Source organism: Terrabacter tumescens (assembly GCF_014646815.1).
GTDB lineage: Bacteria > Actinomycetota > Actinomycetes > Actinomycetales > Dermatophilaceae > Terrabacter > Terrabacter tumescens.
This window is the reverse complement of record NZ_BMNZ01000004.1, coordinates 84108-140456: the sequence shown is the minus strand read 5'-3', so window position 1 is coordinate 140456 and position 56349 is coordinate 84108. Positions and strand designations below refer to the sequence as shown.

The following is a 56349-nucleotide window of genomic DNA, read 5'->3' as shown; positions in this document are numbered from 1 at the left end:
GCCCTGAGCGCGGCGGCCATGCCGTCACCGGTGGCGACGGACGGGTTGGTCGTCGAGGCGTAGATCTGGCCGAGGCCACCGGTCGCGAGCACGACGGCACGGGCGTGCGCCGCGCCGACACCGTCGACCTGGCCCTCGCCGATGACGTGCAGCGTCACCCCGCAGACGCGCTCGTCGGCGTCGGTGAGCAGGTCGACGACGAGGGCGTGCTCGATGACCTCGATGCCGGGGTCGTCGCGCACCCGGTCGAGCGCGGCGATGAGGGCGCGGCTGATCTCGCGCCCGGTCGCATCGCCGCCGGCGTGCAGGATGCGGTCGCGGTGGTGGCCGCCCTCGCGGGTCAGGGAGAGCCCGCCCGTGTCGCCGCGGTCGAACTCGGCCCCGAGCGCGATGAGGTCCCAGACGGCGTCGGTGCCCTCGCGCACGAGCGCCTCGACGGCGTCGACGTCGCAGAGCCCGACGCCGGCGACGAGCGTGTCGTGGATGTGCTCCGCCGGGCTGTCCTCCGGCGACATGACGGCGGCGATGCCACCCTGCGCCCAGGCGGTCGAGCCCTCGTCGAGCACCGTCTTCGTCACGAGCAGCACGCGGTCGACCCGTCGGCGCAGCCGGAGCGCGGTCGTGAGCCCGGCGATGCCGGAGCCGACGACGATGACGTCGGCCGTGGCCGTCCAGCCGGGCGCGGGCGCACGCAGCCGCCGGGGGACGGTCACCTCGGGGAGCCCGCTCTGCGGCATACGACTGGCCTCTCAGTCCTGGGTCTGGTGCTGGTGCTCGTGCTGGTACTCGTGGTGGCGCTCGGTGACGGCCGAGGTCATCAGGCCGAAGCCGTCGGGCACGTCCCCTGCATCGTGCCCCACCTCGACCGTCCGGTTGTGCTCGTCGACGAAGACGACCCTCGGCTCGAAGGTGCGCGCCTCGGCATCGTCCATGGCGGCGTACGCGATGATGATGACCGTGTCACCGGGCGAGATGAGCCGGGCGGCCGCGCCGTTGATGCAGACGATGCCGGTGCCCCGCTCCCCCTCGATGGCGTAGGTCGTCAGGCGGTTGCCGTTGTCGACGTCGACGACGTCGACCTGCTGGCCGGGCCACAGGTCGGCCGCGTCGAGCAGGTCGCGGTCGATCGTCAGCGACCCGACGTAGTGCAGGTCGGCCTGCGTGACCGTCGCACGGTGGATCTTCGAGTGGAGCATGAAACGCTGCACGGTGCGTCTTCCTCGATGGATGTGGGGGCGTGGACCGCCCTGCGGGAGAAGGGAACCGGTCCCTCAGGACTGCGTGAACGTCTCGAGCGCGCCGCCGCCGGGACCGACGAGGACGGGCAGGTTGTCGATGAGACGGGTCGTACCCACTCGACCGGCGACGGCGAGCAGCGCCTCGCCGCGGTACCACTCCGGAACGTCCTCGAGGGTGTCCGGGTGCACGAGCACGAGGTAGTCGACGAGGGCGAGCGGCTCACGGACGAGCACGGCCCGGGCCGCGCGACGGACCGCGGACGGGCCCTCTGCAGCCGCTGCCGCGCCGGCCTGCAGCGCCGCCGAGAGGCACAGGGCCGTCTCCCGGTCGGACGCCGTGAGGTAGGTGTTGCGGCTCGACATCGCCAGGCCGTCGGCCTCGCGCACGGTGGGGACGGCCACGACCTGCACCGGGAAGTCGAGGTCGCGACACATCCGCCGGATGAGCAGCAGCTGCTGGGCGTCCTTCTGCCCGAAGTACGCCGCGCTGCAGCGGGTCAGGTGCATGAGTTTGCCGACGACGGTGAGCATCCCGTCGAAGTGCCCCGGCCGGGACTGGCCCTCGAGCACGTCACCGAGGGGCCCGGCCGACACGCGCACCCCGGGGTCGCCCTCGGGGTAGACGACGTCGGGCGTCGGCGCGAAGACGAGGTCGACCCCCGCCGCGGTGCAGATCTCGAGGTCGGCGTCGAACGTGCGCGGGTAGCGCGAGAGGTCCTCCTTGGGCCCGAACTGGAGCGGGTTGAGGAAGATCGTCACGACGACGTGGCGGTGGGCCTTGCGGGCCTGGTGGATGAGGGTCGCGTGGCCCTCGTGCAGGGCCCCCATCGTCATGACGACGGCGACGTCGCCGTCGTCGAGCGCCGAGCGGGCCTCGCGCAGCTCCTCACGGGTGCGCGCCACCACCGGCGTGACAGGCGGGCTGCCGGGCGGGGTGCCGGGCCCGGTGACGGGATGGGTGACGGTCGGTGCGGTCGTGTCGGTCACGGTTGGTCCTCCTCGTGCGCGAGCAGCTCGAGCAGCGGGTCGGCGTCGGACGCGCGGAGGCGACCGCTGAGCAGGGCCCGCTGCGCCGTCGCGCGGGCCAGGGCGAGATAGGTCGGCCGGATGTCCGGGGCGACCTTGCGCAGCATCGCGACGTGCCCGGCAACGGTACCGGCATCGCCGCGGGCCACCGGACCGGTGAGGGCTGCGTCACCCCGCTGCAGCGTGTTGGCGAGCGCCGCGGAGAGCAGCGGCTCGAGGACGCGCGCCGGGTCGTCGACCCCGGCCTCGCCGAGCAGCTGCATCGACTGGGCGACGAGGGTGACGAGGTGGTTCGACCCGTGGGCGAGGGCTGCGTGGTAGGTGACGCGGTCCTCCTCGGCGATCCACACCGGGTCGCCCCCCATCTCGATGACGAGCGCCTCGCCGAGGGGGCGGGCGAGGTCGAGGGTCGTCACGCCGAAGCAGCAGTCGTGGAGGCGCTCGAGGTCGAGCTCGGTGCCCGTGAACGTCATGGCCGGGTGGATCGCGAGCGGAACGATGTCGCTGTCGGCAGCCGCCTCGAAGACCGAGATCCCGTGGGCTCCGGACGTGTGCATGACGAGCTGACCGGGGGTGAAGGTGCCCGTGGCGCTGAGCCCGCGGACGAGGTCGGCGAGGGCGTCGTCCGGCACGGCCAGGACGACGAGGTGCGCACCGGCGACGACCTCCGGGATCGGCTTGACCGGCACCCCCGGCAGCAGCGTCGCGGCCCGCTCGAGGCTCTCCTCGCTGACCGCGGAGACGCCGGTGACGACGTGGCCGGCGCGGGCCAGGGCAGCTCCGAGGACGGCTCCGACGCGCCCGGCGCCCACGACGCCGACGTCGAAGCGCGCAGGACGCTCGTGCGGGGTGCTCACCCACGGCACGCTATCGCCTACAGTCGGCAGGCGTGGATCCCGTTCCCTGGCGCGAGGCGTGGCACGAGGCGTTGTATGCCGTGAGCCGGGGTTTCTACGTCACGCGCGGCGGCCCGGCGGCGCACTTCACGACGGCCGCCCACGGAGCCACGGGGGCGAGGCTCGCGCGGGCGCTGCTCGCGCTCCCCGACCACCCGGTACGGGTCGTCGTCGACGTCGGTGCCGGCCGGGGCGAGCTCGCGACCCACCTCGTGGACGCCATGGACCCGACCAGCCCTGGCGGCACGCGCACCCCGCAGACGACCCGCGTCGTCGCCGTCGACGTCGTGGACCGGCCGGCCGGCCTCGACCGCCGCGTCGAGTGGCTCCGCTCCCCCGGTGGCGCAGGCCTGCCGCCCGAGCTGACCGGCCTGAGCGACGCCCTCGTCATCGCCCACGAGTGGCTCGACGTCGTGCCCTGCACCGTGGCGGAGGTCGACGCCGACGGCACGGCACGCGAGGTCCTCGTCGACCCGGACACCGGTGCGGAGTCGCTCGGCGCCCCGCTGTCCGGGCAGGACCGGCAGTGGGCCGACGCGCACTGGCCCACGACCAGCCCCGGCGACCGCATCGAGGTCGGCCGCGCCCGCGACGAGGCCTGGACCGACCTGGTCTCGCGCGTCGACTCGGGCACGCTCGTCGCCGTGGACTACGGCCACACGGCGACCGGGCGTCCTGCCGGGGGGACGCTCACGGCATACGCGAACGGGCAGCTGACCACGCCCGTGCCCGACGGCTCGTGCGACCTCACCGCGCACGTCGCCGTGGACACCCTCGATGCCGACGTCGTGCGTCCTCAGCGCGAGGCGCTGCAGGCCCTCGGGCTGACCGGCGCCACCCCGCCGCACGCGCTCGCGGGGGCCGACCCGCTCGCCTACCTCGCGGGGCTCGAGCACGCGAGCACCGAGGCGCAGCTGCTCCACCGCGACGGCTTCGGGGGCTTCTGGTGGGCGGTGAAACGCGTCCGCGGGCACGACGTAACCTGAACGGCATGCGTCGTCTCGCCTCCGCGCTGCTCGCCCTCGGACTGCTCGTGGCCATCCCCACGGCGGCCTTCGCCCACGACGTGCTCGAGCGGACCAACCCCGCGGACGGCACCACCGTCACGAAGCTGCCCGACCAGGTGGTGCTCACCTTCTCCGAGACCCCGCTCGCCCTCGGCGCCCAGGTCGTCGTCAACGGCCCGTCCGGCCCGGTGTCGTCCGGCACGCCGACGATCTCGGGCCGCGACGTCAAGCAGGCCCTCGCCCCGACGGCACCCGGAGGCGACTACACGGTGTCCTACCGGATCACCTCGGACGACGGACACCCCGTCACCGGCACCTTCTCCTTCCACGCGACGGTCGGCCTCGACGGTTCGACCGCCACTGCCGGCGCGACGGTGCACGTCAAGCCCGTCTCGGCCGCCGACGACGGCCAGGGCTCGCTGTTCGTGCCCATCCTGCTCACCGTCGTCGGGACGCTCGTGCTCCTGGGGATCGGCGGCTACCTCGTGCTGCGCAGCCGCGAGGCCGACCGCTCCTGAGGCCCTCCCGGTCAGTCCGCCCCCAGCGGCTGATTGAGGAACCACCGGTGGCCGAACGGGTCGTGAAAGACCGCGAGACGGCCGATCGGCGCGTTGTCCTCCGGAGCACGGTCGATCGTCGCGCCGCCCTCCTGCACCCGGCGGCAGAGCTCGTCGACGTCGGGCACCGTGAGGTGCAGCGTCACGGCGTTGCCGCGGCCCGGGAGGGGCGGCGCGACGCCGGCGCTCTCGAACTCGTCGGACATCATCCAGCGGGCGCCGTCGACGGCCAGCTCGCAGTGCCCGACGCGGCCGTCGTCCATGACCATGGGCGGGGCGGTGACCACGGCGCCGAGGTGCTCGCCGTACCACTCGATCGCGGCCCTCGAGTCGGCCACACAGATGTACGGGGTCAGCTCGCTCATGACGCCTCCACTCGTCTCGCCGCTTGACTGCGGTCCTCTGCTGCCGGCACTGGTCTGCAGTGGTCTGCAGTGGTCCGCACGACGCTACGCCGCGTGACGGGCGCGAGGGCGCTCACGGCATACTCGATCGCATGACCGACGTAGGGTCGAGCCTGTGAGCGGCACGAGCGCAGTCGACGGCACACGACCGTCCACCCCCGACCAGGGGCGCGCCCTGACCGTCGGCATCGGCGCGGGCGGGCTCGCGACCGCAGACATGGTGCTCAACATCGGCCCGCAGCACCCGGCCACGCACGGCGTGCTGCGCCTGCGCATCGTCGTCGACGGCGAGCGCATCGTCAGCGCCGAGCCGATCGTCGGCTACATGCACCGCGGCGCCGAGAAGCTCTTCGAGGTGCGCGACTACCGCCAGATCATCGTGCTCGCCAACCGCCACGACTGGCTCAGCGCCTTCTCCAACGAGCTCGGGGTCGTGCTCGGCGTCGAGCAGATGCTCGGCATGGAGGTGCCCGAGCGGGCCGTCTGGGCGCGCACCGCGCTGGCCGAGCTCAACCGCGTGCTCAACCACCTGATGTTCCTCGGCAGCTACCCCCTCGAGCTCGGCGCGATCACGCCGGTCTTCCACGCGTTCCGCGAGCGCGAGGAGCTCCAGGCGGTCATGGAGGAGGTCTCGGGCGGGCGCATGCACTACATGTTCAACCGCGTGGGCGGCCTCAAGGAGGACCTGCCGGCCGGGTGGATGGGGCGCGTCGACAAGGCGATCGCCAACGTGCGCAAGCGACTTCCCGACCTCGAGCGGCTGATCGTCGGCAACGAGATCCTCGAGGCACGCACCCGCGGCGTCGGGGTGCTGCCGCTCTCGACGGTCGAGTCGTACGGCGTCTCCGGTCCCGTCGCGCGGGCCAGCGGCCTCGACGTCGACCTACGGCGCGACGCGCCCTACCTCGCCTACGGCGAGCTCTTCGGCGACAAGGGTCCCGGCCGCGTCGTGACGCGCACGGCGGGCGACTGCCTCGCCCGCCTCGAGGTGCTGCTCGAGCAGGTCCACGTCTCGCTCGACCTCGCGCAGGCCTGCCTCGACCGGCTCGTGCAACTGCCGCAGGGGCCGATCAACGTCAAGCTGCCCAAGGTCCTCAAGGTCCCCGAGGGCGAGATCTACTGCGCCACCGAGAACCCCCTCGGCTTCAACGGCTACTACCTCGTCTCGCGCGGGGAGAAGACGCCGTGGCGGCTCAAGCTGCGCTCGGCGTCGTTCAACAACGTGTCGGTGCTGAGCGAGATGCTCCCGGGCCAGCTCATCGCCGACATGGTCGCGATCCTGGGGTCGATGTTCTTCGTCGTCGGGGACGTCGACAAGTGAGGGGGCGCATGCCGTCTGCCCGGGCCTCCCGGGAGAACCTCGTGCGCGGCGTGGCCGTCGCCCTCATCACCGGCGTGGTCACGCTCGCGGCGGCCTGCTCCGACGAGGACACCGTCGACACGATCCCGCCGCCGTGGCCCACGCGCACGACGAAGCCGGACGGTCCGCCGCAGCCGCCGACGAGCTCGACGACGACCCCGACGTCGAGGTCGACGGTGAGCGTCGCCGGCACCACCTGAGCCGACTCTCGGCCCCCGGCCCGGCCCGGGCCGGGTTGCACGCCCCCGTCCGCGGTGGTTGGTGCTGCGGATGAGTCGACAGATGATCCTGCGCCCGGTGGGGTGATCACCCCACCGGGCGCAGGACCATCACGCACGTCACCGGTCAGCGTGGAGCGGCGCCGGCGTCCTCGTCGTCCTCGTCGTCGCGCGGTCGCAGCCGGCACCAGGCCTGCACGACCATGCCGGCGGTCGCGAGCAGCAGCGCGACGACCGCGTGCAGCACGAAGAGCCAGATGCGGCTGCGCTGCGAGTCGACGTCCCCGTCGGGCAGCAGGACGAGCGCGTTCGCGGCATACCACCCGACGAGCACCGCCCCGGTGAGGGCGCCCGCCTGGCCCAGCACGAGCGTGCGGGCCGCGCGCAGCGGCGTGATCGCAGGGTCGGGTCGGCCGTCACGGACCTTGCGCACCTGCCAGCCGGCGAGGAGCAGCCCGCCACCCAGGAAGACCATGGCCGCTGCCCCGATCCAGCCCGGCTCGGGCACGGGACTGCCGCCCGAGGAGAGCCAGCGCAGCACGAGCCACGCCACCACCGTCATGGCCAGCCCCGCGAGCACGAGCGTCGTGACGCGGATGCCGGAGTGGGGTCTCACTGGTGCTCCCATCGGGGACCGGGGCGCACGCCGGACCGGTCGAGGCCCGCGAGCAGCTCGTCGACCCGTCGGATGCCGGCCGTGCCCTCGCCCAGCCGCAGCGTCGCGCGGGGGTCGGCGTCGAGCCACGGCACGAGGACGAAGGCCCGCTCGTGCGCGCGCGGGTGCGGCAGCATCAGCTCCGGGACCTCGGCGGTCACCTCGCGGTGGCCACCGGGCGTGCCGTACTGGATGAGGTCGAGGTCGAGCGTCCTGGCGCCCCAGCGGACCTCGCGGGTGCGGCCGTGGTCGGCCTCGATGCGGTGCAGCTCGGCCAGCAGATCGGCGGGGTGCAGCAGCGAGCGCGCGGTGAGGACCGCGTTGAGGTACTCCGGCTGGTCGGGACCGCCCACCGGGTCGGTCGCGACGATGTCGGACACCGCGGTCACCGTCAGCCCCGGCAGCGCCGTGAGCGCCGCGACCGCGTCGGTCAGGGTCTGGCCCCGGTCGCCGAGGTTGGTGCCGAGCGCGATGACGACGTGGGCCGCGTTGGTGCGGGTGAGGTGCACCTGGACGTCGGTGAACGGATGACCCACGGGTGCCTCCGGCTTGTGCACGACCACCTCGACGGTGTGGACGAGGTCGTGGCGCAGCACGTCGTCGGCGATGACCTCCGCCAGACGCTCGATGAGGTCGAACGAGGGCCCGGTGATGCGGGCGACGACGTCGGCGGCCACCTCCGCGTAGTTGACGGTGGCGGCGAGGGCGTCGGTGCGGCCGGCCGGCTCGAGGTCCAGCCTCATCGTGACGTCGACGAGGAACGTCTGGCCGTCGCGCTTCTCGCTCTCGAGCACTCCGTGGTGGCCGCGGGCGGTCACGCCCTGCAGCACGATGCGGTCGGGCATCAGTGGGGATCCTTCACGAGGTCGTCGGTGGTCGTCGGTGGTCGTCGATGGTGGTCGGGTGGTGGGTGGCAGATAGCCGGGCTCGGTCAGTCGACGAGGTCCTCGGGAGCGTGCTCGAGGGCCGCCTGCACGACGCTGAGCGCGCGCACGGTCGAGGCGACGTCGTGGACGCGCACGCACCACAGGCCTGCCATGGCGGCCATGACCGACGTCGCGGTCGTCTCGACGTCGCGGTCCGGGGCGGGACGCGGGGCGCCGCCCTCGTCCCGGCCGAGCCGACCGAGGAAGGTCTTGCGGGAGGCGCCGAGCAGGATCGGCTGGTCCAGCTCGTGCAGGGCCGGGAGGTCGGCCATGAGGGCCCAGTTGTGGTCGGCGTTCTTGGCGAAGCCGAGGCCGGGGTCGAGCACGAGGCGCTCCTCGTCGATGCCGCCCTCGAGCAGCGCGTCACGCCGCTGCGCCAGCTCTCGGATCACGTCCTCGACGACGTCGTCGTAGACGGCCCGCGACTGCATCTCGGTGCTGTGCCCCCGCCAGTGCATGGCGATGAACGGCAGCCGGTCGGAGGCCACCCACGGCACCATCTCGGGGTCGGCCAGGCCGCCCGAGACGTCGTTGACGATGCTCGCGCCCGCGTCGACCGCCGCCCGGGCGACCGAGGCGCGCATCGTGTCGACGGAGACGACGGCCCCATCGGCCGCGAGGGCCGTCACGACAGGGACGACCCGGCGCAGCTCCTCCTCGACCGACGGACGCTCGGCGCCCGGCCGCGTCGACTCGCCGCCGACGTCGACGATGTCGGCGCCGGCCGCGACGACCTCACGGCCGTGTGCGATCGCGGCGTCCTGCTCGAACCACTGCCCGCCGTCGGAGAACGAGTCGGGAGTGACGTTGACGACGCCCATGACGAGCGTGCGGTCGCGCACCGACAGCAGCTCGGTGGCATCAGGCATGTTCCGCTTGCGGGGAGCTGGCGCAGTCATGGGCGCCATTGTGTCGCGGCCGACGTCGCGCAGGGAGCCGGGCGCGTCAGGGACGTCAGGTGGGCGCCGAGGTGGGTGGAGGGTTCGCCGCTCACTTGTTGCCCTCGAGCATCAGCGCCATGGCCTCTGCTCGAGTGGCCGGGTCGCGCAGCTGGCCGCGCACCGCCGAGGTGATCGTGCTGGCGCCGGGCTTGCGGATGCCGCGCATCGACATGCACAGGTGCTCGGCCTGGACCACGACGATGACGCCTTGCACGTCGAGGTGCTCGACGAGCGCGTCGGCGATCTGGGTCGTGAGGCGCTCCTGCACCTGGGGGCGCCGGGCGAAGACCTCGACGAGCCGGGCGAGCTTGGACAGGCCGGTGACCCGGCCGTCCTTGCTCGGGATGTAGCCGACGTGCGCCACCCCGTGGAAGGGCACGAGGTGGTGCTCGCACGTGCTGTAGAGCTCGATGTCCCGCACGATGACGAGCTCCTGGTGGTCGATCTCGAACGTCGTGCCGAGCACGTCCGCCGCCGTCATGTCGAGTCCGGCGTAGATCTCGCTGAAGGAGCGGGCCACCCGGCCCGGGGTGTCGAGCAGGCCCTCGCGGTCGGGGTCCTCACCGATGGCGAGGAGCAGCTCCCGCACGGCCGCCTCGGCGCGCGGCTGGTCGATCGTCACGCGTCAGCTCTTCTCGTCGGGGTTGACGGGGCGGTCGTCCGGCACCTCGACGATCTTCTCGGCGGGGTGCTCGTCGGCGAGCGGGTGCGCACCGACGGAGGCAGCCTCGTCGATCTGGCTCTCGATGTGCTTGTCGGCCGGCACCGGGGGCGGCAGGTGGCCGTTCTGGCCAAAGCCGTTCTGGCCGTTCTGCGCGGCGATCTCGGCCGGCGTCAGCACCGGCGGACGGTCGCTCAGCTGGCGCGTCTGCGACGAGAGCCAGGTGGGGCGCTCGGGCTGCTTGACGACCGGCTTGAACAGCTCGGCGAGCTCGTGGACGTTGAGCGTCTCCTTCTCGAGCAGCTCGAGGACGAGGTGGTCGAGCAGGTCGCGGTTGGCGTTGAGGGCGGAGTACGCCTCGTCGTGGGCCGCGTCGATGAGGGCACGGACCTCCTCGTCGACGATCCGGGCGATCTCCTCGGAGTAGTCGCGCTGGTGGCCCATGTCGCGGCCGAGGAAGACCTCGCCGGTGCTCTGGCCGAGCTTGATGGCGCCGATGCGCTCGGACATGCCGAACTCGGTGACCATCTTGCGGGCCATGCCCGTGGCCTTCTCGATGTCGTTACTGGCACCGGTGGTCGGCTCGTGGAAGACGATCTCCTCGGCGACGCGGCCACCGAGGGCGTACGCGAGCTGGTCGAGGATCTCGTTGCGCGTCGTGGAGTACTTGTCGTCGATCGGCATGACCATCGTGTAGCCGAGGGCCCGGCCACGCGGAAGGATCGTCACCTTGGTCACCGGGTCGGTGTGGTTGAGCGCCGCGGCGACGAGGGCGTGACCACCCTCGTGGTAGGCCGTGATCTTGCGCTCCTTGGCCGACATGATGCGGGTGCGCTTCTGCGGACCGGCGATGACGCGGTCGATGGCCTCGTCGAGGGCCTCGTTGTCGATGACCTTCTTGTCGCTGCGGGCCGTCAGCAGGGCGGCCTCGTTGAGGACGTTGGCGAGGTCGGCACCGGTGAAGCCGGGCGTGCGGCGGGCGACGGCGAGCAGGTCGACGTCGGCTGTGACGGGCTTGCCCTGGGCGTGCACCTCGAGGATGCGGTGGCGGCCGATCATGTCGGGCGCGTCGACGGCGATCTGGCGGTCGAAGCGGCCCGGACGCAGCAGCGCGGGGTCGAGGATGTCGGGGCGGTTGGTGGCGGCGATGAGGATGACGTTGGTCTTGACGTCGAAGCCGTCCATCTCGACGAGCAGCTGGTTGAGGGTCTGCTCGCGCTCGTCGTGGCCGCCGCCCATGCCGGCGCCACGGTGGCGGCCGACGGCGTCGATCTCGTCGACGAAGACGATGGCCGGGGCGTTGGCCTTGGCCTGCTCGAAGAGGTCACGGACACGGCTCGCGCCGACACCGACGAACATCTCGACGAAGTCCGATCCGGAGATCGAGTAGAACGGCACGCCGGCCTCACCCGCGACCGCGCGGGCGAGCAGCGTCTTGCCGGTGCCGGGCTGGCCGTAGAGCAGCACGCCCTTGGGGATCTTGGCGCCGACGGCGAGGAACTTCGCGGGCTCCTGGAGGAACTCCTTGATCTCCTGGAGCTCCTCGATGGCCTCGTCGCAGCCGGCGACGTCGGCGAAGGTGACCTTCGGGGTGTCCTTGGTCGCGAGCTTGGCGCGGGACTTGCCGAACTGCATGACGCGGTTGCCGCCGCCCTGCATCTGGCCCATGAGGAACCAGAAGAGCGCGAGGATCACGATGATCGGCAGGATCGAGAAGAGGAGCGAGCCGAACCAGCTCGGCTGGTCGATCTGGTCGTCGACGCCCTGGGCCGGCGGCTTGGCGTTGAGCGCCGCGACGACCTGGCCGCCGCGCGCGTCGACGTAGAAGGCGTAGACCGTCTTCGCGTCCTTCACCGTGCCGTCGGGCGAGGTGTAGGGCTTCTTGAGGGTCAGCTCCATGCGCTCGTTGTTGAGCAGCTTGGCCGACTCGACGTTGCCGTCGTTGATCTGCGTCATGGCAGCCGACGTGTCGATCCGGGGCGGGCCGGACTCGGAGAACATCATGCCGAAGACGAGCGCGCTGATGAGGACCAAGATCCACAGCAGTGGTGTGCGCAGAATCCGCTTAGCGTCCATGTACGTGCGGGACCTGTCGGGGCCCCGGTCCTCCTGCTCGTCCGGTGAGTTTGTCCACCGGCACAACGTCCGGTGGTCTACCAGTGTTCCGCATGCGGCACGCCGGTGACCAACCCGTCCGTCGAGGGTCGGCGCCGGGGTGCCCGGTCGGCGTGGCGTCGCGGGTCAGGCGGTGGCGGCGCGGAGGGCCTCGAGGACGCGCCGGTCGATCCCGTCGGGGCTCAGGCGCGCCTCGTAGTTGGCGTTTCCGGCCCAGTCGGCGAGCGCCGTCGCGACGTCGGGGTCGGTGAAGCCCAGGCGGGTCAGCCGGTCGCGCACCTCGTCCGCGAGCTCGCCCTCGAGCGCCTGCACGTCCTCGGGCTTGCCGAAGTACATCTCCCAGTCCGAGAGCAGGCGACCGAGCTCGGTCACGGGGTCGGCGTGGTCGTCGACGCGCAGGTCGGCGAGCACCCCGCACGCGTCGTAGCCCGAACCCGGCTCGACGGCATACATGGCTGCGCTCTGGCGGCCACGCGAGTCGCCGCCGGCCGCGTCGCCGGCCACGAGAGCGGCGAGCAGGCGACGCGCGAGCGGCTCCCCCGCCGTGTCGTGCCACGCGCGCTCCATGGCCTCGACGACCTCGGGCCCGGTCAGGATGTTGCCCTGGATGGCGTATGCCGTGTCGCCGTCGTCGCGTGCCACGCCGCCGGCCCACGCGTTGCACTCCGAACCCGTGAACGTCGCGGCCGAGCCGAGGCCGACGACGCCGACCTGACGGGTCTCGCGGCCCTCGTCGAGCGCCGTCGCGGCGGCGAGCGCCTCGTCGGCCGGCTCCCCGGCGGCGAGGCGGCCGAGCAGCTCCTCGAGGTAGGCGACGCGCGCGAAGGACTGGGTCGCGACGGCGCCGACGCCGAGGCGTGCGCCGGGCACGACGGCACCGACGGCGAGGAACTTGCTCGCGACGGCGATGCCGTGCGCCTCACCCTGGCGGGCGACGATCGAGAAGGTCACGGTGACCCGTCCTGTCAGGCGTAGACGTGCGGGGCGAGGGTGCCGACGCAGCGCAGGTTGCGGTACTTCTCGGCGTAGTCGAGGCCGTAGCCGACGACGAACTCGTTGGGGATGTCGAAGCCGACGTACTTGACGGGGATGTCGACCTTGACGACGTCGGGCTTGCGCAGGAGCGTGCAGATCTCGACCGAGGCCGGGTTGCGCGACTCGAGGTTGGACTTGATCCACGAGAGCGTCAGGCCGGAGTCGATGATGTCCTCGACGATGAGCACGTGGCGCCCGCTGATGTCGGTGTCGAGGTCCTTGAGGATGCGCACGACGCCGGAGCTCTTGGTGCCGGAGCCGTAGGACGAGACCGCCATCCAGTCCATCGGGGCCGTGCCGGGCAGCGCGCGCATGAGGTCGGCCATGACGACGACGGCACCCTTGAGGACACCGACGAGCAGGAAGTCCTTGCCCTCGTAGTCCTTCCAGATGTCGGCGGCGAGCTCGGCGAGCCGGGCCTGGATCTGCTCCTCGGTGTAGAGGACCTTGGCCAGGTCGTCTCCCATGTGCTCGTGGTCCACGAAGGCTCCTCCATGTGGTGCGGGGTGGTGCGGGGGCATGCGGTGCGGGACCCATTCAACCGCACCCGGCGGCGGGCCTCACACCACGCAGTCGGGCGTCGGCGGCGAGGCGTCGGCACTCAGGCGTTGGCGGTCTCGCGGAGCGGGCTGAAGACGATGGCCCCGCCGGTGCGCGCCACGGCGATGCCGCCGGGCACGTGCAGCGGGCCCTGTCCGTGCCACGAGGTCAGCAGGGCGTCGAGCGACTCGACGTGCGCGGCGCTGACGTCGGCGAGCGGCGCGCCGGCCTCGGCGGCGAGCAGCCGCCAGACGCGGGTGCGGATCGCCCGCGGCAGGGACGCGAGGGCGTCGAGGTCGACACCCTCGCCCTGGGGTCCGGTGGGCAGGTCGGCCCGCGCCCGGATCGCCAACGTCTCGAGGTAGTCGGCGTCCTCGCGCAGCAGGTCGGCACTGCGCGCCAGGGCAGCACCGAAGCCCGGACCGAGGTCGGACTCGAGGGTCGCGAGCAGGCGGCGGGCGCGGACCCGGCGGAACGAGTCGTCGCTGTTGTGCGGGTCGTCCCACGGGTCGATGCCGTAGGCCGCGCAGGCGGCGAGCGTCGTGGCGCGCGGCAGGCCGAGGAGGGGACGGACGAAGCGGTCGCGGCGCACCGGCATGCCGCTGAGCGACCGGGCGCCCGAGCCACGGGACAGGCCGAGGAGCACCTGCTCGGCCTGGTCGTCACGCGTGTGGCCGATGAGGACCATGGACGCGCCCACGCGGTCGGCAGCCGCCTCGATGGCGGCGTAGCGCGCCGAGCGGGCATCGGCCTCGAGGCCGGCGCCGCTCGTGCGGACCTCGGCGCGGACGACCTCGACGGGGTCGAGCCCCATCTCGCGGCACAGGGCGGCCGCCTCCTCCGCGACCACGGCGGAGCGCTCCTGCAGGCCGTGGTCGACGACGACGGCACCACCGCGGACGCCGGCCCGCGGCGCCTCGAAGGCGAGCGCGGCGGCGAGCGCCACCGAGTCTGGGCCACCCGAGCAGGCGACGAGGACGACGCCACCCTCGGGCACGTCGGCGAGGTGCTCGCGCACGGCGAGGCGGGTGGCGGCGACGGCGGGGTCGGGACCGGGCATGTCTGCGGGACCTCGCATCGCTCAGCCGTGGACCCGGCGCACCCAGGCGTCGGGCTCGAGGATCTCGGCGGCTCGGGGCAACGTGTCGGGCGAGGACCAGACGGCGTTGAAGCCGTCGCGGCCCACCTGGTCGGTGACGGCGCGGACGAAGACGGCGCCGTCGCGGTACTGCCGCATCTTGGCCTCGAGGCCGAGCAGCTTGCGCAGCAGCCGGTCGACCCCGACCGAGCTGTTGCGGCGCTGGTCGAACTTGCGGCGGATCTCGTCGACGCTCGGGATGACCCGGGGCCCGACGGCGTCCATGACGACGTCGGCGTGGCCCTCGAGCAGCGACATGACGGCGGTCAGCTCGGCGATCTGCGCCTTCTGCTCGGGCGTCGCGAAGAGCTGGCCGACACCCTCGCCGGAGCTGAGCACCTGGGGCAGGTTCTTCGTCAGCTGCTCGAAGCGCTTCGAGAGGTCCTCGGGGGTGGGGGCGAGGTCGACGGCGAGGGCCTGGGTGCGGGAGACCATGTGGTCGCGCAGCCAGGGCACCGCGGTGAACTGCACCCGGTGCGTCTCCTCGTGCATGGCGACCCAGCGGCGGAAGTCGGTCGGGTCGACGCCCATGCGCCGCTCGGCCGCGACGATGTTGGGGGCCACGAGCAGCAGGCGCGGCGTGCCGCCTGGCGCGAGGTCGTACTGCCCCAGCACCTTGCTCGAGAGGAAGGCGAGCAGGCCACCCATCTCGGCGCCGGTCACCTTGCCGCCGATCGCGGCCGCCGTGGCGCTCGTCGGGGACTTCTTCGTCGCATTGAGCTTGTCGACGACGGGGTCGAGCATCGACCGGAACGAGTCGACGTTGGCGCTGATCCAGCCCGCACGGTCGACGACGAGCGGGTCGGGTGCACCGGCGGGGGCCGTGAGCGCGCTGGTCTCGGCGACGGGGCCGACGGCCGACGCTGCGGCCGCCCGCAGGTCGGCCACGATGGCGGCGGCCTCGTCGCTCGAGACCTGGGGCCCGGGGTTGACGATGGCGCGCCCGGTCCGCTTGGCGAACTCGTAGTCGACGGACGCGGCCGGAGCACCACCACCCGAGCGCTCAGGACGGCGGGCGTCCGCGGGGGTCGGGTGGGTCGTGTCGGTCATGCCAGCCCTTTCCGTGCCGTGACGATGTCGACGTCGCGCGAGGTGTCTGGAGGGCCAGGACCCGCTCACGGAAAGGTCACGAACGTCGTCGCTGACCCGGTCCCCGAACGGCCTCTCGGCCCGTCAGCGACACCCGCACGAGGCGAGCGTCGCCACCAGACGGTCCAACGCCGCCCGAGCGTCGTTGGTTCCCACTCCGGCGACCATACCCACGAAGACGAGGAGCCGACCGTCGTCGTCGACGACGCTTCCGGCGAGCGCGTTGGCGCCCGTCAGGGTGCCGGTCTTGGCGCGCGCGCGGCCCGCCGCGTCGTGGTCCGGGCCGGTGAACCGGCCCGCCAGGGTGCCGGTCAGGCCACCGATGGGCAGTCCGTCGAGGGCGCGGCGCAGCACCGGGTGCTTGCCGTCGTAGCCGAGCACGAGCACGTCGGACAGCAGCGAGGCACGCACGCGGTTCTCGCGCGAGAGCCCGCTCGCGTCGGAGAGGGTGACGCCCGTCGTGTCGAGCCCGAGCGCGGCCACCTGCGACACGACCCACGAGCCGACGGCCGCGAAGTCGGTGGCCGAGCCGGAGCGGTAGGCCGCCTGACGGGCGAGGATCTCGGTCAACGCGTTGTCGCTGTCGGTCAGGGCCAGGGCCAGCTGCTCGCGCACGGGCGCCGACGTGACGCTGCCGAGGACGGCACCCGGGCCCTGGGTGCGGGCGCCCGCCGTGGCCGAGGGCGTGGCCGTGCCGGAGCCGTCGCCCGAGCCGTCGCCCGAGGTCGCGCCGTCGTCGGGTGTCGCCGTGTCCGATCCCGAGGTGGTCGGCGTCGGTCCGGTCGTCGGTGTCGGCATCGGCGAGCCGGCGACACCGGGCGCCCGGCCACGCGCCGCCACCGTCACGTCGACGCCACGGGACTCGAGCAGGCCGGCGAAGGTCGTCCGGACCGCGAGCACGGGGTCGGCAGGGCCGGGCGCGCCGCCCCGTGCCCGCTGGCTCGACAGGCCGAGCATGGCGACCGCGCCGGTGATGCCCGAGCTGCGGAACGTCGAGCCCCACGTCGGGGCGGTCGTCGGGCCGTCGGCATACGTCTCGTCGACGTAGAGCGTGACGGCGCGCGTGCCGCGGGCCTCCAGCGCCGAGGCGACCTGGTCGGCGAGGTCGCCCAGACCGGCGTGGCCGGCGACGGCCTGCAGGTCGCCCTTGCCCGGGGCGAGCAGCGAGTCGCCGCCCGCGACGAGGACGATCTGGTCGGGCGTGTCGCCCTCGCGCACCACGGTCCGCAACGTCGCGTCGGGCGCGAACGTCCGGCCGATGGCGGCGGCCGACAGCAGCTTGGTGGTCGAGGCCGGGATGCGCAGCTCGTCACCGCGCTGGTCGAGCAGCACCTCCCCGCTCTGGCCGTCGCGCACGACGAGGGCCGAGTCGCGCAGGGCCGGCATGGCCCGGACCGCGGCGAGGGCCCGGTCGATGCCGTCGGCCGAGGGGGCGGCGGTCTCGCCGGCCAGCGCCGGCAGCGGCGCCTCGACCGAGGTCGGCAGCGTCGGCTGCTCCACGAGCGGCAGCGTGCGCTTCGCGACGTACTCGGTCGGGGCGGGCGGCGGCAGTGGACGCAGCGTCAGCGGACCGGGCGCGGCGTCGGCGACGTCGAGCACGGCATACCCCAGCAAGATCGTCACGAGCGAGCCCACGACGGCCGCGCCGTAGGTGTGGCGGGGGGCGCGGCGCCCGGGCCTCGACTCTCGTGCCATGCCTGCCCACCCCCGTCCGTCGTCCGTGCTGTTTCGCGCAAGGCCGGTCCTTGCTGACACACTGTCGCGGACGATTCTGTCAGCCGCAGGCGAGTGCTCCGGCACGCGCGCCGCATCAGAGACAGCACCCGAGACAGCACCCGAAGACCGTGAAGAAGGGGAAGACGTGGAGTTCGACGTCACCATCGAGATCCCGCGCGGACAGCGCAACAAGTACGAGGTCGACCACGAGACGGGCCGCATCCGCCTCGACCGCTACCTCTTCACGCCGATGGCCTACCCCGCCGACTACGGCTACATCGAGGACTCGCTCGGCGAGGACGGCGACCCCCTGGACGCCCTCGTGCTGCTGCCCGAGCCGGTCTTCCCCGGCGTCGTCGTCGAGGCCCGCCCGATCGGCGTCTTCCACATGACCGACGAGGCCGGCGGCGACGACAAGGTGCTCTGCGTGCCGGTCGACCCGCGCACCGCCGACGTCCAGGACATCTCCGACGTCAGCACGTTCACGCTCGACGAGATCCAGCACTTCTTCGAGCGCTACAAGGACCTCGAGCCCGGCAAGCACGTCGAGGGCTCCGACTGGGGCAACCGCGAGGCTGCCGAGAAGATCATCGGCGAGGCCTTCGACCGCGCCAAGGAGCAGGGCACCTCGACGGCCCGCTGGGCCATGCCGCAGGGGCACTGAGCCCGCACGACCGCCTGCCGACCCTCCGTCACCTCACCCGAGGAGGCGGAGGGTCAGCCATGTCGCGAGCGTGAAGACCGTGAAGGTCGCCGCGGCGAGGCCCGCGAGCGCTCCCCCGCCCCACGTCGTGGCGGGCGCCGCGCCCGGCCCCTCGCTCTCGAGCCGATGGCGTATGCCGTCCAGCCGGTCCGCGAGCTCGAGCGCGGTCCGTGGCCGGCGGGCCGGGTCGTGGGCCAGCGCCGAGCGGAGCAGCTCGTCGAGCTCGCGCGGGGTGCCGGCGACCGGACCGACCGCGGCGGGTGAGAGCTTGGGGTCACGGGTGGCGATGCTCAGCAGGCCGCCGTCGACGGCATACGGCGCCGTCCCGGTGAGCAGCGCGTAGGTGACGGCCGCGGCGGCGTAGACATCGGCGCGCTCGTCGAATCCCTTGGCGCCGTGGGCCTGCTCGGGCGCCATGTAGGCCGGCGTGCCGGCCGTGACGGTGAGCCCCGAGGACTCGGCGAGGGCCTTGGCCATGCCGAGGTCGGCGATGACGACGTGGTCGCGGCCGTCGCGCTGGGTCAGCAGCAGGTTGCCCGGCTTGACGTCGCGGTGGACGACGCCGTGCTCGTGCAGCACGTGCAGCCCGCGTGCCGCGTCGGCCCCGATCGCCAGGGCCCGCAACGGATCCCGCGCCTCGTCGGAGGCGACGACCGCCTTGAGCACGTCGGCGACGGTGCCGCCGTCGACGTAGTCCATGACGAAGTAGGGGCGACCGTCCGGGAGCTCGCCGAGGTCGTGGACGCGCACGACCCGGTCGTCCGACAGGCGGCGCAGGAGCCTGGCCTCGGCGAGGAAGCGCTGGCGGATGTCGAGGTCGGCGCTCCAGTTGTCGGCGAGCACCTTGACCGCCACCGGGACGGCGAGGTCGGGGTCGTGCGCGAGCCAGACCGTCGCGAACGCACCGGCGCCCAGACGGTGCCGGAGCTGGTATCGACCGATAGCCTCCATCGCGTCATCATGGCCCATCCGCTCGCGCGGGCGGCCGACCGGTCAGGGGAACGGAGCAGACGGTGCTGCACGACGAGGCGTCCGAGGCCGACACGCTGGAGCGGCTGAGGCTCGCCGCGCTCGACGGGGACCCGCACGCTGTCGACGACCTCGTCCGCGCGCTCGAGCCGCTCGTGATGCGGCGCTGCGCCAAGTTCCTCCCCCACCGGGCCGACGCCGAAGAGGCCTGCCAGGACGCGCTCGTGGCGGTCGCGACCAAGCTCCGGTCCTTCTCCGGCGCGGGCTCGTTCGTCGGCTGGGTGACCGTCATCGCGTCCAACAGCGCCCGCTCGACCTACCGCTCGCTCAAGCGGCGCGGGTCGGAGCAGGCCGTGGCCGTGCTGCCCGAGGCCCTCGACCCGCGCACGACGAGCGTCATGGCCGGGTCACGGGTCGACCTCATGGAGGCGCTCGAGGCGATGGAGGCCGCGAAGCCGCACCTCGTGGAGTCCTTCGTGCTGCGCGACCTGGGGCAGCTGCCCTACGACGAGGTCGCGGAGATCACCGGGGTGCCGCTCGGCACGGCCAAGGCGCGCATCCACGACGCGCGGGCCTTCATGCGCGGGCACCTCGTCGAGCGCCTGGCCTGACACCCGTGGACGGTCGCCGGCAACAAATGGGAGCGCCGGCGCATCTCCATCCGTGAACACGCCCACGCCGGACGACGCGGGACCACCGGACGCGGGACCACCGGACCACCGGGCACGGGCACCGGGCCGACCGGCCCACGCGGGCCGACCACAGGGAGAGACCATGAAGAGCAGGAACACCACCGTCGCCGCCGTGCTCGCAACGGCTGCCGTCGCGGGCGTCGCGGCCGGCGTCCTCATCCACGGGATGACCGGAGCCGGGGCCACCCCGAGCGCCGGCACCGGCCCGAGCACCGGCGTCGGCGGCTCGTCGGGCACGACGGCGCCTCCGCGGACGAGCCAGACCTCCACCGCCGTGACCACCCGGACGGTGCCGCCCACCTCCGCAGCGGCGCCCGCCACGACGCGCGCCACGACGACGGCACCGAGCCCCACGCGTACGCCCTCGTCCGCGTCGTCGCCACGGGCGGCCTTCTCCGAGAAGAGCCTCATGGTCGCCAACGACTACGTGGCCGCCGGCTGGCCCACGGCCCAGCTGCACACGGCCCCGGGCGCGGGACAGGCGACGATCACGGCGTGCCAGACGAAGAGCCCGGAGGCGCAGTACGGCCTCCGGAAGATGTACTCCGCCCAGGCCGACAGCGGCGACCTCTACGCCGACCAGTACGTGCTCGACTTCCGGGAGACGGCCGACGCGCAGCAGATGGTGTCCGAGGTCCTCGACTGGCGCACCCAGTGCACCGACCCGTCGAACGAGGGGATGAAGGGCGTCGGCTTCCGGGCGTCGGCACCGGTGCAGGTCATCCTCCCGGACGGCTCGGAGGGGCAGCGCTGGACCATGGACTTCGACCAGGACAACCACCTGCTGCGCCAGCTCGTCTCGGTCGTGCGCACCGGGACGCGGGTCTCGGTGAGCGTCGTGTCGACGTCGCCCGAGGCCGCCAAGGTCGTCGATGCGGAGACGCTGGCCGAGCGGTCCGCGGCCCGCCTCGGCTGACACGGCTGACCCGGCTGACCCGGCGCTGCGCGGCCTGACCCACGCCCACCCCGAATCGGCGGACTTGTTGCGGCCCACTCACCTACCCCATCTGCCGGTGAGTTCGAGACCGAACGCCGCGTTCGGTTCAGGTGCTGGGAGCGGTGGGGTGGACGGGGGTGGGTCAGCTCGCCTCGGCGCCGTCCGCGGCCGCGACGGCGACGCTCTCGCGCGTCGGCTGCGGCTGCGGCTGCCCACCAGCTCGCGCCGGGCGGGGGCGCAGCACGAGGGCCGCGACGAGCAGGGCGACGAGGGTGAAGGTGGCCGAGGTGAGGAACGCCGGCTCGACACCGGGGACGAACTGGCCCGGGACCGCCTTGGAGGCGTAGACGCTCACGATGGCTGCGAGGCCCACGGCGCCACCGAGCTGCTGCGCGGTCTGCAGCAGGCCCGAGACGGTGCCCGCCTGCGCCCGGTCGACGCCGCCGAGGACGACGACGGTGACGGGCATGAAGACGAGGGCCGCGGAGACGCCGTTGAGCACGAGGGCGCCGAGGAGGTGGCCGGCATACGTGCTCGTCGTCGTGATGCTGCTCAGCCACACGAAGCTCGCCGTCAGCCCGAGCGTGCCCACGAGGAGCATCGGGCGCGGACCGACCTTGGCGACGAGGCGGGCGCTGACCCGCGACGTCGCGAAGATCGCGAGGCTGAGCGGCAGGAACGCGGCGCCGGTCGCGACCGGGCTGAAGCCGAGGACGAGCTGGAGGTACTGCGTCACGAGGAAGAACGTCGAGAACTGGGCGCCGACGACGAGCGCCATGAGCACGAGCGCCCCACCGCGAGTGCGGTCACGGACGAGCGCGAGCGGCAGGAGCGGCGCCGGGACGCGGCTCTCGGTGCGGACGAACAGGGCGAGCAGGCCGAGGCCCAGGACGAACGACGCGAGCGTCAGCGGCGCCGTCCAGCCGCGGTCGGCGGCGCTGATGAAGCCGTGGACGACGGCGACCGAGCCGAGTGTGGCCGTGACGGCGCCGACGACGTCGAAGCGGCCACGCACGCGCGGCGTCTCGGTGACGAAGCGACGGGCCAGCACGAGCACGACGGCGCCGATCGGCACGTTGACGAAGAGGGTCCAGTGCCAGCTGACGAAGTCGGTCAGCGCGCCGCCGAGGAGCAGGCCGATCGAGGCGCCCGCGGACGAGACCGCGGTGAAGAGGGCCAGGCCGCGGTTGCGCGCGGCCTCGTTCGGGGCGCTCGTCGTCACGAGCGCGAGGACGCTCGGGGCGGCGAGGGCGGCGCCGACGCCCTGGAGGGTGCGCGAGGCGATGAGCCACGCCGGCGAGGTGGCGAGGCCACCGAGGAGGCTCGCGACGGTGAAGATCGCCAGGCCGATCTCGAAGCTGCGCAGGCGTCCGAGGACGTCACCGAGCCGCCCACCGAAGAGCAGCAGGCCGCCGAAGGCGAGGGTGTAGGCGTTGAGGACCCAGGACAGGCCGGCCGGCGTGAAGCCGAGGTCGGTCTGGATGTGCGGGAGGGCGACGTTCACGACGGTCGCATCGAGCACGAGCATGAGCTGGGCGACGAGGACGACGCCGAGGCCGATGGAGCTGCGGCGGGCGACACGGTCAGGCGTAGACGGCGTGGACGGCGTGGCTGGCACGGGCGGTCGGGTGGCGGGCGGGGTGGTGGTGGTCGACATGTTCTGCCTCAGGCTTCGTGGTGCTGGAACTGGGGGCGCGGCGTCTCGACGGTGAGCGGGTCGCGGGTCATCGGGGTGAAGGCGGCGGCGCGGGTCCGGGTCGCACGGCCACCGGTCGCGGCGCGGGCCGACGTGGCGGCGGCGCCGGTCTCCGGGCGGGCCACGAGCGGCGCGCGGTGGGTGGTGGCGAGGTGCGACAGGTGGACGCGGCGGGCCTGTCGGGTGGGCTGGATCATGGTGGTCATGGGTGCCGGACTCCTCTGTGACGACGGTCGGCGCTACGATTAGCGGAGAACCACTCCGGTTCTGCTCGACCAACAATACGGAGACACTCTCCGTTTTAGCAAGGGAGTTTCCTCGTGACGCCTGCCGAAGCCGGCAAGGCGACGCTCGACCCGTCGCCGGGATCCGTTGCCGCCCAAGGGGATTCGGCCGACGGACCAGCCCAGGAATCGACCGGGAAATCTCCTCGCCCGATGCGCGCCGACGCCCGGCGCAACTACGACAAGATCCTCGCGACGGCCCGCATCGTCTTCACCGAGCGCGGCACCGACTCCTCGCTCGACGAGATCGCCAAGCGCGCCGGAGTAGGTCCGGGCACCCTCTACCGCCACTTCCCCACCCGCGAGGCCCTCGTCGACGCGCTCATGCAGGACTGGACCGACCGCGTCGCAGCCGACGCCGACGCAGCGATCGCCACGGGACTGCCCGCCCGGCAGATGCTGCTCGACTGGTTCGAGCACTTCATCGACCACATCACCCTGCACCGCGGGGCCGCGAGCAAGATCTGCGCCGCCATGGACGACCCGGCCTCGCCGATGTACCGCAAGTGCCGCGTCATGAGCGACGCCAACCGCCGCGTCATCGACCACCTCGGCGCCGACGGCGAGCTGCGTCCCGGCGTCGACGCCGCCAACATCATGCGCCTCGTCAGCGGTGTCGCCAGCGTCGCCGACACGAGCCGCACGGAGCTCGACGTGCGCCCCATGCTCGAGGTCGTCGTCGACGGGATTGTTCGCGACTGAACCGTGGTTGCAGGGTCATGACCCTCGACCTACGCATCTTCACCGAGCCCCAGCAGGGCGCCACCTACGACGACGTGCTCGCCGTCGCCCGGGCGGCCGAGGACACCGGCTTCAACGGCTTCTTCCGCTCGGACCACTACCTGTCGATGGGCGGTGACGGCGGAGCCGGACCGACCGACGCCTGGACCACCCTGGCCGGCCTCGCGCGCGAGACCTCGACCATCCGGCTCGGCACCCTCGTCACCTCTGCGACCTTCCGCCTGCCCGGCCCGCTCGCGATCCAGGTCGCGGGCGTCGACCAGATGAGCGGTGGACGCGTCGAGCTGGGACTCGGCGCGGGCTGGTTCGAGGCCGAGCACACGGCATACGGCATCCCCTTCCCACCGCTCGGCGAGCGCTTCGACCGCTTGGAGGAGCAGCTCGCCGTCATCACGGGGCTGTGGGACACCGAGCCGGGAAAGACGTTCAGCCACAAGGGGACCCACTACCCGATCACCGACTCCCCCGCGCTCGCCAAGCCCGTGCAGCCCGGCGGCGTCCCGGTCATCATCGGTGGCGGCGGCAAACGCCGAACGCCCGCTCTCGCGGTGCGGTATGCCGCGGAGTTCAACGCGCCTTTCGTGTCGGCCGACGACGCGGGCCGGCTGTTCGAACGAGTGCGTGCCGTGGCTCGCGAGGCGGGACGGGAGCCCTCGTCGATGACGATGTCGGCCGCGCAGGTGGTGTGCGTCGCCCGCGACGACGCGACGCTGCGACTGCGGGCCGACGCCATCGGTCGGGACCTCGAGGAGCTGCGCACCAACGGCCTCGCCGGCTCGCCCGATGCGGTCGTCGAGAAGCTCGCGACGTTCGAGGCGGCGGGCGCGGAGCGCCTCTACCTTCAGGTCCTCGACCTCTCCGACCTCGACCACCTGGCCGACATCTCCGACGCGGTCCTGCGCCAGCTCGCCTGAGGCGCTGTCGGAGAGCGCACCGACGTGCCCACCCGACGGGGAGATCCCGTCGGGTGGGCACTGTGGCGCCGTCGAGTGAGCGCCTCGCCCCAGCACCACGGCCCCGTCGACTTGATATGCATAGGTTGTCTATGTAAATTGGAGCGGGTGACCGAACCGACCACTCTGGGCAACGAGCTGCTGCGCTCCGCCGCGCGACTCTCGCGCTGGGCCAGCCGGCACGCGTCCTTCGACGTGCCCTTCGCGCAGGCCCGTCTGCTCGCCCTCCTCGACGAGCTCGGACCCTCGCGCGTCAGCGCCCTCGCGGCCGCCGATCACAGCAGCCAGCCGACGATCACGACCCAGCTCCAGCGCCTCGAGGCGTCGGGCTGGGTGCACCGCGCGTCCGACCCCGACGACGCGCGCGCCACCGTGATCTCCCTCAGCGAAGAGGGCCACGCCGCGCTCGAGAGCGTGCGCCGGGCCCGACTGGCCGTCCTGTCCCCCGCCCTCGACCAGCTCGACGGACCGGCGCTCGACCGAGTCCGCGTCGCCATCGACGTCATGAACGAGCTGCTCGCCGCCGCGGCGGACGCCCCTGTCCCCCACCCCACCCGAAAGGACGGATGACCACCACCATGTGGCGCCAACCCAAGACCGTCTGGTCGATCGCCTTCGCCTGCGTGATCTCCTTCATGGGCATCGGCCTCGTCGACCCCATCCTCAAGCCGATCGCCGACGAGCTCGGCGCGGGCCCCTCGCAGGTCTCGCTGCTCTTCACGAGCTACCTCGCCGTCATGGGCATCGCGATGCTCGGCACCGGCTGGGTCAGCAGCCGCGTCGGCGCCAAGCGCAGCCTGCTGCTCGGCCTCGCGCTCATCATCGTCGGGGCGGCCTTCGCCGGCAGCCAGGACACCGTCGGCGGCATCGTCGCCTTCCGCGCCCTGTGGGGTCTCGGCAACGCCCTGTTCATCGCGACCGCCCTGGCGACGATCGTCAATGCCGCCTCGGGGTCGGTCAAGCAGGCGATCATCCTCTACGAGGCCGCGCTCGGTGTCGGCATCGCGACCGGCCCGCTGCTCGGCGGCTGGCTCGGTGGCATCTCGTGGCGCTGGCCGTTCTTCGGCGTCGCCGTCCTCATGGCCGTCGCCTTCATCGCCACCGTCGCCACGCTGCCCAAGACGCCGCCGGCCGAGAACCCGACGTCGATCACGGCGCCGCTGCGCGCCCTCGGCCACCGCGGCCTGCTCACCGTCGGCATCACGGCACTGCTCTACAACTTCGGCTTCTTCACCCTCCTTGCCTTCACGCCCTTCCCGCTCGCCATGGGCGCCCACGAGATCGGCTTCATCTTCTTCGGCTGGGGCCTGCTGCTCGCGATCACGTCGGTCTTCGTGGCCCCGATGGTCCAGCGCCGCTTCGGCACGATGGCCGGCATCGTCGGGGCGCTCCTCGGCTTCGCCGTCATCCTCGCGGTCATGGCGGTCGCGACGGAGAACAAGACGGTCCTCGTCATCGGCGTCATCCTCGCCGGCGCCTTCCTCGGCGTGAACAACACCCTCATCACCGAGACGGTCATGAAGGTCGCCCCGGTCGAACGTGGCGTCGCGTCCGCGGCCTACTCCTTCGTCCGCTTCAGCGGCGGCGCGGTGGCCCCGTGGCTCGCCGGCAACCTCGGCGAGAAGTCGATCCACCTGCCGTTCTGGGTGGGCTCGGGCGCGGTCGTGCTCGCGGTGCTCGTGCTCCTCACGGCGCGCCGGATCATCAGTGCGCTCGACGAGGCTCCCGACCACGGCGCCGAGGCCGTCACCTCGCGCACCGAGGCCGAGGCCCTCACCGTCGGCGACGCCTGACCGCACCCGCTCCACCCGTCGAAAGGCCACACACCGCGGCGCCCGCGCAGGGCGACCACCCGGTTTGTGGCCTTTCGACGGTTCAGCGCAGGAGGTCGGCGAGGTCGGTGTCCCCACGTCGGCGGCGACCGCCGCGGATGTCGTAGGACTCGAGCAGCAGCTCGGCGAGCTCGCGCCGGTCCAGCCGGTCGAGTCGCGCCCACATCGTGACGCGGAAGCGGAACGTGTCGATCCGCACGAACGTGTCGCGCCGACCCGCGAGCGCCTGCTCGGTGTCCATCTCGCCCGTCCACACCTGGACGAGGTCACGCCCGTCGTCGTCCCGCCGCAGACGAGCGAACGTATGCCGTCCGGCCCGCCAGGCGGGCGAGCCCTCGTGGGCGACCGTCGCCTCGGCCCCGGGCAGGCGGGCGGCCAGCTCCTCCACGTCGGTCCATGTCGCCATCGCTCCTCCTGCTGCGCAGGCTAGACCGGGAACACCGACCACTCGCCCGTCCAAGACCCGCAAACTCTGGCCTCTCGACGGTGGAGCCGGGGGGTCCGTCAGTGGAAGGTGACGCTGCGGCCGGCCTGCATGGCGGCGTAGGCGTCGGGGTCGGCCTCGAGCGCCGCGCGCCTGGCCTTGTGACGGTAGCGCAGCACCTGCACGATGCCGAGCGCCCACACGGGGTACTGCACCGTCATCGCGAGCCGGAAGGCGTCGACGTCCCACGTCGACGGTCCGCCCGGCGCCACCCGGTCGAGGACGACGCCGACGAGGGCCACCGCCGTCAGCGTCGCGATGAAGCCGCCGGTGTTGACGATGCCCGACGCGCTGCCGATGCGGGTCGGCGGGTTGAAGGTGCGGGCCAGGTCGAAGCCGATCATCGAGCCGGGGCCGCCGATGGCGATGAGCACGACCAGTACGACGAGCATCCACAACGGCGCGCGTCCGGGCCACAGCAGCACGACGGTCCACGCGAGGATCGCGGCAGCGACGATCCACAGCACGAGCGTGCTGCGCGAGAACGGGTAGCGCATCGTCAGCGTGCCGATGACCGGGCTGGAGACGACGGTCGTGACGACCATGACCATGAGCAGCACGCTCGCCGTCGAGGGCGAGAGTCCTTGTCCTGCAACGAGGAACGGGAAGCCCCACAACATCGTGAACATGTTGGCCGCGAACTGCGACGTGAAGTGCGACCACAGGCCGAGGCGCGTCCCGGGCACGAGCCACGCGGCCTTGAGGGTGCGGGCGATCGCGCGCAGGCGCAGCTCGTCCCGGTGGTGGTCGGTGTAGGGGCTGTCCTTGACGACGAGCACGAGCGCGACCCCGGAGAGCACGCCGACCGACGCGGCCACGGCATACGACGGGGTCCATCCGAAGTGGTCGAGCGCGGCGGCCAGCGGGCCTGCTGCGGCCAGCGCGCCGAGCTGCCCGAGCACGCCCGTCAGCTGGGTCACCATCGGCGTGCGCCGAGGCGAGAACCACAGCGCCACGAGGCGCAGCACCGAGATGAAGACCATCGCGTCGCCGATCCCGAGCAGCACGCGGCAGGCCAGCGCCGCCGCGAAGGAGTCGACGAAGGCGAAGCCGAGCTGCGCGACGGTGAGCAGCCCGAGCCCGAGGCCGAGCAGCTTCTTGCTGCCGTAGCGGTCGAGCAGCGCCCCGACCGGCAGCTGCATCGCGGCGTAGACGAAGACCTGCACGATGGTGAAGGTCGACAGCTGCGCGCTGCTGATGCCGAAGCGGTCGGCGGCCTCGAGCCCGGCGACGCCGAGGGACGTGCGGTGGAAGACGGCCAGGACGTAGACGGCGATGGCCGCCGCCCAGACCGCCCAGGCGCGGCGGCCGTCGAGGGGATAGCGCTGCCCCGGCTGGGCCGGCTGGGTCGTGCTCGTCATCCGGTCGGTCGTGCTCCTCAGTTGGCGCCGGTCATCGGGATGCTCTGCGCCGGGGCCTTGGGCACGCAGTCGACGATCGCCTTGGCGACGGTCTTGCTCATGTCGGGCTGGAAGACGCTCGGGATGATGTAGTTCGGGTTGAGCTGCTCGTCGGTGACGACCGAGGCGATGGCGTCGGCCGCCTTGATGAGCATCTCGGTCGTGACGTCTGTCGCGCGCGCGTCGAGCAGGCCGCGGAAGACGCCCGGGAACGCCAGCACGTTGTTGATCTGGTTCGGGTAGTCGCTGCGGCCCGAGGCCACGACCGTCGCCCGCTGCGTCGCCTCGTAGATGTCCACCTCGGGGTCGGGGTTGGCGAGCGCGAAGACGATGCGCTGGTCGGCCATCTCGTCGATCCACTCGGGCTGCAGGATCCGCGGCGCGCTGACGCCGATGAAGACGTCGGCACCCTGGAGACCGTCGCGCAGGGTGCCGGTGAGGCCGCGCGGGTTGGTCTTCTCGGCGAGCTCGCGCCACGCCGGGGTGAGCGACTCGTCGGCCTTGTTGAGCAGGCCGGGGCGGTCCGAGACCGTGACGTCGATGGCGCCGGCGGCCAGCAGCAGCTGGACGATCGCGGACCCCGCGGCGCCGCCGCCCGAGACGACGATGCGCGCGTCGGGCAGCTTCTTGTCGATGCAGCGCAGCGCGTTCTTCAGGGCGGCGAGCACGACGATGGCGGTGCCGTGCTGGTCGTCGTGGAAGACCGGGATCGAGAGGCGCTCGCGCAGCTTGGCCTCGACCTCGAAGCAGCGCGGGGCGGCGATGTCCTCGAGGTTGATGCCGCCGAAGCCGGGGGCGATGAGCTCGACGGTGCGCACGATCTCGTCGACGTCGGTCGTGTCGATGCAGATCGGCCACGCGTCGATGTCGGCGAAGCGCTTGAAGAGCGCGGCCTTGCCCTCCATGACGGGCAGCGCCGCCATCGGGCCGATGTTGCCCAGGCCGAGCACGGCCGAGCCGTCGGTGACGACGGCGACCGAGTTGCCCTTGATCGTCAGCTTCGGCACGTCCTCCGGGTGCTCGGCCAGCGCCTGGCTGACCCGACCGACGCCGGGCGTGTAGGCCATCGCGAGGTCCTGACGGTTGCGCAGGTTGACCTTGGACTCGACGGAGATCTTCCCGCCGAGGTGCATGAGGAAGACGCGGTCGGAGACCTTGTGGACGCGGACCCCCTCGAGGGTCTCGACGGCGTCGACGACCTCGTTGGAGTGCTCGGCGTTGCTCGCCGAGCAGGTGAGGTCGATGACGAGACGGTCCGGGTGCGAGTCGACGATGTCGAGCGCGGTCGTGATGCCGCCGCTCTCGGCGACCTTGACGGCGAGGGCGCCGATGACCGCCGGGTCGGTCCCGGCGTGGATCCGCATCGTGATCGAGTAGGAGGCAGTGGTGGCGCGGGCACGTTGGATCGACTCAGTCACGCCTCCCATCGTCCCACGATCCGAGAAACGCCCCCTCGGTCGTCCGAAGACCGATCAGTAACCTTTGTCCGCCCGGGTCCGGCGGCCGCCTCGCGCCCTCAACCGACCGATGGCGTATGCCGTGTCGCCCGGTTGCGTGCGACCCCACCCGAGCGCTCGTGCGCGTTCCACCCCGGAGCCGACGACCCGGCATACGACAATGGGTCGGTGACGACACCCGGGACGCCGCCCGTGACTGCCGGCGCATCCACCCTGACCGGGCCCGACGGGCTGACGAGCGAGGAGGTGGCCGAGCGGGTCGGGCGCGGCGCCGTCAACCGGCTGACCGAGCGCACGTCGCGCTCCATCGGCGAGATCGTGCGCGCCAACGTGCTGACGCGCTTCAACGCGATCCTCGGGGCGCTGTTCGTCCTCGTCATGGTCACGGGGTCGTTCGCCGACGGGCTCTTCGGGATCGTCCTCGTCGTCAACTCGGCCATCGGCATCGTGCAGGAGTACCTCGCGAAGCGGAAGCTCGACCGGCTCGCCCTGCTCAACGCCCCGACCACCCGTGTCGTGCGAGACGGCGAGGTGCGCGTCGTGGCGACGACGGACGTCGTGCAGGACGACCTCATCGAGCTGCGCACCGGCGACGAGGTCCCCGCCGACGGCACGCTCATCGCGAGCGCCGGGCTCGAGCTCAACGAGGCCAACCTCACCGGCGAGTCGGACCCCGTCTCCCACGACGAGGGTGAGGCCATCATGTCGGGCACGAGCGTCGTCGCGGGGTCGGGCCGCTACCGCGCGAGCAAGGTCGGCGCCGACGCCTACGTCAACCGGATCGCTGCCGACGCGAGGAAGTTCACGCGCACCCGCTCCGAGATCCAGGAGTCGATCAACACGCTGCTGACCTACATCACGTGGGTCATCGTCGCCGCCCTGCCGATCGCGATCTGGTCGCAGTGGCGCACCGTGGGCGACCAGGGCTGGCGCGAGGTCGTCATCCGCTCGGCGGCCGGGGTCGTCGGCCTCGTGCCCGAGGGCCTCGTGCTCCTGACCTCGGTGGCGTTCCTCCTGTCGGCCGTGCAGCTGACGCGACGCAACGTGCTCGTGCAGCAGCTCCCCGCGGTCGAGGGCCTGGCCCGCGTCGACGTCGTGTGCCTCGACAAGACGGGCACGCTGACCGCCGGCGAGATCGCCTTCGAGGACGTCCACACCCTCGACGGGCAGGACGGGGACGAGATCCGTTGCGCCCTGGGCGCGCTCGCCGACGACCCCAACGCCAACGGCACGCTGACCGCGGTCGCGGCGGCCGTCGACTCCCCCGGCTGGGAGCGCACGCAGACGATCCCCTTCAACTCCTCGCGCAAGTGGAGCGCGGCCTGCTTCGCCGAGCGCTCGACGTGGGTGCTCGGCGCGCCGGAGGTGCTGCTCGCCGCCGACCCGCAGCCGTCACCCCCCGAGGTGCTGGAGCAGATCCGGGCGCAGGTCGCCGGGCTCGCCGACTCGGGCCGCCGCGTCGTGCTCCTCGCCCGCAGCGAGCAGCACCTCGCCGAGCCCACCCTGCCGCCCGACCTGACCCCCGCCGCGCTCGTGACGCTGACCGAGCAGGTGCGACACGACGCGGCGGAGACGCTCGCCTACTTCGCCGAGCAGGACGTCGCCATCAAGGTGATCTCGGGCGACAACCCCGTCACGGTGGCCGCCGTGGCGCGCTCGGTCGGGCTCGACGTCGGCGAGCCGGTCGACGCACGCACGCTGCCCGACGAGCCCGAGGCCCTGCGCGAGGTGCTGGCGACGCACTCCGTCTTCGGGCGGGTCACCCCGGAGCAGAAGCGGGCCTTCGTGCACGCCCTGCAGGCCGACGGCCACGTCGTCGCGATGACCGGCGACGGCGTCAACGACGCGCTCGCCCTCAAGGACGCCGACATCGGGGTCGCCATGGGCAACGGCGCGCAGGCCACCAAGGCCGTCGCCGAGCTCGTCCTGCTCGACGGGCGCTTCTCGCACCTGCCCGACGTGCTCGCCGAGGGACGCCGGGTCATCGGCAACGTCGAACGCGTCGCCAACCTCTTCGTCGCGAAGAACGCCATGAGCCTCGTCGCGATCCTCGCCGCGGCCGTGATCGCCGTGCCCTTCCCGTTCCTGCCGCGCCACCTGACGCTGGTCTCGGCCGTCACGATCGGCATCCCGGCGTTCTTCCTCGCGCTCGGGCCCAACCGGCGCCGCTACCTCTCCGGCTTCCTCGGTCGCATCCTGCGCTTCGCCGTGCCGTCCGGGGCGGTCGCGGGGCTCGCGGTCATCGCGTCCTACCTGCTGGCCGGCAGCAGCTACGGGGTGCCGCGCGACCAGTTCGCCGAGCGGTGCACCGTCGAGGCCGGAGCCAAGGCGGTCGCGGACGTCGAGTGCTGGCAGCCCGGCAGCGGCGCGACCATCACGCTGCTCACCGTCTTCTTCTGGATCCTCGTCGTGCTGTCCCGGCCCTTCCGGCCCTGGAAGGCGGCGCTCGTCGCGGCCATGGTCGCGCTCGCGGTCACGGCCTTCCTCTGGCCCTTCGCGGCCCGTTTCTTCAACCTCGACGCCCCGCTGCCGCTCATGTGGCAGTCGCTCGCCGTCGGTGCCGTCGGCGCCGGTCTCGTCGAGGTGATCTACCGGCTCTCCCCCTCCGTCCGCACCGCGCACCACATCCGGGACTGATCGCCGCGAGCGGAGGGCGGCAGGACGCACCTCTGCCGACCCCGTAGAATCGAGGTGCACAGGGATCCGGCGTGACCTGATGGGCGGGTAGGCACGCACCCGCGTCGCGCACCCCGCGACCAGATCCGGAGCCGCCCTCGTGTCACCCATCGACTCGTACCGTCACCTCTTCGGCCTCACCGGCCGCACGTACATCGTCGTCGCGTTCCTCGCCCGCATGCCGCTCGCCATGAGCCAGCTCGGCACCCTCCTGCTCGTGTCGTCCGCCACCGGCAGCTACGGCGCCGGCGGCTTCTGCGCCGGCGCGCTCGCGGTGGCCAACGCCGTCGGGGCGCCTTTCTGGGGTGCCCGGGCCGACCGGCTCGGGCAGCGCCGGGTCGTGGCGTTCCAGTCCATCGGGGGCGGGCTCGGGATCGTCGGCATCCTCCTGGTGGTGGCCGCCGGGCTGCCCTGGGGCGTGGCGGCGGTCGCGAGCGCGGTCGCGGGCCTGCTGCTGCCGCAGATCGGTCCGCTCGCCCGGGTGCGGTGGCGGCCCATCACCGCGTCCACCGGCTCGCGCCAGCACCGTCTCGTCGACGCGGCCTTCTCCTACGAGGGCGCGGCCGACGAGGCCTCCTTCGTGCTCGGTCCGGCGCTCGTCGGTCTCGGCGTGTCCGTCGCCAGCCCGACCGCGGCCCTGGCCCTCGCAGCCGCCGGCCTCGCGGTCTTCGGCACGTGGTTCGCGCTGCACGAGACGGCGGACGTGACGCACGCCGCGACGTCGCGCAGCACCGGTGAGGTCGGCCGCCTGCTGACGCCGGCCCTCGTCGTCCTCGGCGTGGCGCAGCTGCTCGTCGGCACGGTCTTCGGGTCGGTCCAGACGGGCACGTCGGTGCTCGCCACGGCAGCCGGCTCCCCCGGGCTGACCGGCTACTTCCACGCCCTCCTCGGCGTGGGCAGCGTCCTCGCGGGGCTCGCCGTCGCAGGCCTACCGGCCCGCTTCGCGCTCTCGACCCGGCTGCGCTGGTTCGCCGCCGGACTGCTCGTGCTGTCGGCCCCGCTGCTGCTCGTGGGGTCGCTGCCGGCGCTCGTGCCCGTGCTGCTCGTGCTCGGCTGCACCGTCGCGCCGTACATGATCACGACGTTCACCCTCGGTGAGCGGGTGACGCCGCCGTCGCGCACGGGCGCCGCCATGACCGTCCTCGCCGCCGCCACCGGGCTCGGCTACGCGGTCGGGGCCGCACTCGCCGGTCGCCTCGCCGACTGGGGCGGACACACGCCGGCGTATGCCGTCACCGTCGGCGCCGGGGCCGCCGCGGTCCTCGTGTCGTGGGCTTTCAGGGGCGTGCTCGACCGGGCCCAGGCCGAAGCCGGCGCCAACCCGGCCGAGCCCGCACAGAGCGCATAGGGAACCCCCGCCCTCACCCGCCTCGACAACTCCGCCGCGGCGGACCAACCGGGCCCGACGCAGCCCGAACCACCCCGACAACTCCGCCCCGGCGGACCAACCGCGGGGGCGGAGCCGGTCAGCGTGGCAGGCGCAGCCGCATCGCGGGCCAGGCGGTCGGCGTGAAGCCGAGCTCCTCGTAGAGCCCGGACCCCTCGCCCGTGGCGAAGAGCTCGACGACGGTCGCCTCGGTCTCGTCGCGGAACCAGTCGAGGACTCCGACCACGCACGCCCGAGCCAGGCCCTGCCTCCGGGTCTCGGGCCGCGTCGCGACGTTGTTGACGAGGCCCCAGACGCCGTTGGGGTTGACCGGCGACGGCGTCTCGAAGCGCAGCCCGCCCATGGCGCCGGCGACGACGCGGCCCCCAGGATCCTCGGCGACGACGACGCAGGCGTGCGGCCCGCCGAGCGTGGCCTCGAACCAACGGACGGCCGCCTCGCGCCAGCCCGGGTCGTCGACGCCGGCCACGCCCATCGCCGAGAACATCAGCGCCCGCAGCTCGACCACGGCCTCGGCGTCGACTGCCGTGGCACGCCGGATCGTCCACGCCGGCGTCATCGGAGGACTCCCCCGGCGAAGGCGGGCGCGAGCGGCACGTCGGTGGCGGCATACGTCACCTCGACGGCCCGGGCCAGCTGCGCGGCGGTGTCGGCGAGCTCGGGCAGGGCGCGCCCGGCCGCCGCGGTGCGCAGGAGACCCAGCACGCGGTCGGGCATGCGCGGCATCGGCTTGAGCGGGTTGGTGCGCCGGGGCTCGCCGTCGACGAGCGGCGCGAGGCACCAGCTGCCCGCCAGCCACGCCCAGGCCTCGGTCGCGAGGTCGAGGTCGTGGTCGAAGTCCGGACCGAGCACGGCCGGCCAGGACTTCCCGACCTCCTCGCGCCAGCGACCGAGCGCCACGTCCGCGGCGGCCGCCTCGAGGGACCACGCGCACCAGCACGTCGGCCACGGCACGCGGAGGTAGGCCGCGTCCCAGACGACGGGCCGCCAGAGCGCGAACTCGAAGTCCAGCAGCGCGAGGCCCGAGTCGCTCACGAGGTTGTTGTCGGGGCACATGTCGGCGGCCGACAGGCTGCTCGCGTCGACGCGCAGCCGTCCGGGCACCGTGGTCAGCACGTCGAAGGCGCCGTCCGCCACCGGCACGTCCAGGGCTGTTGCCAGCCGACCCCAGTCGGTCGCGGCCGCCTCGAGGAGGCCCGGCAGACCGTCGAGCTCGACCGGCCCGGCAGAACGCGCCAGCACCCCGGCCTCGAAGGCGTCGCGGACCTGCCGGCCCGCCCGGTGCAGCCCCGCCACGGCCGTCGCCCAGCCGGCCAGGGTCGCCGCAGCGCGGTCTTCGTCGGCGCCGAGCAGGACGTCCGCGAGGTGCTGGCCCTCGCCGAGGTCGTCCATGACGACCAGACGTGGGTCCCCGCACTCCGCGACGAGCGACGGGGTCCGGCCGAACCCAGCCAGCGCCGCGAGCGCCGAGGCCTCCCGGGCGTACGCCTCGGCCCCCTCGTCCCCGAGGTAGCGCTTGACGACGACCGTGCTGCCGTCGCTGGTCCTCGCCCGCACGACGAGCGTGCGCCGGCTCCCCGGGAAGGGCTCACCGACGACGGCGAGCTGCGACCCGATTCGGTCCGAGGCCACCGCGAGGGTCTCCGCCACGAAATCCGGGGTCGGGTCCGTCGAGGTCGTGGTCACCGGGTCACTGTGCCAGAGCCCGGGCGGGCGTCCCGCCCGGAGCTGACCCCAAATCCAAACTTCTGGTGCCAAAAACATCGAAAACCCGTACATCTGCCTACAGGTTCATTACTGTCACACCTGTAACACCCCCACGGCTGGCACGCACCCCCCCATCCGCACCAGCCTCGAAGGAGCCCGTTCTGCGCGCGCAGACGGGCTCCTTCGCCGTTCCGGGGCCGTATGCCGCGTGGCCCGGTCGGGCGCCCCCCGCACGACAGCCCGCGGCGCGGCACACCGACGCGAACGCGTGCGCCCACGGCGCAGAGCCGCCGGGAACGGCGAAGGCCCCGCCTCCTGCGACGAACGCAGGTGACGGGGCCTCGGGCCGAGCCGCTTGTCGGAATCGAACCGACGACCTATTCATTACGAGTGAATCGCTCTGGCCGACTGAGCTAAAGCGGCTGGTCGTGCCACCCGCGACGAGCGCGACCGGACACGGAGGTTGAGTATACGCACGACCCCCGTCGGAGAAAAATCGCCTCGGGTCGACGCCGGTCAGCCGGCCGAAAGCCCTTGCGACGAGGCTCTCGCCACGCGGGGAATGCCGCGCCGGGGACCGCGCATTGACCTTGGGGAGACCGCGGCAACGACCGCCGCCCCACCCCGCCGCGCCACCCCAGCGAACCACGAGCCGAACCACCACGACGAAGCAGGAGATCCCGGATGAGCGACACGACCGAGGCAGCCACCCCGACGATGCGCGCCATGACCTACGACACCTACGGCGGACCCGAGGTCCTCGGGCTCACCGAGCAGCCGCGGCCCAAGGTCGGCCCCGGTGAGGTGCTCGTGCGGGTGCGTTCGGCCTCGGTGAACCCGGTCGACTGGAAGCTCATGTCGGGCGGCCTTGACCCCGTGCTGGACGTGCGGTTCCCGGTCGTGCCCGGCTGGGACGTCTCGGGCGTCGTCGAGGCCGTCGGCTTCGACACCCCGGAGTTCTCCCCCGGCGACGAGGTGCTCGCCTACGCCCGCAAGGACTACGTGCACGGCGGGACGTTCGCCGAGCTCGTCTCCGTGCCGGTCCGGGCCCTGGCCAGGAAGCCTGCGTCGATGTCGTGGGACGAGGCAGCGGGTCTGCCGCTCGCGGGCCTGACGGCGCTGCGGCTGCTGAAGCGCCTCGAGGTCGGCGCCGGCGACACCATGCTCGTGCACGCCGCAGCCGGTGGCGTCGGCTCGCTCGCCGTGCAGATCGCCCGCTCGCTCGGGGCTCGGGTCATCGGCACGGCGTCGGAGCGCAACCACGACCGGCTCCGTGAGCTCGGCGCCGAGCCCGTCGCCTACGGAGACGGTGTCGTCGAGCGCATCCGTGCCCTGGCCCCCGAGGGCGTCGACGCCGTCGCGGACTTCGTCGGTGAGGTGCTCGACGTGACGACTGCCGTCCTCGCCGAGGGCGGACGGCACGCCTCGATCGCCGACGGCTCGGTCACCGAGGCCGGCGGCCACTACATCTGGGTGCGTCCTGACGGCGCGGAGCTGGCCCACCTCACGTCGCTCGTCGAGCGCGGCGAGCTGACCGTGCCGGTCGCGCAGACCTTCCCCCTCGAGGAGCTGGCCGACGCCTTCCGGCTGAACGCGGAGGGGCACACCGCCGGCAAGATCGTGCTGCGCGTGTCGACCGACTGACCGCACCACACCGCACCACACGGCATACGCCCTCGAGCCGTCGAGTGGGCACCCTCCCCGCACGGGACGGTGCCCACTCGCCTGTCGCGGGACGGGTCGGTCAGGCGTCGCAGGTCTCGCCGTTGGGCGGCGCCAGGCCACGCACGAGGTAGTCCTCGACGATCGCGTCGGCACAATCGTTGCCGTTGGAGTAGGCCCCGTGGCCGTCCGCGTCGACGAGCATGTAGCGCGAGTCGAAGATGCCGTGCCCCATCTCCCGAGTGCCGTCCGGCGGTGTCGTCAGGTCCCGCTCGTTGGCCAGCACGAGCACCGGCGAGGCCGCGTCGACCGTGAGGATGAGGTTGGTGCGCTGCGTGCCGACCCAGCCCTGGCACGAGTCGGTGGAGGCGCCGTAGAGGTGCGCGTAGACCGGGTGCGCGTCGAGCACCGCCCGGCTGGGCTCCATCTCGTCCGTCGCGTCGAGCGGCCAGTCGGCGCAGTGGATGGGGAGGTGGCTGGCCTCGAAGCCACCGACGTAGGTCCCGTCGTCGTCGCGCATGACGGTGTCCATCGCGGCCCAGACGAGGTCGGTCCCGTCGCGGTCCTCGAGCGCCACGCGAAGGGCGTCCTCGACCTCCTCCCACGACTCCGGGTAGAGCAGGACCGCGTTGACCGCCGTCACCGCCCACCCCTCGGTGAGTCGCGGGATGCCCTGGGCGTCGCTCGGCAGCGGCTTGCGGTCGAGCCCGTCGAGGAAGGAGAGCAGCGTGGTGCGCGCGGTGTCGACGTCGTCGCCGAGCGGGCACTCGTCGCCGTCGACACAGTCCTGCAGGAAGGCGTCGAGCCCCTCCTCGACCGTCCCGGCCTCGTCTCCGGCCCACCGGTCGACGTCGTCCTGCGACGCCGAGCTGCTCGGGAGGTAGTCGGGCGAGACCGCCGAGTCGATGACCATGAGACCGATCCGGTCGGGGAACTGGGCGCCGTAGAGCGCCCCGATGAGCGTGCCGTAGCTGATGCCGTAGTAGTTGAGGTGGGCGTCGCCCACGGCGTCGCGCATGATGTCGAGGTCGCGGGCCACCTGCTCGGAGCCCATGTTTCGTGCCAGTGCGCCGCCGCGGGCGAGGCACCCCTGGAGCCGCGCGGTGCGCGACGCCACGACCGCGGCCTTCTCGGCCTTGGTGTCCGGCGTGGGGTCGGCGGCATACATCGCGTCGAGGTCCTTGGCCCGAAGGCACGCGAAGCCACCGGACTCGCCGATGCCGCGGGGGTCGAAGCCGACGACGTCCCAGACCTCGCGCACGTCGTCGGCGAAGAAGTCCCGGGCCTCCTTGGCGAAGTCGAGGCCGGAGGCGCCGGGGCCGCCCGGGTTGATGAAGAGGGTGCCCTTGCGCAGCGTCGGCTTCTCGGCCGGCACCTTGCGCAGCGCGATCTCGACGGTCTCGCCGCGGGGATCGAGGTAGTCGACGGGGACGCGCACGGTGCCGCAGCGGTCGGTGCTCGACGAGCCGTCGCCCTTGCACGGGATCCAGCTGATCGCCTGGTCGTAGAAGGCGTCGAGCCCCTGGGCCGGCTTGGAGGTCGGGGTGCCGAGCTCGACCCGGTCACGCTCGTGGCCCTCGCCGTCCGGGGAGTCGGCCGCATCGGCTGTGTCGGTCGCGGCTGGGGCCGTGCCCGCCGTTCCAGACCGCCCGGCCTGCCCACCGGACGCGGTGGCGCCGGGCACGTGGGAGGGCCCGATGGCGAGCAGCAGGAGGGTCGCGAGGATCGCGAGGGAGATGAAGGGCGCGAGCAGTCGGCTCAGCAGGTCGTGCCGTCGGACGGCGCCGTTCCCCTGAGCAGGTACCCGTCCACGGCGGAGTCCACGCACGAGTTGCCAGCGTAGTAGGTGCCGTGCCCGTCGTGGTCCGAAGTGAGAAGAACGCCCGATGCGAGGTCTTTGGCGAGCTGCTTCGTGCCGCCGATGGGCGTGGCGGGGTCGCGCTCGTTGCCGATGACGAGGATGGGTCCGGCCCCTTGGGCGAGCGTCGTGCCCTTGGGGGTGCGCCCGGCCGTCGGCCACGTGCGGCAGTTGTCGTAGAGCTCGCCGGTCATCCGGGCCCACAACGGGTGGGCCGCCTGGGCCCGCTTCTGCTCCGCGACGAGCGACGGGTCGCTGCTCGCCCGCGGCCAGTCCGCGCAGCGGACCGGAATCATCGCCTGCAGGTAGGTCGTCGGGGCGTAGTCGCCCGTGATGCCGCGCTCGACGACCGACATGCCCTTGGCCAGCAGGATGTCGCCCTTGCCGGTGAACGCCTGGGCGAGGCCCTTATTGAGGGTCGGCCAGGACGAGTCGGAGTAGAGGCACATGAAGATCGAGAAGCCGACCCAGCCCTCTCCGATCGTCGTCAGCCCGGGCTTGCTCGTCGTCAGCCCCTTCTTCTCGACGGCGTCGAGCAGGTCGACGATCTTCTGGCGGGCGCCGGCCCTGTCGGTGCCGAGCGCGCAGTCGCTGCGCCCCACGCACCAGGCGATGAACGCGTCGATCGAGGACTCGAAGCCCTGGATGTCGTAGGTCATCTCCTGCTGCTCGGTCTGGTTGGGCGACATCGCCGAGTCGAGCACCATGCGGCCGACCCTCTCCGGGAACGTGTCGGCGTAGATCGCGCCGAGGAACGTGCCGTAGGAGCCGCCGAAGAAGTTGAGCTTGGTGTCGCCGAGCAGCACGCGCATGACGTCCATGTCGCGCGCCACCTCGGTGGTGCTCATGTGCATGGCGCGCTCGCCGCCCCGAGCCGCGCAGCGCTTGGTCACCCCGTCGACGTCGCCGAGCAGGGTCGAGCGCTCGGCCGGCGAGTCGGGCGTCGGGTCGGCGCTGAAGAGCAGGTCCATGTCGGAGTCGGTCAGGCAGCGCACCGGGCTGGACGCGCCGATCCCCCGCGGGTCGAAGCCGACGACGTCGTAGGCCGCCCGCACCGCGGGAGAGAAGACGAACGAGGCGTACTGGGCGTACTCCACACCCGAGCCCCCGGGACCGCCGGGGTTGATGACGAGGGAGCCGAGGCGCTTGGCGGGGTCGGTGGCCGGGGCCTTGCGCAGGGCCAGGGTGAAGCGCTCACCGTTTGGCTTGGCGTAGTCGACGGGCACCTCCATCGTGGCGCACCGGTGCTTGGCGTTGTCGGAGCACGGGGCCCAGTCGAGCTTCTGCGTGTAGAAGGCGGCCAGCGCGGCCGGATAGCCCTGCGCCGCAGGGTTGCCGGTGGTCGGGGTGCCGGCGGTGGGGCTGGGCGATGCGGGGCCCGAGGTGCTCGCCGGGGTCCGCGGCTGAGGCTGTGCGACGGGAGGCGGGTTGCCGATGCGCCAGACGGCTAGGGCGACCACGGCGATGACGGCGACCACCGCCACGGACGCGAGGACCGGGCGCACCCACGACCGCCCCGGACGCGCGCCACCTGCCGCGGCTGCCCCGGTGGACCAGCCGGGCCCGGCGGGCGGGGTCGCCCCGTCGGCACCCGGGGGCGGCGGGTAGGCGGACGGCAGGGCGGCATACCCCGTCGGTGCGTCGGGAAGGTCGTCGGGACGCGGGTCCTCGTTCAGCACTTGAGTCCGTCCTTGGGCACGCGCCCCTGCACGTAGAAGGCATCGATGGCGCTGTCGACGCACGTGTTGCTGCGACCGTACGCCGTGTGCCCGTCGCCGTCGAAGGACACGAGCACGGCGTTGTCGAGCTGGTCGCGCAGCCGCTTGGACCACTCGTAGATGGTCGCCGGGTCGCGGGTCGTGCCGACGACGACGATCGGCTCGCTGCCGGCCGCGTGGATCTTGTGCGGGCCCACGGCGGACTTGACGGGCCAGACGCCGCACGGCAGCGCGCCCCACGCGAGGTTGGCACCCCACGTCGGGGCCTTGGCCGAGAAGTCCTTGGCGTACGTCTCGTAGGCGGACAGGTCGGGGCTGTCGGGCCGGTCGAGGCAGTTGACGGCGAAGATCGACTCCATGAGGTTGCCGTCGTAGCCGCCGCCCGGGCGGCGGTCGGCGTAGGCGTCGGCGAGCTGCATGAGGCTCGAGCCGTTGCCGGCCTTGGCCTCCTTGAGCGCGTCGGTCAGGATGCCCCAGGAGCCCTGGTCGTAGAGCGCCACGGCCACCCCGAGGCGGGCCCAGCCCTCGGTGAGCAGCGGCGCGCTCGGGTCGCCGGTCGGCAGCGGGTTGCGGTCGACCTGGGTGAAGAAGTCGTCGAGTCCCTTGAGGGCGGCCTCGGGCGTGCTGCCGAGCGGGCAGTCCTCGGTGACGCAGTCCTCGACGTAGGCCTGCGTCGCGATCTGGAACCCGCGGGCCTGGCCCTCGCCGAGCTCGGCGCTCGTCAGGTCGGGCGGCACGACGCCGTCGAGGACGACGCGGCCGACCCGCTTCGGGAAGAGGTCTGCGTAGGTGGCGCCCAGGAACGTGCCGTAGGACTTGCCCAGGTAGTTCAGCTGCGTGTCGCCGACCGCGGCCCGCAGGATGTCCATGTCGCGCGCCGCATCGGCCGTCGAGAGGTGCTTGACGAGGTCGGGGTTGTCCTTCTCGCAGCCGTCGGCCATCGCCTTGGCCTGCGTCATCAGCGCCTGCTCCTCGGACGCGTCGTCGGGCGTCGGGTCGGCGGCGAGGAAGCGGTCGAGGGCCTTGTCGTCGAGGCAGTCGATGGGGTCGGAGCTCGCGACACCGCGCGGGTCGAAGCCGACGAGGTCGTAGTAGCGGCGGACCTCGGGCCCGCCGATGGTCTCGGCGCCGCCGCGGACGTAGTCGATGCCGGACGCCCCCGGACCGCCGGGGTTGACGAGGAGCGAGCCGAGCCGCTTGGCCTGGTCGTGTGCCTTGACCCGGGCGACCTTGATCGTCAGGTCCTTGGCCGGGTCGGGGGCGGCGTGGTCGAGCGGGACCCGGAGGTCGGCGCACTCGAGGGCGCCGCACTTCTTCCAGTCGAGCTTCTGGGCGTAGTACGGCGCGAGCGCCTGGGTGGGCGGCGCCGTGGCGGCGGGGATCCCCGTCTTGGCACCGGGCGCCACGGGCGCCTCGGTGGTCGTGCAGGCCGCCGCCGACAGCACCAGCGCCAGGGTCGCCGCAGCGGCGGTCAGGGCACGGGAGATGGCGGCAGGGCGTGTCGTCATGCCCGAAACCGTAACGGGTCGACCTGTATGCAGCCTGCCCCGACGGGGAGTCGTGACCGCATCGAGGCCGTATGCCGTGTGGCCCGTCGAGGGCCGGGCGCCGTGGGTGTGGGAAGCGTCTCAGACGCCGAGGTCGCGGGGCACCCGCAGCTGCAGGGCCATGGCCTCGAGCGCGAGGAGGGGCGGCACGTTGGCGTTGATGCGGTCGCGGGCCTCGTTGATGGCGTCCATCGCCTCGAGCAGCTGCTCGGGGGTGAAGACGCCGGCCAGGGCCCGCACCTTGTCGACGGCGTCGGGGTTGACGAGGTCGACGTCGGAGCGCAGCCGCAGGACGAGCGCGTCGCGGTAGATCGAGGTGAGGTCGACGAGGGCGCGGTCGACGACGTCACGGGCGGCGCGGGTGGCGCGGGTCTTCTGCTCGCGCTCGAGGGCCGCGACCTGCGCGCGGATGTGCGGCGGCTGGGTGCGTGCGGTCGGGTCGGCGCCGAGGGTCTCCATGAGCCGGGAGCGCTCGGCGGCGTCGCGCTCGGCGCTCGAGGCCGTGGACTCCTCGTCGGCGATCTGGGCGAGGTCGGCCGCGGCGCCGATGGCGTCGCCGACGCCGAGGATCTTCGTGGCCATGGCGATGACGTCGCGGCGGCGGATGCGGGCCTGCTCGTCGCGGGCCAGCCGACGCGCGAGGCCGATGTGCGACTGGGCGGCGCGGGCGGCATACAACGCCATGGCGGGGTCGACGCCGTCGCGGCGCTGGAGCAGGTCGGCAACGGCCTCGACGGGCGGCGTGCGCAGCCGCACGTGGCGCGAGCGCGAGCGGATCGTCACGATGACGTCCTCGAGGCTCGGTGCGCAGAGCATCCAGACGGTGCGCGGCGTCGGCTCCTCGAGCGCCTTGAGCAGCGCGTCGGCGGGGGCGTCGGTGTAGGCGGTCAGGCGGTCGGCGTCCTCGATGATGATGATGCGCCAGCGGCCGACGGACGGGCGCAGGGCGGCCTCCTGGACGAGGGCGCGTGCCTCGGCGACCTTGATCGACAGGCCCTCGGTCGCGACGACCTTGACGTCGGCGTGGCTGCCGTCGAGGGCGGTGCGGCACTCGCGGCACTGCCCGCACCCGCCGTCGGGGCACTGGAGCGCGGCCGCGAAGGCGCGGGCGGCCGTCGACCGACCCGAGCCGGGCGGACCGGTGAAGAGCCACGCGTGAGTCATCGCCGACTCGTCGGACACCGCCCGCGAGAGCGTCTCGATGGTCGGCCCCTGGCCGACGAGGTCGTCCCAGACGGTCACGGTCGGGCCGCCTGTGGTGTCTGTGCTTCCTGCGCTGCTCGAGCTGCCAGGACGCGGTCGACGCCGTCGACGACGGCGGCGTGGATCCGCTCGACGGTCTGGGTCGCGTCGAGGACGAGGTAGCGGCCCGGGTCGGCCGCGGCCAGCTCGAGGTAGCCGCGGCGGACCGCCGCGTGGAAGGCGTCGGCCTCGGACTCGAGGCGGTCGTGGACGTCGCCGCGGCGCTCGCGCCCCACCTCGGGCGAGACGTCGAGGACGATGGTGAGGTCGGGCAGCAGGCCACCGACGGCCCAGTGCTGCAGGGCGGTGATCTCGTCGCGGCCGAGGTCGCGGCCGGCGCCCTGGTAGGTGATCGAGCTGTCGACGTAGCGGTCGGTGATGACGACCTGCCCCTCGGCCAGCGCGGGCCGGATGAGCTGGTCGACGTGGTGGGCCTTGTCGGCGGCGAAGAGCAGCGCCTCGGCCCGGGCCGACACGTGGTCGCCGTGGAGCACGAGCTCACGGATCTGCGCGCCGAGCGGCGTGCCGCCGGGCTGGCGGGTCACGACGACCTCGCGTCCACGCTGCTCGAGCACCTCGGTGAGCAGCCGCACCTGGGTGGACTTGCCGGCGCCGTCGCCACCCTCGAAGCACACGAAGAGCCCGGGGGCGGTGTCGACTCGATGGGTCGCGGCCGCGAGGTTCTCCGTCACCCTCCGAGCCTATGCCAGCACCCCGACACGGCCCTCTTCGCCCGCGCCCGAGCCCACCGCCCTACCTGCGCGAACGCCGCGTTCGGTCTCGAACTCAGTGCTAGACAGCGAGTTCGAGACCGAACGCGGCGTTCGGTTCGAGAAGAGGGGGGTCAGCGGCGGGCGACGAGCTCCTCGGCGATCTGGACCGCGTTGAGGGCCGCGCCCTTGCGCAGGTTGTCGCCGACGACGAAGAGCACGAGTCCCTTGCCCTCCGGCGCCGCCTGGTCGGCGCGGACCCGGCCGACGAAGACCTCGTCGCGGCCGGCGGCCTCGAGCGGGTTGGGCACGTCGGTGACGATGACGCCGGGCGCGTTCTTCAGCAGGTCGAGCGCCTCGTCCGGCGTGATGTCCTCGGCGAACTCGGCGTGGATGGCGAGGCTGTGCCCGGTGAAGACGGGGACGCGCACGCACGTGCCCGAGACCCGGAGGTCGGGGGCGTGCAGGATCTTGCGCGACTCGTTGCGCAGCTTCTGCTCCTCGTCGGTCTCGAGCGAGCCGTCGTCGACGATCGACCCCGCGAGGGGCACGACGTTGAAGCCGACGGGGACGGCATACACCTGCGCGTCGGGGACGGCCACGGCACGCCCGTCGAGCGCGAGCCCGGTGACGTCGCCCGCGGCATACGCTCCCTTGAGCTGGCGGTCGAGCTCGTGGACGCCCTTGCCACCCGAGCCGCTGACGGCCTGGTAGCTGCTGACGTGCAGGCGCACGAGACCGGCCTTGTCGTGGAGCGGCTTGAGCGCGGGCATCGCGGCCATCGTCGTGCAGTTGGGGTTGGCGACGATGCCCTTGGGGATGTCGTCGAGGTCGGCCGCGTTGACCTCGGAGACGACGAGCGGGACCTCGGGGTCCTTGCGCCAGGCGCTCGAGTTGTCGATGACGGTCGCTCCGGCAGCGGCGACCTTGGGGGCGAGCTCCTTGGAGGCCGCGCCGCCGTTGGAGAAGAGCGCGATGTCGATGCCGGAGAAGTCGGCCGTGGCCGAGTCCTCGACGACGACGTCCTCACCCTTGAACGGCAACGTCGTGCCGGCCGAGCGCGCGGACGCGAAGAAGCGCACCTGCGTCACCGGGAAGTCGCGCTCCTCGAGAAGCGCGCGCATGACCCCGCCGACCTGACCCGTTGCACCGAAGACTCCGACTCGCATGTCACAAGGTTACGGCGGAGGAGGTGCCCTCCTCCGCCGCGTTCATCTTTCGGTCAGGTGAGCTACGTCGCCCGGTCCGCGCCCTGGTCGGCGGCCTGGTCGGCGGCCCGGTCGGCGGCTCGGTCGGCGTTGGCGTGGATCGCGTCGCGGACGTAGGCCGCGAGCCCGGGTGCGATGTCCTCGTACGTCTTCGTGAAGCGCGGGTCGGCGACGTACATGTCGGCGAGTCCGCGGTGGAAGTCATGTGTCAGGTCGTAGAAGCGGTCGTGGATGTGGCGGCGGTGCTGCTCGGCGGCATCCATGGCCGCCTCACCGGTCGCCGGCTCCCCGGAGCGCAGGGCCGCGACGAAGGCGGCGTGGACCGTCTCCATCTCGGCCTTGACCTGCTCCCAGTCGGCCTTGGTGTAGCGGCTGGTGCGCGACCGCGACTGCTTCCACGCGTCGCTCTCGCCCCAGCGCTGCTCCGCCTCCTGCTCGTACTCGTCGCTGAAGCCGTCGCCGAAGAGCTCCTTGAGGTCCTCGGTCGTGGCGGGCTGGTCGTTCATCTCTCTCTCCAGTGCTCGGTCGATGGCCGAGACGAGATCGTGCAGCTCGTCCAGCCGGGTCATGACCGTCGCGCGTTGACGGCGCAGGTGGCCGGCCGCGTCCTCGCCGCCGTCCAGCAGGGCCGCGATCTGGTCGAGCGGCAGCTCGAGCCGCCGGTAGACCACGACCTGCTGCAGGCGCGTGAGGTCCCCGTCGGTGTAGAGCCGGTAGCCCGCCCGCGAGCGCTCGCTCGGGACGAGCAGGCCGATCTCGTCGTAGTGGTGCAGCGTGCGCACCGTCACGCCGAAGAGCTCGGCGACCTGCCCCACCGTCCAGGTGGTCATCTCCTGCGTCCTTCCGGTCATGCAACGAGCGTGGCGCCTCACGTCGCGTGAGGGTCAAGTCCCATTGAAGACGAGTGCGCTTGCGTATGCCGTGTGGCCGGGTCCGCCCTACGCTCGGTGCCGTGGAGCTGGAGCTACGACACCTGCGCGTCGTCGCGGCGGTGGCCGAGCACGGCAGGATCCCGGTGGCGGCTGCCGCGCTCGGAGTGCCGACCGCCACGCTGGGCTCGGAGGTGGGCCGCATCGAGCGGGCGCTCGGGTGCATCCTGTTCCGGCACCGCGGGGACGAGGTCACCTGCACGGCCGTCGGTGAGCGGGTCGTGGCGCGGGCCCGCACGGTCCTGGAGGAGCTGGCGCTCCTGCGCGAGGACGTGCGCTCGCAGCGGTCGGGCGACAGCCCGCTGCGCATCACCTCCGACTCGCTGCGCTACTTCACCTCCTTCGTCAGCCACACCTACGCGACCGACATCCGGCGACCGCTCCTGCCGGTGCCGCCGCTGGCCGGAGGCACCGCGACCGACGCGATCGCCGACGGACGGGTCGATGTCGCGGTCGTCATCGCCCTCGACGCCGACCGGCGCGAGGAGCAGGTCCGGCCGACGATCGGCGAGCGGGTCATCGTCGAGCGCGAGCCGCTCCTCGTCGCGCTCTCCGCCACGCACCCGCTGGCCGCCCAGCGGTGCCTCGACATCCGCGACCTGGCGAGGGAGGACTGGATCCTGCCGCCGACCGAGGTCGACCCGGGCTCGGAGGCCACGGCCGCCGTGCTGGCGCGTCTCGGGGTCACGCTCCACTCGTCCTACGGTCCGCACGACCTGGGGCCGCTGTGGCCGGCGGTCGTGGCGGGACGCGCCATGTCCTTCGCCGTGCCCACCGCGTCGGCACCACCGGGCGGCGTGCTCCGCCCGCTGTGCGACCAGCCGATCACGGCGCGTCGGATCCTGCGGTGGCGCCTCGGTGCCCTCGACGACGAGGACGTCGAGCGCTGCGTCCGTGCGGCCGGCTCGGCCTACCGGGAGCAGCTGACGCACACGGCCCAGACGCAGGGCTGGTGGCCGACGGCCCGGTCCGAGGAGAAGCCGACCCTCGCCCACTGAGGCCCTCGTCGTTCGCGGCGACGCTCCTGCGTTGCGGCACAAGCGGATCCGGAGGGCGGAACGACCCGGACCGACAGCACCCTAGAGTGAGCGCGTGCACCGTCGCCTCGCTCTCGTCCGCCGACCCTCCCCCCGACTCGCGGACGGGATCGTGACGCACATCGAGCGGTCAGGCTCGGTCGACGGCGAGCTGGCGCTGCGTCAGTGGCAGGAGTACGTCGACGTGCTGCGGCGGCGGGGCTGGTCGGTGATCGAGGCGCCTCCGGTGGACGACTGCTCCGACGGCGTCTTCATCGAGGACCAGGTGGTCGTGCACGGCGACGTCGCGGTGCTGTGCCGTTCCGGCGCGCCCGAGCGCCGCGGTGAGCGTGCCGGGGTGCGCGAGGCCGTGGAGGCGCAGGGCTACCGCACGGTCGAGGTGCAGGAGCCGGGGACGCTCGACGGCGGGGACGTGCTCAAGCACGGCCACGTCGTGTGGGTCGGCGTCGGGGGCCGCACCAACCTCGCGGGTGTCGACCAGCTGCGGCGGGCGTGGGAGGGGCACCGGCTCGAGGTGGTCCCGGTCCCCGTGTCGAAGGTGCTGCACCTGAAGTCGGCGGTGACCGCCCTGCCCGACGGCACGGTCATCGGCTATCCCCCGCTCGTCGACGACCCGACCGTGTGGGACGAGTTCCTCGCTGTCCCAGAGGAGTCCGGCGCCCACGTCGTCCTGCTGGGCGGCATGTCGGTCCTCATGTCGGCCTCGGCGCCGCGGACAGCCCAGCTCCTCGCGGCCCGCGGGCACGACGTGACGACCGTCGACATCTCCGAGTTCGAGAAGCTCGAGGGATGCGTCACCTGCCTGTCGGTGCGCCTCCGCGGCTGAGGGCGTCACCACCACGGCTCTGTTAGGGTCGCTAACTGGATGAGCAATCTCCCGAGCGACCGAGGTCACGACATGTCCACATCCGCCAGCCGCCCGCCCTCCGACCCGACGAGCGCTTCGACGAGCGCACGGTCTACCACCCTGACGACCACCGACCAGGTGCGCCGGATCGCCGTCATCGCCGCCGAGATCTTCTGCGTCGTCGGCACGCTCTTCGGCGTCGGCGTCATCGGCACCCGCGTCGAGGAGTCGTCGGGCGGCGCCCTCGCCGCGACCGCGACGCTCATCGCGCCCGCGGGCCCGGCCTTCTCGATCTGGACCCCGATCTACCTCGGACTGCTGGGGTATGCCGTGTGGCAGGCCCTGCCCGCCAACGCCGTTCGCGAGCGCGTCCGCAGCACCGGCTGGCTCGCGGCCCCCTCGATGGTGCTCAACGCCGCCTGGCTGCTCGTGACGCAGCAGGGCTGGATCTGGGTCAGCGTCGTCGTCATCGTCGCGCTCGCCCTGACCCTCGGCACACTCGTGCAGCGCCTGACCCGCGAGACCGCGGCGTCGACGCTGGAGCGCATCCTGCTCGACGTCACGTTCGGCCTCTACCTCGGCTGGGTTGCGGTGGCGACCTGCGCGAACATCACTGCGGCACTGGTCGATTCGCGCGTCGACCTCGGCGCCACCGCCAACCAGCTGGTGGCCGTGGTCGTCCTCGCCGTGGCCGCCGGTCTCGGCGTGCTCTTCGCCCGACGCCTCGGCGGCCGGTGGTCCGTCGCGGCCGCGATGGCCTGGGGCCTGGCCTGGATCGCCGTGGGGCGGCTCGGCGACGAGCCCCGTTCCGTCGCGACCGGCATCGCCGCGGTCGTCGCCGCGGTCGTCGTCCTGCTCGCGGCGCAGCGGCTGCGCGACCGCCGGACCCCGTCCGGTGAGTCGTCGCCCCGCCTCCGCGCCGTCTGAGGATCCCCCGGCCACACCCCCACCGCCGCACCCCGTCGAGGTCTACGCTGCGACGGGGGCCGGACTCGAGCAGTGGGGTGATCCTTTCGTGGACGCTGACGTCGTCATCGTCGGGGCAGGGCTGGCTGGACTGAGGTGCGCTCGGCGCCTGACCGAGCTCGGCCACGAGGTCATCGTCCTCGAGGCCGGCGACGCGGTCGGCGGTCGCATCCGCACCGACGTCGTCGACGGCTTCCGCTGCGACCGCGGCTTCCAGGTGCTCAACCCCGCCTACCCCGCCGTCCGGCGGTGGGTCGACGTGTCGACGCTCGACCTCAAGCCCTTCGGTTCGGGCGTGCTGGTGCGCCGCAGCAACGGGCTTCAGGTCCTGGCCGACCCGGTGCGCGAGCCCCGGCTGCTCGCGCAGACGATGCGCAGCGGCTACCTCCACCCCCGCGAGCTGGCCGGCGTCACCCGGTGGACCGCACGCGTCATCGCCGACCCGAAGACCGTCATCGCACAACCGGACTCGACCTTGGCGGACTCGCTCGACGAGGCCGGCGTCACGGGGCGGCTGCGCCAAGAGGTGCTCGACCCGTTCCTCGCCGGCGTCCTCGTCGACAGTCACGGCGGGTCCTCGGCCAACTTCACCAAGCTCCTCGTGCGGATGTTCGCGCTGGGCCGTCCGGCCGTCCCGGCGAACGGCATGCAGGCCCTGCCGAAGCAGGTGGCCGCGCCGCTCGGTGACCGGGTGCGGCTGCAGAGCCACGTCGAGTCCATCACCCCGGTGCACGGCGGCGTCGAGGTGCGCGTCGACGGCCAGCGCCTCAGCGCCCGCAGCGCCGTCGTGGCGACCGACCCCGTCGGCGCGTCCACCCTCACAACGCTGCCCGAGCCGGTGACCAAGGGCCTCGTGACGTGGTGGTTCGAGGCCCCGGAGCCGCCCCACTCGCTGCCGCTCGTCGCCGTCGACGGCCGGCGGCGCCACGACGCCGCGCCACCCGGTCCGGTCTGGAACACCGCCGTGATGACCGCTGCCGCCCCGAGCTACGCGCCGCCGACGAAGCACCTCGTCGAGGCGACCTGCCTGCTCGACCGTCCCGACGGCGACGCCCCCGAGGCCGACGTGCTGCGCCACGTCGGCGAGATCTACGGCTGCGACACCTCCGGCTGGCGCACCGTCACCCGGCACCGCGTCGACGCCGCCCTGCCCGCGATGACGCCGCCGCTCACGGTGCGCTCCCCCGTCACGCTCGGCGACGGCATCTTCGTGTGCGGCGACCACCGCGACACCGCCTCGATCCAGGGCGCCCTCGTCTCCGGCCAGCGCGCGGCCGAGGCGGTCAACGTCCACCTCTGACCCGCCCCGGCGGTGAAGTCGCGGTCGTTCCATCGTGGCGTGGCCCGAAACCTCCGCCCCAGCCGAGAAGTCGCGGTCGGCGGACCCTCCCGCGCCCCGAAACTCCGCCCCGGCGGAGAAGCCGCGTGCCGGCTGACCCTCCCGCGCCCCGAAACTCCGCCCCGGCGGAGAAGCCGCGTGCCGGCTGACCCTCCCGCGCCTCACAACCTCCGCCCCGGCGGAGAAGGCGCGGCCGGCTGACCCTCCCGCGCCCCGAAACTCCGCCCCGGCGGAGAAGCCGCGGTCGAGCCCCCTGACGGAGCCGCAGAAAAAAGTTCGCGTCCGGTGCATCCACGGAGGGGGTGTCCTCGGAAGAGGGGGCAGACGGCATACGCAGCCGTTGCTCCGAAAGAGAGGACGGACCGTGAAGACGCGCAACCTCGTCGACGGCCTCGCCCTCGCCCCGCGCCCCGTCGAGCCCTGACCCCGACGGGACACCCGCACAGCTCACACCCCGCCGGAGCGCAGCCGACGCTCCCGGGAGCAACCCCTCGAAAGGAACCGTCATGAAGTCCCTTCGCATCGCCGCCGCCACCGCGCTCGCCCTCGCTCCGGCCGCCCTCGTGGCCGGCCCCGCGCACGCCGCCGACGCCACGGTCTCGATCCTGCACGCCGTCCCGGGCGCCACGGTCGACGTCTACGCCAACGGCAAGTCCCTCCTGACGAACTTCAAGCCGGGCACGCTGACCGACCCGCTGATGCTCCCCGAGGGCAGCTACGACCTCAAGGTGACGGCAGCCGGTGCCGGCGCCGGTGGCAAGGCGATCATCGAGGCCAAGGGCGTCGCCGTGCCCGGCGGCGCCAACGTCACGGTCGTCGCGCACCTGTCCGAGGCGGGCAAGCCGGTGCTGACGCCGTTCGTCAACGACACGTCCAAGGTGCCGGCCGGCAAGGCGCGCCTCACGGTCCGCCACACGGCGGCCGCCCCGGCCGTCGACGTCCGCGCCAACGGAGCCGTCGCCCTCAAGGGCCTGACCAACCCCAACGAGGCCAAGGCCGTCGTCGACGCGGGCACCATCAAGGCCGACGTCGTCCTCGCCGGGACCTCGACCGTCGCGATCGGTCCAGCCGACGTGAACCTCAAGGAGGGCACCAACACGATCGTGTACGCGTGGGGCAGCGCCGCCGACAAGAACCTCGCGCTCGCAGTCCAGACCATCTCGGGCATGCACTCCGCGCCGGGCGGTGTGCCCGCCGGGGCCGGCGGACAGGTCGCCGACGAGAAGCAGGCGGCCGACGTGGCGCGCTACGCCGCCATCGGCGGGGCCGCTGCTGCCGCAGGCGGGCTCGTCCTGCTCGCCCGTCGTCGCACCGCCGACGCCCGCTGAGCCGGCCCGAGCTGGCCGAGCCGGACATCCACGCACCAGGACCGGACCGACATGGACCATGACGTCGACTCCCGACGTGACCGCGCCGACGGCCGTGGCTCCAGACGGTCCAGGGGGGTGGCCGCCGCGTTGGCGGCCGCCCTCCTGGCCGGGGTGGGCACGGCGTGGCTGACCCGGTCCTCCGACGCCGCGCCGCCGTCGTCCACCGCGGTGCTGGACTCGTCCGGCCGGCCGGCCACCCCATCCCCTCCCCCGACCAGCCCGACCAGCCCGACCGCCCCGACCGACCCCGATAGGCCCACGTCCTTCGCGACCTCTCTCGCCGCCCGGCCCGCGACGGTGGCTCCCGCCGCCGGGACCGCGGTCCCGGACCGGCTGACCGTGCCGCGCGTCGGCATCGACATGCCGGTCGTGCCGGTCGGTGTCGCCCGCGACGGAGAGATGGCGCTCCCGGCGACCCCGGCGCGCGTGGGGTGGTACCGCTACGGTGCCCGCCCCGGCGACGCCTCGGGCGCCACGGTCCTCGCGGCCCACCTCGACATGCCGGGCTACGGCGTCGGACCCATCGCGGCCGTCGAGGAGCTCCGCACCGGTGACGTCATCACCGTGCGCTCGGGCGAGGAGACCCAGCGCTACCGGGTGACGACGGTGACGAGCATCCGCAAGACCACCCTCGACCTCGACTCGCTCTTCGCCCGCGACGGCCCGGCCGTGCTCCACGTCGTGACCTGCGGTGGGGACTTCGACCGGACCGCGCGGCGCTACGACGAGAACGTCGTCGTCACCGCAAAGCCGACGGCGTGAGCCGCACATGGTTAGGTTGGGCTCGTGCACGTGCACGACGACCCTGACGTCGAGTCCGCAGAGCTCGCCGCCCGCCTGTCCGGTGGGGACCGTGAGGCCCTCGCCGAGATGTACCGCCGCTGGTCACCCCTCGTGCACACGATCGCGCTGCGCTCGCTCGGCACGCGTGAGGACGCCGAGGACGTCGTCCAGCAGGTGTTCGTCGCCGCCTGGCGGGGCCGGGAGACGTTGCGTCCCGACCGCGGCTCTCCAGCGGCGTGGCTCGTGGGCATCGCCAAGCACCGGATCGCCGACGTGCGGACCCAGCGCTACCGCACCCACCGCAACCTGCAGGCCCTCGCGACGGAGGCCGTCACGGAGGCGCCCGCGCCGGACGACTCCGACTGGGCCGAGCGGCTCCTGCTCGTCCACGAGCTCGAGCGCATGGGCGATCCGCGAGCGACGGTGCTCCGAATGGCTTTCATCGAGGACCGCACGCAGGACGAGATCGCCAGGGCGCTTGACATGCCGCTCGGTACCGTCAAGAGCCACGTCCGCCGGGGACTGATCGAGCTGAGAGACCGACTGAAGGAGGTGGAACGTGTCTCATCCGAGTGACGACGAGCTCGTCGACCTCGCGGTCGGCGAGGCAGACGACCCCGAGCGGGCCGCGCACGTTGCCGGCTGCGACACGTGCTCCGCCGCGGTGGAGCAGCTGCGGCGCACCGCCCAGCTCGTCTCCGGCACGAGGACGTATGCCGCGTGGCAGGCTCCCGCGGACGACGTCTGGGCCCGCGTCACCGCGGAGCTCGACGCGGAGCTCGACGCGGAGACGGACGCGGAGAGCGACACCAGGACCGACACCCGGACCGACACCCGGACCGACACCCGGACCGACACCCGGACCGACACCCGGACCGACACCCGGACCGAGATCGGCGCAGCGGCCGATGCGAAGACACGTGCCGACGCCGAAGCTGATGCCGACGCTGGTGGCGGCACCGATGCGCACACCCCCCGGGTGGCGGACGCCCCGTCCGTCGTGTCGCCCGTGACTGCTCCGGCGCCTGCGACGGTCACGCGCCTCGACCGACGCACGCGTCGGCGCGCGGCCGGTTGGGCCGCGGGACTCGTGGCCGCGAGCCTCGTCGTCGGGCTGCTCGTCGGGCGAGCCATCTGGAGCCCGGACACGGACGGACAGGTCGCCCAGGTGGCGTTGTCCACGCTCGACACCCGTCAGCGCGGGGGCGAGGCCACGCTGGTCCGAGCCGCCGACGGCCTCGACCTCAACGTCGCGACGGCGCGGCCGCTCGACGCCGGCGACGGCTACCTCGAGGTGTGGCTCATCAACGCCGACGGCAAGCGCATGGTCTCGATCGGCGTCCTGCAGCCCGGCGAGTCGGGCACGTTCCCGGTCACCCAGGCCCTCATCGAGCAGGGCTACGTCATCGTCGACATCTCCAAGGAGCAGTTCGACGACAAGCCGGCCCACTCCGGCGACAGCCTGCTGCGCGGTCGGCTCCCTGCCTGACCACCCTGCCTGACCACCCGGCCTGACCGTCCACGGGGCTGAGCGCCTGTGCCGCCGAGACACCGCGCCGGTCTGTGTCCTCCGTCAGGTCAGGACATGAGGCTCTTCATGGCCGCGGTGGCGCCGCGAAGGTAGCGCTCGACGACCTCGCGGTCGTCGTCGCTCAGGGTCGCGTCGAGGGCGGCGAGGCTCTCGAACATCGGGGTCATCCGCGCCAGCACCTCGGCGCGGCCGCTGGCGGTGATGACGACCTCGGTTCGCCGGCCGTCCTCGGGGTGCGAGCGCCGCTCGGCGTGCCCGTGCCCGACGAGCCGGTCGACGACGCCGGAGGAGGCGGCCGAGGTGACTCCGAGCACCTTGGCGAGGTCGACCGGGCCGATGGGTCCGCGCATGAGGTGGCGCAGCGAGTGCAGCTCGGACGTGCTGAGCCCGGCTTGGCGCGCGACGACGGCGGGCACGGTCTCGGACACCTCGACGAGCTCCTGCAGGGCCGAGAGCGTGCCGGTCGTGCGCCAGGCGGGCACGCCGGGGACGAGCCCGACCTCGGGTCGCCCCGTGGGGTCGCCCACGGGAGCGGCCTGGGCCGTCGCCCCACCGGTCCTTCGGGTACGCCTCGGGGCCGCTGGTGTCCCTGCGCTGTCCTTGCTGCTAATATCACTCACCAACTTAGTAATCTTCTGAGTAACCTCGTTACTCATCCTATCTGGAGGTGCGGTGTGCGCTCGGTGACCGACAGGATCACGCGCAAGTGGTGGGCGGTGGCGATCGTCGTCCTGGCCCTGGCAGGGGCGATGGGCGTCGTCAGCGCCGTCGGGGAGGCCCAGCGGACGGCGAGCTCGGCCGACGCCCTCCCGATCGGCTCGGACAGCGCCGCGGCGACGCAGCTGCGCGACCGGCTGCCCGAGTCCGAGGGCTCGACGGCCGTCGTGGTCTTCAGCAAGGCGTCCGGCACGCTGAGCCCGGCCGACGTCACGGCGATCGAGGACCGCGTGGCACAGCTGCCCGGCGCCGGACGCGCGCCGGTGCAGCGCAGCGAGGACGGCACCGCCGTCCTCGCGGTCGTGCCCGTCGACGCCACCGACGCGACGGCCACGGCCGACCTCGTCGCCGACATCCGGACGACGGTCAAGACCGACCTGCCCGCGGGGGTCACCGCGCAGGTGACCGGACCGGCAGCCGTGCAGGCCGACCTCGCGGCCGTCTTCGCGGGGGCCAACACCCGACTGCTCATCGCCACCGCCTCCGTCGTCGCCCTGCTCCTGGTGCTGACCTACCGCAGCCCGATCCTCTGGATCTTCCCGCTCGTCGTCGTCGGTGTCGCGGACCGACTCGCAGCCGTCCTCGCGACGCACACCCTCGCAGCCTTCTCGGTCACGTGGGACGAGTCGACCATCGGCATCCTCTCGGTCCTCGTCTTCGGTGCCGGCACCGACTACGCCCTCCTGCTCATCTCGCGCTACCGGGACGAGCTGCGCAGCCACCACGACCGCCGCGAGGCCATGTCGCTCGCGCTGCGCCGCACGGCCGAGGCCGTCCTCTCCAGCGCGGTGACCGTGGTCATCGGCCTGCTGACGCTGCTGCTCTCCCTCTTCCCCGCGACCCGCGGCCTGGGCCTCGCGTGCGCCGTCGGCGTCGTCGTCGCCGCGGTCTTCGTGCTGCTCGTGCTGCCTGCCGCCCTCGTCATCTTCGACCGCTGGATCTTCTGGCCCAAGGTCCCGCGTGAGGGCCAGGCGGCCCTGGCCGACGGCCACTCGCTGTGGCGCCGGGTCGGCGACCGCGTGGCCGCCCACCCGAAGCGGATCATCAGCGTGACCCTCGTCGTCCTGGCCGTCATGGCGGCCGGCATCGCGGCCATCGACACCGGCCTGAAGTCCTCCGACCAGTTCCTCAAGAAGCCCGAGGCCATCGCCGCGAGCGAGCGCCTGGCCCAGTCGTTCCCGGCCGGCAGCGCCGACCCGGCGGTCATCGTCACGACGGCCGACCCCGACGCGGTCGCGTCCGCCGCGAAGGACGTCCCGGGCATCGCCGGGGCCCGCACCGTCAAGCGGGGGGCCGGCGTCGCCGAGGTGGACGCCGTCATCGAGGCGGCGCCCGGATCCGACGAGGCGGCGCAGACGGTGCGCGACCTGCGCACCGCGCTCGCTGCCCTGCCCGAGAGCCACGTCGCCGGCACCGAGGCGGTCGCCCTCGACCAGGCCGAGGCG

At 72.9% G+C, this 56349-nt stretch carries 54 protein-coding genes and 1 tRNA gene (2 of these 55 running past the window's edge); 23 read left to right on the top strand and 32 right to left on the bottom strand.

Annotated elements, in window-relative coordinates; all coding sequences use genetic code 11:
• The 4 genes from IEY30_RS11125 to IEY30_RS11110 form a co-directional block, all read right to left on the bottom strand.
• Positions 1–737, bottom strand: partial view of an L-aspartate oxidase gene (locus tag IEY30_RS11125; protein ID WP_030195595.1) — the beginning only. It extends 1111 nt beyond the left edge of the window; only the first 737 of its 1848 coding nucleotides appear in the window; its start codon is at positions 735–737; its stop codon lies off the left edge, out of view.
• Positions 738–749: 12 nt separating this feature from the next.
• On the bottom strand, positions 750–1208 hold the full coding sequence (gene panD / locus IEY30_RS11120) for an aspartate 1-decarboxylase (protein ID WP_030195594.1): 459 nt from the start codon (positions 1206–1208) through the stop codon (positions 750–752).
• Positions 1209–1271: 63 nt separating this feature from the next.
• Positions 1272–2225, bottom strand: coding sequence for a pantoate--beta-alanine ligase (gene panC / locus IEY30_RS11115; protein WP_081920390.1), 954 nt, complete (start codon positions 2223–2225; stop codon positions 1272–1274).
• Positions 2222–3130 (bottom strand): Rossmann-like and DUF2520 domain-containing protein, encoded by a 909-nt coding sequence (locus IEY30_RS11110; RefSeq protein WP_030195589.1) that lies wholly within the window; start codon positions 3128–3130, stop codon positions 2222–2224. The genes panC and IEY30_RS11110 overlap by 4 nt, the downstream gene beginning before the upstream one ends.
• A gap of 23 nt (positions 3131–3153) precedes the next feature.
• Here IEY30_RS11110 and IEY30_RS11105 point away from each other — a divergent pair, with 23 nt between their 5' ends.
• Together IEY30_RS11105 and IEY30_RS11100 are read left to right on the top strand one after the other, a co-directional pair.
• Positions 3154–4146, top strand: coding sequence for an SAM-dependent methyltransferase (locus IEY30_RS11105; RefSeq protein WP_043416437.1), 993 nt, complete (start codon positions 3154–3156; stop codon positions 4144–4146).
• 5 nt (positions 4147–4151) lie between these two features.
• Positions 4152–4685, top strand: a complete 534-nt coding sequence (locus IEY30_RS11100; protein WP_030195584.1) for a copper resistance CopC family protein — start codon at positions 4152–4154, stop codon at positions 4683–4685.
• A gap of 11 nt (positions 4686–4696) precedes the next feature.
• On the opposite strand, the gene IEY30_RS11095 is transcribed toward IEY30_RS11100, so the two are convergent.
• Positions 4697–5089 (bottom strand): VOC family protein, encoded by a 393-nt coding sequence (locus IEY30_RS11095; protein ID WP_030195581.1) that lies wholly within the window; start codon positions 5087–5089, stop codon positions 4697–4699.
• Positions 5090–5345: 256 nt separating this feature from the next.
• On the opposite strand from IEY30_RS11095, the gene IEY30_RS11090 reads away from it, so the two are divergent.
• Complete coding sequence (locus IEY30_RS11090) at positions 5346–6449, top strand: NADH-quinone oxidoreductase subunit D (RefSeq protein WP_229674989.1); 1104 nt, start codon at positions 5346–5348, stop codon at positions 6447–6449.
• Between the two features lie 8 nt (positions 6450–6457).
• Positions 6458–6688 (top strand): hypothetical protein, encoded by a 231-nt coding sequence (locus IEY30_RS11085; protein WP_030195574.1) that lies wholly within the window; start codon positions 6458–6460, stop codon positions 6686–6688.
• A 145-nt stretch (positions 6689–6833) separates the two neighbouring features.
• Here IEY30_RS11085 and IEY30_RS11080 read toward each other — a convergent pair whose 3' ends face one another.
• The 10 genes from IEY30_RS11080 to IEY30_RS11035 all read right to left on the bottom strand — a co-directional run bounded on the left by IEY30_RS11080 (position 6834) and on the right by IEY30_RS11035 (position 17501).
• Positions 6834–7322, bottom strand: coding sequence for a DUF3180 domain-containing protein (locus IEY30_RS11080; protein WP_030195572.1), 489 nt, complete (start codon positions 7320–7322; stop codon positions 6834–6836).
• The gene (folK, locus tag IEY30_RS11075) at positions 7319–8206 is read right to left on the bottom strand and encodes a 2-amino-4-hydroxy-6-hydroxymethyldihydropteridine diphosphokinase (RefSeq protein WP_030195569.1); all 888 of its coding nucleotides are present in this window, start codon (positions 8204–8206) and stop codon (positions 7319–7321) included. The genes IEY30_RS11080 and folK overlap by 4 nt, the downstream gene beginning before the upstream one ends.
• A gap of 86 nt (positions 8207–8292) precedes the next feature.
• Positions 8293–9186, bottom strand: a complete 894-nt coding sequence (gene folP / locus IEY30_RS11070) for a dihydropteroate synthase (protein WP_229674955.1) — start codon at positions 9184–9186, stop codon at positions 8293–8295.
• 91 nt (positions 9187–9277) lie between these two features.
• Entirely contained in the window at positions 9278–9850 is a 573-nt protein-coding gene (gene folE, locus IEY30_RS11065) for a GTP cyclohydrolase I FolE (protein ID WP_030195565.1), read from the bottom strand.
• Between the two features lie 3 nt (positions 9851–9853).
• Entirely contained in the window at positions 9854–11965 is a 2112-nt protein-coding gene (ftsH, locus tag IEY30_RS11060) for an ATP-dependent zinc metalloprotease FtsH (protein WP_030195563.1), read from the bottom strand.
• Between the two features lie 165 nt (positions 11966–12130).
• Positions 12131–12955: a DUF1028 domain-containing protein gene (locus IEY30_RS11055; RefSeq protein WP_030195561.1), complete on the bottom strand. Its 825-nt coding sequence runs from the start codon at positions 12953–12955 to the stop codon at positions 12131–12133.
• Between the two features lie 14 nt (positions 12956–12969).
• Positions 12970–13521 (bottom strand): hypoxanthine phosphoribosyltransferase, encoded by a 552-nt coding sequence (hpt, locus tag IEY30_RS11050; protein WP_030195553.1) that lies wholly within the window; start codon positions 13519–13521, stop codon positions 12970–12972.
• Positions 13522–13640: 119 nt separating this feature from the next.
• Positions 13641–14639, bottom strand: coding sequence for a tRNA lysidine(34) synthetase TilS (gene tilS, locus IEY30_RS11045; protein ID WP_030195551.1), 999 nt, complete (start codon positions 14637–14639; stop codon positions 13641–13643).
• 21 nt (positions 14640–14660) lie between these two features.
• The gene (locus IEY30_RS11040) at positions 14661–15767 is read right to left on the bottom strand and encodes an Rv3626c family coenzyme F420 biosynthesis-associated protein (protein ID WP_030195548.1); all 1107 of its coding nucleotides are present in this window, start codon (positions 15765–15767) and stop codon (positions 14661–14663) included.
• 123 nt (positions 15768–15890) lie between these two features.
• Positions 15891–17501: a D-alanyl-D-alanine carboxypeptidase/D-alanyl-D-alanine-endopeptidase gene (locus IEY30_RS11035; protein ID WP_030195545.1), complete on the bottom strand. Its 1611-nt coding sequence runs from the start codon at positions 17499–17501 to the stop codon at positions 15891–15893.
• A 166-nt stretch (positions 17502–17667) separates the two neighbouring features.
• On the opposite strand from IEY30_RS11035, the gene IEY30_RS11030 reads away from it, so the two are divergent.
• Complete coding sequence (locus IEY30_RS11030; RefSeq protein ID WP_020145122.1) at positions 17668–18186, top strand: inorganic diphosphatase; 519 nt, start codon at positions 17668–17670, stop codon at positions 18184–18186.
• Positions 18187–18219: 33 nt separating this feature from the next.
• On the opposite strand, the gene IEY30_RS11025 is transcribed toward IEY30_RS11030, so the two are convergent.
• The gene (locus IEY30_RS11025) at positions 18220–19176 is read right to left on the bottom strand and encodes a serine/threonine-protein kinase (RefSeq protein ID WP_043416432.1); all 957 of its coding nucleotides are present in this window, start codon (positions 19174–19176) and stop codon (positions 18220–18222) included.
• 62 nt (positions 19177–19238) lie between these two features.
• Here IEY30_RS11025 and IEY30_RS11020 point away from each other — a divergent pair, with 62 nt between their 5' ends.
• Positions 19239–19805 carry an RNA polymerase sigma factor gene (locus IEY30_RS11020; protein ID WP_030195537.1) on the top strand — a complete coding sequence of 189 codons (567 nt, stop codon included), beginning with the start codon at positions 19239–19241 and terminating at the stop codon, positions 19803–19805.
• A 163-nt stretch (positions 19806–19968) separates the two neighbouring features.
• Positions 19969–20802, top strand: coding sequence for a hypothetical protein (locus IEY30_RS11015; protein ID WP_030195535.1), 834 nt, complete (start codon positions 19969–19971; stop codon positions 20800–20802).
• 163 nt (positions 20803–20965) lie between these two features.
• Here the strand turns inward: IEY30_RS11015 and IEY30_RS11010 are convergent, their stop codons facing one another.
• Together IEY30_RS11010 and IEY30_RS11005 are read right to left on the bottom strand one after the other, a co-directional pair.
• Positions 20966–22480, bottom strand: a complete 1515-nt coding sequence (locus IEY30_RS11010; RefSeq protein ID WP_030195533.1) for an MFS transporter — start codon at positions 22478–22480, stop codon at positions 20966–20968.
• Between the two features lie 8 nt (positions 22481–22488).
• On the bottom strand, positions 22489–22725 hold the full coding sequence (locus IEY30_RS11005; protein WP_030195530.1) for a hypothetical protein: 237 nt from the start codon (positions 22723–22725) through the stop codon (positions 22489–22491).
• 231 nt (positions 22726–22956) lie between these two features.
• Between IEY30_RS11005 and IEY30_RS11000 the strand changes: the two genes are divergently transcribed.
• From IEY30_RS11000 to IEY30_RS10985, 4 genes are all read left to right on the top strand, one after another.
• Positions 22957–23505 (top strand): TetR/AcrR family transcriptional regulator, encoded by a 549-nt coding sequence (locus IEY30_RS11000; RefSeq protein WP_030195527.1) that lies wholly within the window; start codon positions 22957–22959, stop codon positions 23503–23505.
• A gap of 17 nt (positions 23506–23522) precedes the next feature.
• Positions 23523–24458 carry an LLM class F420-dependent oxidoreductase gene (locus IEY30_RS10995; RefSeq protein ID WP_030195523.1) on the top strand — a complete coding sequence of 312 codons (936 nt, stop codon included), beginning with the start codon at positions 23523–23525 and terminating at the stop codon, positions 24456–24458.
• A 147-nt stretch (positions 24459–24605) separates the two neighbouring features.
• Positions 24606–25067: a MarR family winged helix-turn-helix transcriptional regulator gene (locus IEY30_RS10990; protein ID WP_030195521.1), complete on the top strand. Its 462-nt coding sequence runs from the start codon at positions 24606–24608 to the stop codon at positions 25065–25067.
• On the top strand, positions 25064–26290 hold the full coding sequence (locus IEY30_RS10985) for an MFS transporter (protein ID WP_030195518.1): 1227 nt from the start codon (positions 25064–25066) through the stop codon (positions 26288–26290). Before IEY30_RS10990 ends, IEY30_RS10985 begins: the two co-directional genes overlap by 4 nt.
• Positions 26291–26372: 82 nt before the next feature.
• Here IEY30_RS10985 and IEY30_RS10980 read toward each other — a convergent pair whose 3' ends face one another.
• The 3 genes from IEY30_RS10980 to IEY30_RS10970 form a co-directional block, all read right to left on the bottom strand.
• Positions 26373–26735, bottom strand: a complete 363-nt coding sequence (locus IEY30_RS10980; RefSeq protein ID WP_052358405.1) for an MmcQ/YjbR family DNA-binding protein — start codon at positions 26733–26735, stop codon at positions 26373–26375.
• 98 nt (positions 26736–26833) lie between these two features.
• On the bottom strand, positions 26834–28174 hold the full coding sequence (locus IEY30_RS10975; RefSeq protein WP_030195515.1) for an MFS transporter: 1341 nt from the start codon (positions 28172–28174) through the stop codon (positions 26834–26836).
• Positions 28175–28191: 17 nt separating this feature from the next.
• A complete protein-coding gene (locus IEY30_RS10970) occupies positions 28192–29640 on the bottom strand; it encodes an NAD-dependent malic enzyme (protein ID WP_052358404.1) in 1449 nt (482 codons plus the stop codon).
• Positions 29641–29838: 198 nt separating this feature from the next.
• Here IEY30_RS10970 and IEY30_RS10965 point away from each other — a divergent pair, with 198 nt between their 5' ends.
• Together IEY30_RS10965 and IEY30_RS10960 are read left to right on the top strand one after the other, a co-directional pair.
• The gene (locus IEY30_RS10965; protein ID WP_030195499.1) at positions 29839–32307 is read left to right on the top strand and encodes an HAD-IC family P-type ATPase; all 2469 of its coding nucleotides are present in this window, start codon (positions 29839–29841) and stop codon (positions 32305–32307) included.
• A 139-nt stretch (positions 32308–32446) separates the two neighbouring features.
• Positions 32447–33694: an MFS transporter gene (locus tag IEY30_RS10960; protein ID WP_030195497.1), complete on the top strand. Its 1248-nt coding sequence runs from the start codon at positions 32447–32449 to the stop codon at positions 33692–33694.
• Between the two features lie 118 nt (positions 33695–33812).
• Here IEY30_RS10960 and IEY30_RS10955 read toward each other — a convergent pair whose 3' ends face one another.
• From IEY30_RS10955 to IEY30_RS10945, 3 genes are all read right to left on the bottom strand, one after another.
• On the bottom strand, positions 33813–34292 hold the full coding sequence (locus tag IEY30_RS10955) for a GNAT family N-acetyltransferase (protein WP_030195487.1): 480 nt from the start codon (positions 34290–34292) through the stop codon (positions 33813–33815).
• Positions 34289–35419, bottom strand: coding sequence for a phosphotransferase (locus IEY30_RS10950; RefSeq protein ID WP_030195484.1), 1131 nt, complete (start codon positions 35417–35419; stop codon positions 34289–34291). The genes IEY30_RS10955 and IEY30_RS10950 overlap by 4 nt, the downstream gene beginning before the upstream one ends.
• 370 nt (positions 35420–35789) lie before the next feature.
• Positions 35790–35863 (bottom strand) — tRNA-Thr (locus IEY30_RS10945).
• Positions 35864–36157: 294 nt separating this feature from the next.
• Between IEY30_RS10945 and IEY30_RS10940 the strand changes: the two genes are divergently transcribed.
• The gene (locus IEY30_RS10940; RefSeq protein ID WP_030195481.1) at positions 36158–37084 is read left to right on the top strand and encodes an NADP-dependent oxidoreductase; all 927 of its coding nucleotides are present in this window, start codon (positions 36158–36160) and stop codon (positions 37082–37084) included.
• 100 nt (positions 37085–37184) lie between these two features.
• Here IEY30_RS10940 and IEY30_RS10935 read toward each other — a convergent pair whose 3' ends face one another.
• From IEY30_RS10935 to IEY30_RS10905, 7 genes are all read right to left on the bottom strand, one after another.
• Positions 37185–38930 (bottom strand): alpha/beta hydrolase, encoded by a 1746-nt coding sequence (locus IEY30_RS10935; protein WP_052358402.1) that lies wholly within the window; start codon positions 38928–38930, stop codon positions 37185–37187.
• On the bottom strand, positions 38861–40639 hold the full coding sequence (locus IEY30_RS10930) for an alpha/beta hydrolase (RefSeq protein WP_030195477.1): 1779 nt from the start codon (positions 40637–40639) through the stop codon (positions 38861–38863). Before IEY30_RS10930 ends, IEY30_RS10935 begins: the two co-directional genes overlap by 70 nt.
• On the bottom strand, positions 40633–42186 hold the full coding sequence (locus tag IEY30_RS10925) for an alpha/beta hydrolase (protein WP_030195475.1): 1554 nt from the start codon (positions 42184–42186) through the stop codon (positions 40633–40635). Before IEY30_RS10925 ends, IEY30_RS10930 begins: the two co-directional genes overlap by 7 nt.
• Positions 42187–42306: 120 nt before the next feature.
• A complete protein-coding gene (locus IEY30_RS10920; protein WP_030195472.1) occupies positions 42307–43467 on the bottom strand; it encodes a DNA polymerase III subunit delta' in 1161 nt (386 codons plus the stop codon).
• The gene (tmk, locus tag IEY30_RS10915) at positions 43464–44159 is read right to left on the bottom strand and encodes a dTMP kinase (protein ID WP_052358401.1); all 696 of its coding nucleotides are present in this window, start codon (positions 44157–44159) and stop codon (positions 43464–43466) included. The genes IEY30_RS10920 and tmk overlap by 4 nt, the downstream gene beginning before the upstream one ends.
• A 152-nt stretch (positions 44160–44311) precedes the next feature.
• Positions 44312–45346, bottom strand: a complete 1035-nt coding sequence (locus tag IEY30_RS10910) for an aspartate-semialdehyde dehydrogenase (RefSeq protein ID WP_030195467.1) — start codon at positions 45344–45346, stop codon at positions 44312–44314.
• 62 nt (positions 45347–45408) lie between these two features.
• On the bottom strand, positions 45409–46236 hold the full coding sequence (locus IEY30_RS10905) for a MerR family transcriptional regulator (protein ID WP_229674954.1): 828 nt from the start codon (positions 46234–46236) through the stop codon (positions 45409–45411).
• Between the two features lie 101 nt (positions 46237–46337).
• Between IEY30_RS10905 and IEY30_RS10900 the strand changes: the two genes are divergently transcribed.
• The 8 genes from IEY30_RS10900 (at position 46338) to IEY30_RS10865 (ending at position 54145) form a co-directional block, all read left to right on the top strand.
• The gene (locus tag IEY30_RS10900) at positions 46338–47312 is read left to right on the top strand and encodes a LysR substrate-binding domain-containing protein (RefSeq protein WP_030195462.1); all 975 of its coding nucleotides are present in this window, start codon (positions 46338–46340) and stop codon (positions 47310–47312) included.
• Positions 47313–47406: 94 nt separating this feature from the next.
• A complete protein-coding gene (gene ddaH, locus IEY30_RS10895; RefSeq protein WP_030195459.1) occupies positions 47407–48177 on the top strand; it encodes a dimethylargininase in 771 nt (256 codons plus the stop codon).
• 72 nt (positions 48178–48249) lie between these two features.
• The gene (locus tag IEY30_RS10890; RefSeq protein WP_081920388.1) at positions 48250–49125 is read left to right on the top strand and encodes a TspO-related membrane protein; all 876 of its coding nucleotides are present in this window, start codon (positions 48250–48252) and stop codon (positions 49123–49125) included.
• Positions 49126–49213: 88 nt separating this feature from the next.
• The gene (locus tag IEY30_RS10885) at positions 49214–50464 is read left to right on the top strand and encodes an NAD(P)/FAD-dependent oxidoreductase (RefSeq protein ID WP_030195454.1); all 1251 of its coding nucleotides are present in this window, start codon (positions 49214–49216) and stop codon (positions 50462–50464) included.
• 545 nt (positions 50465–51009) lie between these two features.
• A complete protein-coding gene (locus IEY30_RS10880; protein WP_030195448.1) occupies positions 51010–51831 on the top strand; it encodes a DUF4397 domain-containing protein in 822 nt (273 codons plus the stop codon).
• Between the two features lie 117 nt (positions 51832–51948).
• Entirely contained in the window at positions 51949–52635 is a 687-nt protein-coding gene (locus IEY30_RS22130; protein ID WP_030195445.1) for a class F sortase, read from the top strand.
• 24 nt (positions 52636–52659) lie between these two features.
• Positions 52660–53232 carry an RNA polymerase sigma factor gene (locus tag IEY30_RS10870; protein ID WP_030195442.1) on the top strand — a complete coding sequence of 191 codons (573 nt, stop codon included), beginning with the start codon at positions 52660–52662 and terminating at the stop codon, positions 53230–53232.
• On the top strand, positions 53216–54145 hold the full coding sequence (locus IEY30_RS10865; RefSeq protein WP_188960129.1) for an anti-sigma factor: 930 nt from the start codon (positions 53216–53218) through the stop codon (positions 54143–54145). Before IEY30_RS10870 ends, IEY30_RS10865 begins: the two co-directional genes overlap by 17 nt.
• A gap of 89 nt (positions 54146–54234) precedes the next feature.
• Here IEY30_RS10865 and IEY30_RS10860 read toward each other — a convergent pair whose 3' ends face one another.
• Entirely contained in the window at positions 54235–54714 is a 480-nt protein-coding gene (locus IEY30_RS10860) for a MarR family winged helix-turn-helix transcriptional regulator (RefSeq protein ID WP_229674953.1), read from the bottom strand.
• Between the two features lie 156 nt (positions 54715–54870).
• Here IEY30_RS10860 and IEY30_RS10855 point away from each other — a divergent pair, with 156 nt between their 5' ends.
• Positions 54871–56349, top strand: the 5' portion of a protein-coding gene (locus IEY30_RS10855) for an MMPL family transporter (RefSeq protein WP_229674952.1). It continues 594 nt past the right edge of the window; the window shows 1479 of its 2073 coding nt (coding positions 1–1479); the start codon lies at positions 54871–54873; its stop codon lies off the right edge, out of view.

Coding starts and splice junctions, on each gene's coding strand:
- tilS (WP_030195551.1), bottom strand. CDS start 14,639: ATGCCCGGTCCCGACCCCGCCGTCGCCGCCACCCGCCTCGCCGTGCGC.
- folP (WP_229674955.1), bottom strand. CDS start 9,186: ATGACTGCGCCAGCTCCCCGCAAGCGGAACATGCCTGATGCCACCGAG.
- IEY30_RS10970 (WP_052358404.1), bottom strand. CDS start 29,640: ATGGGAGGCGTGACTGAGTCGATCCAACGTGCCCGCGCCACCACTGCC.
- IEY30_RS10905 (WP_229674954.1), bottom strand. CDS start 46,236: ATGACCGGAAGGACGCAGGAGATGACCACCTGGACGGTGGGGCAGGTC.
- IEY30_RS10940 (WP_030195481.1), top strand. CDS start 36,158: ATGCGCGCCATGACCTACGACACCTACGGCGGACCCGAGGTCCTCGGG.
- IEY30_RS10985 (WP_030195518.1), top strand. CDS start 25,064: ATGACCACCACCATGTGGCGCCAACCCAAGACCGTCTGGTCGATCGCC.
- IEY30_RS10955 (WP_030195487.1), bottom strand. CDS start 34,292: ATGACGCCGGCGTGGACGATCCGGCGTGCCACGGCAGTCGACGCCGAG.
- IEY30_RS11040 (WP_030195548.1), bottom strand. CDS start 15,767: ATGACCGACACGACCCACCCGACCCCCGCGGACGCCCGCCGTCCTGAG.
- IEY30_RS11025 (WP_043416432.1), bottom strand. CDS start 19,176: ATGGAGGCTATCGGTCGATACCAGCTCCGGCACCGTCTGGGCGCCGGT.
- IEY30_RS10980 (WP_052358405.1), bottom strand. CDS start 26,735: ATGGCGACATGGACCGACGTGGAGGAGCTGGCCGCCCGCCTGCCCGGG.
- IEY30_RS11085 (WP_030195574.1), top strand. CDS start 6,458: ATGCCGTCTGCCCGGGCCTCCCGGGAGAACCTCGTGCGCGGCGTGGCC.
- IEY30_RS11095 (WP_030195581.1), bottom strand. CDS start 5,089: ATGAGCGAGCTGACCCCGTACATCTGTGTGGCCGACTCGAGGGCCGCG.
- IEY30_RS10995 (WP_030195523.1), top strand. CDS start 23,523: ATGACCCTCGACCTACGCATCTTCACCGAGCCCCAGCAGGGCGCCACC.
- IEY30_RS11015 (WP_030195535.1), top strand. CDS start 19,969: ATGAAGAGCAGGAACACCACCGTCGCCGCCGTGCTCGCAACGGCTGCC.
- IEY30_RS10975 (WP_030195515.1), bottom strand. CDS start 28,174: ATGACGAGCACGACCCAGCCGGCCCAGCCGGGGCAGCGCTATCCCCTC.
- IEY30_RS11005 (WP_030195530.1), bottom strand. CDS start 22,725: ATGACCACCATGATCCAGCCCACCCGACAGGCCCGCCGCGTCCACCTG.
- IEY30_RS10925 (WP_030195475.1), bottom strand. CDS start 42,186: ATGACGACACGCCCTGCCGCCATCTCCCGTGCCCTGACCGCCGCTGCG.
- IEY30_RS11035 (WP_030195545.1), bottom strand. CDS start 17,501: ATGGCACGAGAGTCGAGGCCCGGGCGCCGCGCCCCCCGCCACACCTAC.
- IEY30_RS11000 (WP_030195527.1), top strand. CDS start 22,957: ATGCGCGCCGACGCCCGGCGCAACTACGACAAGATCCTCGCGACGGCC.
- IEY30_RS11100 (WP_030195584.1), top strand. CDS start 4,152: ATGCGTCGTCTCGCCTCCGCGCTGCTCGCCCTCGGACTGCTCGTGGCC.
- IEY30_RS11010 (WP_030195533.1), bottom strand. CDS start 22,480: ATGTCGACCACCACCACCCCGCCCGCCACCCGACCGCCCGTGCCAGCC.
- IEY30_RS10910 (WP_030195467.1), bottom strand. CDS start 45,346: ATGCGAGTCGGAGTCTTCGGTGCAACGGGTCAGGTCGGCGGGGTCATG.
- folK (WP_030195569.1), bottom strand. CDS start 8,206: ATGCCCGACCGCATCGTGCTGCAGGGCGTGACCGCCCGCGGCCACCAC.
- ftsH (WP_030195563.1), bottom strand. CDS start 11,965: ATGGACGCTAAGCGGATTCTGCGCACACCACTGCTGTGGATCTTGGTC.
- IEY30_RS10880 (WP_030195448.1), top strand. CDS start 51,010: ATGAAGTCCCTTCGCATCGCCGCCGCCACCGCGCTCGCCCTCGCTCCG.
- IEY30_RS11090 (WP_229674989.1), top strand. CDS start 5,346: ATGGTGCTCAACATCGGCCCGCAGCACCCGGCCACGCACGGCGTGCTG.
- IEY30_RS10890 (WP_081920388.1), top strand. CDS start 48,250: ATGTCCACATCCGCCAGCCGCCCGCCCTCCGACCCGACGAGCGCTTCG.